Here is a 57,671-nt window from a genome sequence, read left to right as displayed (position 1 = left end):
AGCTCATGGCGGTATCCGGTGGGGGAAGGTTCCCGGGGAACTGGCCATCGAGCCTTCGCGGGCTCGCGTCCGGTCGGCGCGGTTCAGCGCGCGACACGAACCATCTTCCGGTGGACGCAGGGTCCCCGCAGGATTTGGCACCTACGCCGACGCTTTCGCGCCTGCGGGCTGCCCCGGCTTCAAAGGGCCTGTCCCTCTGCCGGTCTCGATGGTGGACTCACCTTGCCACCGCCCTGCGGAGGTGTCAACCACTCCATCCGGATGAAGCGATATATAACATCGGGAAGGGTGGATGCTGGCCCCGCTGCTACAGTTCGCGGCCCACGCCCACGCTCGCCCGATGAAACGCGCCCTGCTGCCCCTGCCCCTGCTGATCGCGACATGCCTGCCTGCGACCGCCGCCGGGGCAGCCGATTCCTGGCGCCAGGGATGGGGATTGGCGCGAGGCACCGGGCAGGCAGGCGGGCAGCCGCGCTACCGCCTGCCCTTCGATGCGACCCGGTTCACCGTCGGCCAGGCGCCCGAGGGCCGCTTCAGCCACCGCGATGCCGAGAACCGCTTCGCCGTGGACTTCACGCTGCCCGAGGGCACGCCGGTGCTGGCGGCCCGCGCGGGCCGGGTGATCGACCTGCAAGCCGGCTTCAGTGGCAATGGCCTGGATCCGCAACGTGACCGCCTGCGTGCGAACTACGTCCGCATCCGCCATGCCGACGGCAGCATCGCGGTGTATGCCCACCTGTTGCAGGACGGCGTGCGCGTGCGGACCCACCAGTGGGTGGAGGCCGGGCAGACGATCGCGCTGTCCGGCAATACCGGCTTCAGCACTGCCCCGCACCTGCATTTCGCCGTCCAGCATCTGCAGGGCGAGCGCCTGGTTTCCATTCCTGTCCAGTTCGACACCCCGCGCGGTCGCCTGTACCTGCCAAAAGGGGACGGAGCGGATTGAGCGGGCTGCCTCCCTGGCCTGAAGTGGCGGGCGCCCCCTTCCTACCGTTTTTCGGCGATAATCAGCGGCTTACTTGCTGATCTGCGCCCCGGGCGGGCGCCACCGCCATGTCCGAAGTCGCCACCGAAGCGTCGCGCCGCCGCACGTTCGCCATCATTTCCCATCCTGACGCCGGCAAGACCACGCTGACCGAAAAGCTGCTGCTGTTCGGCGGTGCCATCCAGATGGCCGGCTCGGTGAAGGGCCGCAAGGCCGCCCGCCACGCCACCTCGGACTGGATGGCGCTGGAGAAGGAGCGCGGCATCTCCGTGACCTCCTCGGTCATGCAGTTCCCGTACGAAGGGAAGATCGTCAACCTGCTCGACACCCCCGGCCATGCCGACTTCGGCGAGGACACCTACCGCGTGCTGACCGCGGTGGATTCGGCGTTGATGGTGATCGACGTGGCCAAGGGCGTGGAAGAGCGCACCATCAAGCTGATGGAGGTCTGCCGCCTGCGCGACACGCCGATCATGACCTTCATCAACAAGCTCGACCGCGAGGGCAAGGAGCCCATCGACCTGCTTGACGAAGTGGAGAGCGTGCTCGGCATCCAGTGCGCGCCGGTCACCTGGCCGATCGGCATGGGCCAGCGCTTGAAGGGCGTGGTCCACCTGCTCAGCGGTGAAGTGCACCTGTACGAGCAGGGCCGCAACTTCACCCGCCAGGATTCGACCATTTTCCCGTCCATCGATTCGCCCGGCCTGGCCGAGCGCATCGGCGCGCAGATGCTTGCCGAACTGCGCGATGAGCTGGAACTGGTGCAGGGCGCGAGCCATCCTTTCGATCCGGAGGCCTACCTGGCGGGCAAGCAGACGCCGGTATTCTTCGGTTCGGGCGTGAACAACTTCGGCGTGCAGCCGCTGCTCGATTTCTTCGTCGAGCACGCGCCCTCGCCGCAGGCACGGTCCACCACCGGGCGCACCATCGCCCCGGGCGAGGAAAAACTCACCGGCTTTGTGTTCAAGATCCAGGCCAACATGGACCCGCAGCACCGTGACCGCGTGGCCTTCATGCGGGTGTGCTCGGGCCGGTTCGCGGCGGGCATGAAGACCTTCCACGTGCGCACCGGCAAGGACATGAAGCTGGCCAACGCGCTGACCTTCATGGCCAGTGACCGCGAGATCGCTGCGGAGGCGTGGCCGGGCGATGTCATCGGCATCCACAACCACGGCACCATCTCCATTGGTGACACGTTCACCGAAGGCGAGGCCGTCAGCTTCACCGGCATCCCGAACTTCGCCCCCGAACTGTTCCGCCGCGCACGTCTGCGTGACCCGCTCAAGCTCAAGCAGCTGCAGAAGGGCCTGGCCCAGCTTTCCGAAGAAGGCGCCACGCAGTTCTTCCGGCCGCTGATGAGCAACGACCTGATCCTCGGCGCGGTCGGCGTGCTGCAGTTCGACGTGGCCGCCTACCGGCTCAAGGACGAGTACGGCGTGGAAGCGACCTTCGAGCCGGTCAGCGTGGTCACCGCACGCTGGGTGCACTGCGACAACGAGAAGAAGCTCGAGGAGTTCCGCGAAAAGAACGCCACCAACCTGGCCGTGGACGCCGCAGGCCAGCTGGTCTACCTCGCGCCCACGCGCGTCAACCTGCAGTTGGCGCAGGAACGCGCGCCCGAGGTCCGCTTCTCGGCCACGCGCGAAGCGGCGCACAGCGTTGCGGCCGGCTGAACGGGGTCCGCTTGCCGGGACGTGCAAGCGCGGTGCTTCTTGGCGATGATACGGGGGATGCGGATCCCCCCGTCCGCCACGAAGCCGGGTTGCCATGACGTCTGTTGATTCCATCCGCGAGGAAATCGCGAGCGCGCTCACCCACGGCCTGGGCGCGGTGTTCGCACTGGCTGCCAGCGCGGTACTCATCACGCTGGCGGCCGTATACGGTGATGCCTGGCAGCTGGGCAGCGCGATCGTGTTCGGCGTGGCGCTGCTGCTGCTGTACACCGCGTCCACGCTCTACCACGCGATTCCGCACCCGGTGGCCAAGGGCCGCCTGAAGATCTTCGATCACTGCGCCATCTACGTGCTGATCGCCGGCACCTATACCCCCTTCACGCTGATCGGCCTGCGTGGCCCGTGGGGCTGGGGGCTGTTCGCGGCCATCTGGACGCTCGCCCTGGGCGGGGTGATCTTCAAGCTGTTCTACACCGGCCGCTTCAAGGCGTTGTCCACCGGCATCTACATCGCCATGGGCTGGTTGATCGTGGTGGCGATCAAGCCGATGCTGGCGGCGATCGATGGCGTCACGCTGGGCTGGCTCCTCGCCGGCGGGCTGTCCTACACGCTCGGCACGTATTTCTACCATCGCGAGTCCATCCGGTACTCCCACGCGATCTGGCACCTGTTCGTGCTCGGCGGCAGTGTCTGCCACTTCGTCGCGGTGACCCGTCAGATCCTGTAACCGTGCAATCCCGCTCCGCGGCATGCACGCCAACGCAATGGAGTGTTCGCGCCACCTACACCCTGCGCGGACAACCATGCGCGTGTGAATACTTCTCCCAGCCCTGAAGCGACGACACCGTCTGCCCCCCGCCGTTTCGCGCGCTGGCGTCCCCGTCGGCCTGGCAGACGCGGCCAGCGCTGGCTCGCGGTATTGGCCTTCATTGTCGCCGCCATCCTGCTGCTGATCGCCCTGTGGGACTGGAACTGGTTCAAGGGCCCGGTGGAGCGTGCCGTCCAGGCCAAGACCGGCCGCGCCCTGCACATCGGCAATCTGGACGTCGATCTGGGTCGGGTCACCACCGTCCGCGCCGATACGCTCACCTTCGCCAACGCCGAATGGGCCGAGCAACCGTCCATGGCCAGTGCGGACCGCGTGGAACTGGACGTGCGTGTGTGGCCGCTGCTGCGCGGCAGCGTGCAGCTGCCCGAGATCCGCCTCACCCGCCCGGACGTGCTGCTGCAGTCCGCCCCGCAGGACGACCAGAAGTCGAACTGGGATTTTCTCGGCGACAGCGATGGCGGCCAGACACCGCAGCTGCGTCGCCTGTACATCGAAGATGGCCGCCTGCAGTTCAGTGACACCCGCGGGCGTACCGATATCCGCCTCAACGTACGTAGTGGAAAACCACGCCAGGAGGATGCCGCGCCCCCGCTGCTGATCGACGGCAAGGGCAGCTGGCAGGGCAACGCGTTCACCCTTGATGGCGGCACCGAATCGCCGTTGGAGCTGACCGACAGCGCGCACCCGTTCCGCATCCATCTCGACGGCCGTGCCGGCGGCACCCGGGCCATCGCCTCGGGCACGCTGACCAACCCGTTCCAGTTCCAGACCTTCGATCTGCGTTTCCGGCTCAGCGGCCGCGACCTTGAAGACCTGTATCCGCTGGTGGGGATCGCCCTGCCCTCCACGCCGCCGTACCAGCTGGACGGCCGCCTGCAGCGTGACCACCAGGTGTGGCGTTACCAGAAGTTCACCGGTCGTGTCGGTGACAGTGACCTCGGCGGCGATGTGCAGATCGATGTCGCCGGGGAGCGTCCGCGGTTGACGGCGAACCTGGCCTCCAAACGGCTGGACTTCGATGACCTCGCCGGCTTCGTTGGTGCGCCGCCGAAAACCGGGGGTGAGGAGACCGCGAACGCCGAGCAGAAAGCCGAAGCCGCGCGCATCGCAGCCCGCCCGACGATACTGCCTGATACGCCCTACGACCTCGGCAAACTGCGCTCGATGGACGCCGATGTGCGCCTGAAGGCGCAGCGGATCAATGCGCCGTCGTTGCCGCTGGACGACATGGACGCCCATCTGAAGCTCGATGATGGGGTGCTGCGACTGGAGCCGCTCAACTTCGGCGTGGCCGGCGGCGATATCCGCAGCACCATCCGCATGGATGCCCGCCGTCCGCAGATCGCGACCTCGCTGAAGGCGAGCGTGCGCCGCGTGCAGTTGGGCAAGCTGTTCCCGGATGCCAAGCTGGCCGAGCAGGCCTCCGGCGGCATCGGCGGGGAGATCGATCTGTCGGGCACGGGCAACTCGATCGCTGCGATGCTCGGCAGCAGCTCCGGCGAAGTGGCCGTGGGCATGGGGCGCGGGCACGTGGGCAACCTGGTGATGGAGCTCGCCGGGCTGGACGTGGCCGAATCGCTGCGGTTCCTGTTCACCGGTGACCGGCAGATCCCGCTGCGCTGCGCGTTTGCTGATTTCGGCGTGAACGGTGGCCTCATGCAGAGCCGCGCGCTGGCGGTGGACACCACCGACACGCTGATCGTCGGCGAAGGCTCGATCAACCTCAAAAACGAGGAAATGGCGTTCCTGCTCAAGCCGCGTCCCAAGGACATCAGCATCCTGGCGCTGCGCTCCCCGCTGCGCATCAGCGGCACGTTCAAGGATCCCTCGTTCCGGCCCGATTTCAAGGCACTGGGACTGCGCGGCGCGCTGGCCGTTGCACTGGGCAGCATCGCACCGCCGGCCGCGCTGCTGGCGACCTTCGAGCCCGGCCCCGGCAAGGACAGCAACTGCGGCGGCAAGTACGCGAAATAGCCTCTCCCCCAACGCCACCGCAGGGTGGCGCGGGGAACGTGGCGTTGCGGGCCGTGCCCGGCGCCGGGGCTTCAGCCGGCGATGTACTGCTGCAGATGGTCGAGTTTCTGTTGCTGGTCGTCGATGACCGACTTCACCAGGTCGCCGATCGAGATCACGCCCAGCACCTCGCCACCTTCCACGACCGGCAGGTGGCGGATCCTGAAATCGGTGACCAGCTGCAGGCAGTGCGGAACCTGCTCGGAGGGCGCCACGGTCACCACCTGCGCGGTCATGATGTCGGCCACGGGAGTATCGCGCGAGGAACGCTCGTGCAGCACGATCTTCCGCGCATAATCGCGCTCGGACACGATGCCGACCAACCGTGTGCCCTCCATCACCAGCACCGCGCCGATGCCCTGTTCGGCCATCAGGCGGATCGCATCGATCACCGCCGCGCCGGGCGCGACGGCATGAACTTCAGGAGACTTGCTGTCCAGCAACTGTCGAACCGTGGTCATCGGCCTGCCCTCCAAGGGTGGGTTGCGAGCCCGAGTCTGCCACGTCCGGTGCCACGCAGGCGTCAACCACGTACAACGGGCGCTGCTTGGATTCTTCGTACAACCGTCCCAGGTACTCGCCGATCAACCCCAGCGCGATCAGCTGCACGCCGCCCAGGAACAGGATCACCGCCATCATCGTCGGCCAGCCGGCCACGCGATCACCGTACAGCGCGGCCTTGACCACCACCGCAACGGCGAACACGAACGCCGAAGCAGCGGTGAGCAGGCCCAGGTAGGTCGCCGCGCGCAGCGGTACGGTGGAGAAGCTGGTGATGCCCTCGAGAGCGAAGTTCCACAGCCGCCACAGGCTGAACTTGCTGCTGCCGGCGATCCGGGGCTGGCGCTCGTAAGGCACCGCGATCCGCCGGAACCCGACCCAGCTGAAAAGGCCTTTCATGAACCGGTGGCGCTCGCGCAGCTCGCGCAACGCCGCCAGCGCACGCGCAGACAGCAGGCGGAAGTCGCCGGTGTCGGCGGGAATGGGCGTGGGCGAGAGCCGCAGCATCACCCGGTAGAACATCGCCGCGGTCGCGCGCTTGGTCCACGTTTCGCCTTCGCGCAGCCGCCGCGTACCGTAGATGTTGTCGTAGCCCTCGCGCCACCGGGCGACAAACAACGGTGCCAGCTCCGGCGGGTCCTGGCAGTCCGCGTCGAGGATCATCGCCGCGCCTTCGCGCACGTGGTCCAGTCCGGCGGTGAGCGCGGCTTCCTTGCCGAAGTTGCGCGACAGCCGCAGCGCGGTCACCCGCGGATCGGTACGCGCCAGCACCTCCAGCAGGGACCAGGTGGCATCACTGCTGCCGTCGTCCACGTACAGGATGCGGCCATCGATGCCGGCCAGTGACTCGATGACCCGGCACAGGCGGGGATGAAGGTGGGGAATCGACTGGGCTTCGTCATGCGCGGCCACCACGAAGGTCAGCCGCTCCACGGACGGGGGCGTCGCCGCGGTGGTGGCCCCGGGCATGGGCATGGGCATGGGCGCGGCAGGATCACTCATCGCGCAGGTATCCGACACCGCCAAGCTGCCTGGCCTGGCGCTGGATCCAGTTGGCCCGGCGCTGCACGTAGGGCCCGGGCGCGGCCGCGTTGTAGCGTCGCGGCGAGGGCAGTACCGCGGCCAGCCGCGCGCTTTCGGCAGGCGTCAGCCGCGCCGCGTCCTTGCCCCAGAACTGCGTTGCCGCCGCCTCCGCACCGTAGATGCCGTCGCCGAACTCGGCGATGTTCGCGTACACCTCCAGGATGCGGTGCTTCGGCCACAGCAGTTCGATCAGCAGCGTGTACCACGCCTCCAGCCCCTTGCGGATCCAGCTGCGGCCCTGCCAGAGGAACAGATTCTTGGCCACCTGCTGACTGATGGTGCTTGCCCCGCGCAGGCGCCCACCGCGCGCGTTGTGGTCACGCGCCTTCTCGATCGCCTGCAGGTCGAACCCCGAATGCAGCGGAAACCGCTGGTCCTCGGCCGCCACCAGGGAGATCGGCAGCGAGGGCGCCATGGCATCCAGATCACGCCAGCGATGGTGCAACCGGTAGTCCATCTCGCCGTCCAGCAGGGCCTCGCCGTAGCGCCACACCATCACCATCGACAGCGGCGGATCGATCACCCGCAGTGCAAGCACCTGCAGCACGCTCAGCGCCACCAGCAAGGGCGGCAGCCACAGCAGCCTGCGCCATCGCCACCGGCCGCGCACCGCGCCGGACTTGAGGTCTTCCCCGCCTGCCCCCATCTAGCCCACCATCCCTTCATGTACACGGCTGTGCGCCCATTATCCGGCAACCGGCCCACTCTGCGCAGACCGATGACCGAATCCAACGACTCCCTGTTCCGCTTCCTCCTGCCCACGGCCGGTGTGCGCGGCGTGCATGTCCGCCTGCAATCGAGCTGGCAGCAGCTGCAGTCGCACGGCGCGTATCCGCCGCAGGCCAAGTCCCTGCTGGGCGAGGCCTGCGTGGCTTCGGCGCTGTTCACCGGCCACACCAAGGTGGACGGCCGCCTGTCGATCCAGCTGCGCAGCAGCAGCGCGCTGCGCACGCTGTTCGCCGAATGCACCGCTGCCGGCACCGTGCGTGGCATCGCGCGGCTGGAGGACAACGAAGATGCGCCGCAGAACCTGCAGGCGCTCGGCGAAGACGCGGTGCTGGCGATCACCATTGAAAACCCCGGCCTGGACCCGCGCGAGCCGCAGCGTTACCAGAGCCTGGTGGCACTGGACGCGGCCACGCTGGACGAGGCCTTCGAAGCCTACTTCCGGCAGTCCGAACAGCTGCCGACGCGCCTGCTCCTCGCCGCCGATGGTGACAGCGCCGCCGGCCTGCTGCTGCAGAAACTTCCCGGCGACGAGGGCGACGAGGATGGCTGGCTGCGCGTCAGCGCCCTCTTTGAAACGCTGGGCAAGGGCGAACTGCTGGCCACACCCGCCGAGGCGCTCGTGCATCGCCTGTTCCATGAAGAACAGCCCGAATCCATGGGGGACAAGCCGCTGGCGTTTGCCTGTTCCTGCTCGCGCGAACGCGTCGCCGCGATGCTCGAGTCGCTGGGCGAGACCGAAGTCCGCGCCGCCGCCGAACCCACAGGCGCGGTGGACGTACGTTGCGAATTCTGTGGAAAGGAGTATCACTTTCCATTGACGGAACTGGCGCTAGTGTTCGCGGGCGTGGAGCCCTCGGTGCCTGCACCGGAACGACTGCAGTAAGACGTGCGTCGTAATTGTGAATCAGGTCGCGTTCTGGGGAGGGCGATGACTTGTTAAGAAATCATAAACCACCTAGGATCAAGTTCTCGTTCCCCCGGGAACTTGTCGTGACCAGGACTGTCTGAAAGGACTATGCGCACATTCCTCCGCCTACCGCTCGCACTGCTGATCGCCTTCGGGGCGGCAGCGGGTGCGCATGCGCAGGCCAAGGACACGCGCACCGTGCTACCGGTGTGGAACAAGGGCAGCGGCAAGGTGGAAGCCTTCCTCTATCTTGAGCCCACCGGCGAGCAGCGCGCTGGCGCCCGCTGGAACTTTGGCCGCACCTCGCTGGATGCAGCCTTCGGCCTGTCCTCCGGCGATTCGCTCGGCCTGCTCTGCACCGGCGGCCGGGGCACCGATATCGCGGCCCTGGCCAGCCATTGCATGCTGGCCAGCCTGGGCGATGACGATGCCGATTCGCTGTCGCGGCGCTTTACCGGCACGGCGGCATTCAACCGTGGCGCGGGACGGGTCGGTGTCACCGCAGGCAGTGGCCGTGACGTATTGCCCAACTGGCTGTCGGCGTCCTCGAAGGCACCCGCCTCGCGCGTGGAGCAGAACGATCTGACCGTGTTCGGGCAGAAGAGCATCGGTCGCGAAGCATTCGTGTCCATCGCTGGCACGTACGCCAAGGCCCGCCTGGTACCGATCTCCGACGCGGCCCCGTCCATGGTCAATCGCTGGGACAGTCGAAGCCTCAGCGTAGGTGCCGGCTATGGCAACTTCAGTGGCAACATAATCGGCCGCGTGGTCGATGTGCCGGGACAGCCCGGCAAGTGGGAAGGCCTGGGCCTCGGCCTGACCTGGCGCACGCCCTGGTCGGGGCAGTTGACGGTCGGCGCCGAAAACGTGATCAGCCGTGGCCGCAACCCGTTCGCTCCACGCAACGAAAGCAACGATGACGGTACGGTACCGTACGTTCGCTATGAACAGGATCTGTAACCTGTTGAACTGAAAAGTTTTTCTCTCTGTAACGCCCTGCTTTCGCGGGGCGTTTCCGTCTGCGCGTGCTCTCGCCGCTTTGCCGAATTTCACCAAAATCACGCGAATCATTAACAAAGCTTTAATTTTGGAAAAGACGGCAGTAGTATCGGGATCAGCCCTAGGGTTTTTGGAAGCGCCTTTCGCTTCCTCCGGGGGCCACACCACGTAGTACCAAGACAACTTGGAGAGAGAGCCCAATGAACCGCAATAGCAACACTCTGCGTGACGCCGTCGTCCTGGCGCTGATCACCAGCGCTGCCGGCACCGGCACTGCCATCGCGCAGGAAACCTCCGGCACCACCAACCTGGATCGCATCTCGGTCACTGGTTCGCGCATCCGCCAGGTTGACGTGGAAACTGCACAGCCGGTGCTGACGATTTCCCGTCAGGACATCCAGAACCAGGGCTTCAGCTCGGTGGCGGACATCCTGCAGAACATTTCCGCCGCGGGCAGCCCGTCGTTCAGCCGCGCCTCGCCGCTGACCTCCAACCAGGAAGCCGGCGGTCAGTACATCGACCTGCGCAACCTGGGCCCGCAGCGTACGCTGGTGCTGGTCAACGGCAAGCGCCTGGGCATCTCGCCGGACGGCTTCCAGGACGTGTCGACCATCCCGACCGTCGTCGTCGAGCGCATCGACGTGCTGAAGGACGGCGCTTCGTCGATCTACGGCTCCGACGCCATGGCCGGTGTGATCAACATCATCACCCGCAAGAACTTCGACGGTGCCGAAGCCAACTTCTACACCGGCCAGTACGGCCAGGGTGACGGCCAGAAGCAGACCGCCGACTTCATGATCGGCTTCTCCGGCGACCGCGGCTCGGTCACCATCGGTGCCGAATACCACAAGGAAGAGGAAGTCTGGGCGCGCAACCGCTTCTTCTCCGACGACACCTACCCGGGCTTCCCGCAGTTCTCCACCACGGCCGTCGGCCAGTGGGGCAACTGGCGTCCGGTCGGCAGCACGGGCGCCTGGCAGGCACCTAACCGTGGCGGCACCGCCCTCGGTCCGGGCCAGTTCCACCCGCAGAACGCGGACGACGTGAGCAAGTCGTCCGACCAGATGCACCTGCTGACCCCGCTGGAGCGCCGTTCGCTGTATGTGAACGCCAACTTCGACATCACCGACAACGTCCGTTTCACCAGCGACCTGTCCTACACGCAGCGTGAATCGAACCGTCAGATCGCCGGCTATCCGACGCAGTCGACTGCGATCGGTGCGCCGATGTCCGCCCTGAGCGCATTCAACCCGACCGGTGGCGCTTCGGCCGTCAACTGGCGTCGTCGTGGCTGGGAAGTGCCGCGTACCACCGACACCGAGCTGAACACCTGGCGCTTCACTGGTAGCTTCGAAGGCGCCTTCGAGATCGGCGACCGCTACTTCAACTGGGATGCGGGCTATCTCTACAACGAGAACAACGTCAACATCACCAACAACGGCAACTTCTACATCCCGGCCGTGCGCAACGCCGTGGGCCCGTCGCGTGTGAACGCGCAGGGCAACCTGGAGTGCTACAGCGCGGCAACCGGCACCACCATCGCCGGCTGCGTGCCGTGGAACCCGTATGCGGGCTTCGGCACCGGTGCGGTGGCCAATTCGCTCGACGATCCGAACGTGCGCAACTACCTCTTCCGTGAAGAGCACGCGACCGGCAAGACCACCACGAACAACTACTTCGCCAACCTGTCCGGCACCATCGTGCCGCTGCCGGCCGGTGATCTGGGCTTCGCGCTGGGCTATGAATACCGCAAGGAAGACGGCAACTTCCGTCCGGACGCGATCGCGCAGTCGGGCGACTCGACCAACCTGGCCTCCGGCCCGACGTCGGGCACCTACTCGGTTGACGAGTTCTACCTGGAACTGAACATCCCGATCCTGGCCGACCTGGCCTTCGCCAAGGAACTGACGCTGGACGTGGCTTCGCGCTACTCCGACTTCAACACCTTCGGTGACACGGTCAACAACAAGTTCGGCCTGAAGTGGCGTCCGATCGACGACCTGCTGATCCGTGCCACCTATGCCGAGGGCTTCCGCGCCCCGACCATCGGTGACCTGTACGGCGGCACCTCGCAGACCTTCACCACCGGCTTTGCCGACGTCTGCGACAGCATCTACGGTGCCGCCCGCGGTTCCGCCCGCTGCCTGCAGGACGTCCCGGCCAACTACCGCCAGCTGAAGCAGGGCTTCGTCCCGACCGCCAGCGTTGCCGACCAGACCCCGGTGCCGTTCACCTCCGGCTCCAACCCGAACCTGAGCCCGGAAATGTCCGAGTCGAAGACGGTTGGTTTCGTCTACAGCCCGAGCTACGTCAGCGGCCTGACCGTCGGCGTCGACTGGTGGAGCATCCGCATCGACGACACCATCGTCTCGGACAGCCCGAACCAGATCCTGGAAGACTGCTACATCGGCCTGATCGAATCGCGCTGCTCGCAGTTCACCCGTGACCCGGCCAATGGCTTCATCGTCGGCGACCTGGTCTACGGCAACCGCAACGCCGGTTACACCGAGACCGAGGGCTTCGACGTCGACGTGGGCTACGGCCTGGACACCGATTTCGGCCGTCTGACCGCCAAGTGGGCCACCACCTACGTCAGCAAGTACGAGAGCAAGTCGACCAATGATGCTGAGGTCGTTCCGAACCAGTCCAACGGCTACGGCAGCACGTTCCGCGTCCGCTCGAACCTCAACCTGGGCTGGACGCTGAACGACTGGTCGGTGAACTGGGGCATGCGTTACTACTCCGGCACCAAGGAAGACTGCTACTTCGACGAGCGCTGCAACATTCCGGAGTTCTACGCACCGGAAACGCTGGGCACCAACACCCCGCTCAACAAGACCGGCAGCGTGACCTTCCACGACGTGCAGGTGTCCTACGCCGCGCCGTGGAACGCCACGATCTCGGTCGGTGCCAACAACGTGTTCAACAAGGTGGGTCCGCTTTTCTTCTCGCAGCAGAACTCCAACTTCGCGTACTACGGCGGCTGGGACATCGGTCGTTTCGTCTACCTGAAGTACAACCAGAAGTTCTGATCGATCCACTGATCAACAACGTCTGAAACAACGGCCCCGCAAGGGGCCGTTGCTTTTCAGGGTGCCTGCGCCCCGTGCACGGGTGCGCCGGACATGAAAAAGGCCGCGTCTCCGCGGCCCGTGAAAGCATCCGGACAGGCGCACGCCTCAGCCCGGAATCAGTGTCTCGATCACATGTTCCACGTAGGCTTCGAAATCCTCGCGGGCCGGCCGCGGCTGCTGCAGCTGCAGTGACAGCTGCAGGAAGCCCACATAGGCGGCATAGGCCAGCCGCGCCCGGTGCCGTGCATCGGTGGAACTCAGGCCCGCCTGCCGGAACGAAGCGATCAGGTAATCCATGCGCCGCTGCGATACGCGGTCGATCACCGGCCGCACCATCGGGTGGTCAAGCGCCTTGAGCAGCTCGCTGTAGATGATGTGCGGCTGGACTTCGTGAGCCACCACCTGGAACAGCTGCCGCAGCCGCGCACGCGGGTCGTGCACCTCTTCGAGGCTGCCAAAGACCTGCTCCTGTTCGAACAGTTCCCAGCGCTCCAGCGCAGCCTGCAGCAATGCATCGCGCGAGGGGAAATGCCAGTAGAAGCTGCCCTTGGTCACACCCAGGCGGCGCGCCAGCGGCTCCACTGCCACGGCACCTACGCCCTGTTCAGCAATCTGGTCCAGCGCCGCCTGGGCCCAATCCTCGGCACTGAGGCGGCTGTTGCGACCGGCGCGGGCGGCACCGGGGGAAGAGTCGGATTCGGTCATCCGGTGATTTAACCATACGGCGCAGTCCGTGTAGAGGCAAAGCCGGTGAAACCTGCGCACCCGCGTGGCGTCGGTAGAGGCCGGAAACGCCAGATCTCGACGCTGCGACGCACCATACCCGGCAGTATTGACATCCTCGCAGGCAGGACCATACTTGCAGGTATGGTCAACCCCTCCCTCCTGGATTCACGCTTTGACACCTCGACAGGGGCCAGCGACATTGGCCAGCTTGCCGTAGCGCGCGTGGGCACCGGCGATCGGGGCGGCGTGCTGTTCGCGCATGGCTTCGGCCAGAGCCGCCACGCGTGGACCACCACGGCCACCGTGCTGGCCGGGGCCGGCTACCGCACCCTCGCGTACGACGCGCGCGGGCATGGCGATTCGTTCTGGAATCCGGCCGACCTGCGCTATCACGGCGAGCAGTTCACCGATGACCTGATCGTGCTCGCTGGCGAGCAGCCGCAGCCGCCGGTCCTGGTGGCCGCGTCGATGGGCGGCCTGTTCGGCCTGCTGGCCGAGGCCCGCTGGCCGGGGCTGTTCCAGGCCATGGTGCTGGTGGACATCACGCCGCGCTGGAACGCGGCCGGGGTCGAACGCATCCTCGAATTCATGACCGCCCATCCGGCAGGCTTCGCCTCGCTCGATGAAGCGGCGGATGTGATCACGGCCTACCTGCCCCATCGCCCGCGTAAATCGGCTGCATCGCTGCGCGCCCTGCTGCGCGACGACGGCGCCGGCCGCTGGCGCTGGCACTGGGATCCGCGTCTTGTCGCCGAACTCGTACAGGACAGTTCGCAGCATCAGGACGCGCTGGCCGAGGCCGCACGCCAGGTGAAATGCCCCCTGCTGCTGGTCAGCGGCGGCCGCAGCGACCTCGTCACCCCGCAGACCATCACCGACTTCCTCGCCCTGGCACCGCATGCCCGCCACATTGAACTGCCACAGGCCACGCACACGCTGGCCGGTGATGACAACGACGCCTTTACCGCTACTGTGTTGAACTATCTGGACGAGCTGTCCACCGCATCGTCCGCCGTACCCGAGCACGTCACCGGAGCACGCTCATGAGCCTCGTACTTCCCTTCCTTGCCCTGCTGCTTGCAGGTGCTTTCGCGGCGTACCACCGCATGCGTCTGATCACCTGGACGCTCATCAGCCTCGCCCTGCTGGCGGTGTGCTGGTTCGTGCCGTACGTCAACCAGACCGCCACGATCGTCGCTGCGGCGGTGCTGGCCGTCATCGCCGTGCCGCTGCTGCTGCCGTTCATCCGCAAGCCCCTGCTCACCGCGCCGATGATGGGCGTGTTCCGCAAGGTGCTGCCGCCGCTGTCGCAGACCGAGCGTATCGCGCTGGAGACCGGTTCGGTCGGCTTCGAAGGCGAGCTGTTCACCGGTGATCCTGACTGGAACATCCTGCTCAACTACCCCAAGCCGCAACTCACCGCTGAAGAACAGGCGTTCCTGGATGGCCCGGTGGAAGAGCTGTGCCGCATGGTCAACGACTGGGAAATCACCCATGTCCACGCCGACCTGCCGCCCGAGCTGTGGACCTTCATCAAGAAGAACCGCTTCTTCGGCATGATCATTCCGAAGCAGTACGGCGGTCTTGGCTTCAGTGCGCTGGCCCACCACAAGGTGATCCAGAAGCTGGCCTCGGTGTCCTCGGTGGTGAGCTCCACCGTCGGCGTGCCGAACTCGCTCGGACCGGGCGAGCTGCTCAATCACTACGGCACCCAGGAGCAGAAGGACCAGTACCTGCCGCGCCTGGCCGATGGCCGCGAGGTGCCCTGCTTCGGCCTGACCGGTCCCTTTGCCGGTTCCGATGCCACCTCCATCCCCGACTACGGCATCGTCTGCCACGGCGAATGGAACGGCGAACGCGTGCTCGGCGTGCGCCTGACCTTCGACAAGCGCTACATCACGCTGGCCCCGGTGGCCACGCTGATCGGCCTGGCGTTCCGCATGTACGATCCGGACGGCCTGATCGGTGAAACGCGCGACATCGGCATCACCCTCGGCCTGCTGCCGCGCGATACCGCGGGGGTCGAGGTCGGCCGCCGCCATTTCCCGCTGAACTCGCCGTTCCAGAACGGTCCGATCAAGGGCAAGGATGTCTTCATCCCACTGACCCAGCTGATCGGCGGCGCGGCGATGGCCGGCAAGGGCTGGAACATGCTCAACGAGTGCCTGGCCGTCGGCCGTTCCATCACCCTGCCCTCCACCGGCAGTGGCGGCGCCAAGGCCGGTGCCGTTGTCACCGGTGCGTACGCGCGCATCCGCAAGCAGTTCGGCCTTTCGGTCGGACGCTTCGAAGGTGTCGAGGAAGCGCTGGCCCGGATCGGTGGCAAGGCGTACAAGATCAGCGCGCTGGCGCAGGCCACGGCGGCGGCGGTGGATCGCGGCGACGTGCCGTCAGTGCCGTCGGCGATCGCCAAATACCACTGCACCAGCATGAGCCGCGAAGTGATCTCCGATGTCATGGATGTGATCGGCGGCAAGGGCATCATCCTGGGGCCGCGCAACTTCGCCGGCCGCAGCTGGCAGGCCGCCCCGATCGCGATCACCGTGGAAGGCGCGAACATCATGACGCGCAGCCTGCTGATCTTCGGCCAGGGTGCGATCCTGTGCCACCCGTGGGTGATGAAGGAAATGAAGGCGGCCGGCGACCCGGACCGCAAGGCCGGCCTGGAGGCCTTCGACCGCAGCCTGTTCGGCCACATCCGTTACGGCATCTCCAACGCCGTGCGTTCGTTCTGGTTCGGCTTGACCGGCGCGCGCTTCGGCGCGGCCCCGGGTGACGCCTACACCCGGCGTTACTTCCGCAAGCTGGACCGGTACTCGGCCAACCTGGCGCTGATGGCGGACATCTCGATGATGACCCTCGGCGGCAAGCTGAAGTTCAAGGAATCGCTGTCCGGTCGTCTGGGCGATGTGCTGAGCCACATCTACATGACCAGCGCGATGCTCAAGCGTTACCACGACGAAGGCGCACCGGTGGCCGACCAGCCCCTGCTGGCGTGGGGCTTCCATGACAGCGTGCACAAGATCGAGGAGTCCCTGTCGGCGGCGCTGCGCAACTTCCCGATCCGTCCGATCGGTTGGCTGATGTGGGCGCTGATCTTCCCGCTCGGTCGTCGCGCCGAAGCCCCGGGTGATCGCCTGAGCCGTCGCGTGGCAGCGCTGCTGATGGCACCCAACGAAGCCCGCGACCGCTTGGGCGAAGGCGTGTTCCTGACCCCGTGCGAGAACAATCCCGGTGGCCGCATCAACAGCTACCTCGCCAAGGCGATCATGGCCGAGCCGGTGGAGCGCAAGTTCCTGAAGGCCATGAAGAGCAAGGGCATCGAAGCACTTGACTACACCAAGCAGCTGGAAGAAGCCGTGGCCGAAGGCGTGTTGACGCAGGATGAGCGCACGCTGCTGGAAGAACTGCGGGCGATCACGCTGGAAGCGATCACCGTGGATGATTTCGACAAGGACGAGCTGCGCTCGGCCGGATATTACGCGCGCGAGCAGAACGGCTCGCGGTCGGAGGCGGCCTGACGCCGGCTGACGGAAGCGAACCAAGACAAGCGGCCCCTTGAGGGCCGCTTTTTTTTGCAGTGCGGGCGCATCACCGCGGGGCACGGCGCCAGCCGACGCAGCGCGATACCTGGCACCGCCCCGGTCACCGTCGCTCGAGGGGGCCGAACGGTTGCGCAGGCTGGAGTGCGAATACCCGGGAGGGGGCCAGCGGCCAGCTGCCCGTCCGGGGCTCTCCCGCTCCGCTCAAGCGTGCTCTCACCTGGCCGGCGGGCAGGCTTGCGTTGGAGACCGCGCTGGGCACCTCCGGTGGAGGCGGCGACGGATTCGTCATGGGCGCAGGTGGGGCGACGGATCCCGATGAGGGACGCATCTGGGGAACGGGCGAGGCGGTTTGCATCATGCAGGCATGCCTGGAGGGGAACGATCCAGCCAGCTTAGGGCGGACCGGCCTGCCCGCATGGCAGATTTGGAGCCTCGTGGCCGCGGCGGGTCAGCCCTTTCTGGCGCCTCCGCGCCGGCCTAGGCGCCCCACCCCGCCAACAGCGCGAGGATTGCGGGCAACGCCTGCACGAAAAAGATCGTCCGGCCCACGCTCAGTGCACCGTACACACCGGCCACCACCACGCACGCCAGCGAGAAGGTCACCAGCACAGGTTGCTGCAGGGCCAGGCCCAGGCCGATGCCGGCCGCGAGGAAGCCGTTGTACAGGCCCTGGTTGGCGGCCAGCACACGGGTGGCTGCGGCCCTCTCCGGCGTGTTGCGGAACGTCTTCAGGCCCAGCGGACGCGTCCACAGGAACATCTCCAGCACAAGGAAGTACACGTGCAGCACGGCCACCAGCAGGGTCAACGACAGCGCGATCCAGTACATCGGCATTCCTCGGAAAGGGAGTGGGCAGGCATGCGCGCCTCAGCGGTCGCGCGGCAGCTTCTTTTCTTCGCGCAGCACACCGACCGCCGCGCCGGTCATCAGCAACGCCACCACGATGCCGCCGGCGAACAGCACCTGCGAGCCGAACAGGGAGAGCCCCTTGTGCACCCAGGCGAAGCTCAGGTCCGCACCGCGGTAGATGACCGTGTCGATGGCCGCGCCGGCCTTGTAGCGCCACTGGCGGTCCACACGGGTGTAGATGGTTTCCCGGGCAGGCTTGAACAGGGAAAACTCGCTGGCGCGCGTGACCACCTGCACCACGGCCACCAGCAGCGGCAGCGGCGAGGCCGCCAGCACCGAGAAGCCGACGATGATCGCCAGCGCCGGTATGAGCAAGGCAGGGGCCACACCGTGCCGCGACAGCAGCCAGCGCGTCAGCGCCAGCTGCACCACCAGCGTCAGCGCGTTGACCGCCAGGTCGAGGTAGGAATAGAAGGCGGTGCGGGCTTCCGGATCAGGATAGGCCGCCCGCACGATCGCTGCCTGCTCGTTGTAGAGCAGCGTCCCGACACCCACGCCGAACAGCACCAGCAGGGCCAGCCAGCGCAGCAGCGGCTGCCTGACGATCAGCTTCAGGCCGTCCAGCACACTGCCCCCCATCGGCTGTTCACCGGAGACCAGCTGCTGGGCCTGTTCGCGCAGCACGGCCCAGTGGCGCAGCCGCCAGATGCACAGCAGGCAGATGCCGAGGAAACCGGCCGATACCAGCATCAGATTGGCGATGCCCACGCGCTGCACCAGCGCGCCTGTGATGACCGGGCCGAGGAACGCGCCCAGCGTACCCGCCGCGCCGATGTACCCGTAATACGCCCGCGCCTGGACGTTGCTGAAGACATCGGCCATGAAACTCCAGAACACCGCGACCGCGAACAGGTTGAACACGGTGATCCAGAAGAAGAACGCCATCCCGCGGCCGGGGACATCACTGTGGAACAGCAGATGGAAGCCGAGCAGGGTGGCGATGAAGAACCCATACACCACCGGCAGGAACACCCGGCGCGGATGACGGCTCACCAGCCAGCCGTAGACCGGCTGCAGCACCACCATGATCAGGAACACGCAGGTGAACAGGAACTGCAGGGTGAACGCCTGCAACGCCACGCCGTGACCTGCGAACCAGTTAATCAGCGCGACCGGGAAGACTTCCTGCAGATCGGAGGAGGCCGCCATCGCCTCGCGCACCGGGCGCAGCACGTAGTAGCCGCTGAGCAGGCAGAAGAAGTACAGGAACGACCAGCCAAGCGCAGGCGTCTGTCGTACCGCGCGCAGCAGGCCGCGCGTTCCGGACGCATCACCGGATGTGCTCATGCATCGCCCTGCCGGCGTGGCCGGCGGCGGGAAGCAGTCATCGGCGGCTCCGGGTGCGGGAAAGCGCGTACGTTAGCCAATCCCTCGGAGTACCGCCAGCCGTGCGCTTGACGGGGTGTTGAAAGACCATCAATTTCAATGAGATGCGCATTCATCTTCGTCCGATTTGTGCAACAGTGAAAAGCGGGGCTAGAATCGCTCAAGCAGTCGCGCACGGGTCCCCTAAATGAATCAGAACAGCAGTCGTCGCCCCTACCGGGCAGCGGCCACCGGTTTGCTGGGCATGCTCATGCCTGTGGCCATGTCCACCACCGCGCAGCCGTCCGCGCTGCCGCCGATGCCGGCCAACATCGAGACGGCCACTGTGGCGGCGGCCAGCACGCAGCCGGCCGCCTACCGCACCGCCCTCGGCGTGCCGGTGCAGGCGCCTGCGCCCGGCTTCAACGTGAGCCACATCGAAGCCATGGCGCAGCAGCTGACCTACGGCGAGCGCGTGCCGGGCATGGCCATCGCGATCGTCCAGGGAGGCCGCATCCTCAGTGCGCGCGGCTACGGCGTCACCGACGTCAACAATCCCCTGCCGGTCGATTCGCACACCGTGTTCCGCCTTGCATCGCTGTCCAAGGCCTTCGCGGGCACGATGGCCGGCCTGCTGGTCAACGATGGCACCCTGCGCTGGGACAGCAAGGTCACCGATTACGTGCCCGGCTTCCGGCTCAGCACGCCGGAAGCCACCGAGCAGCTGACCGTGGCCGATGTCCTCAGCCACCGCGTCGGCCTGCCGTACAACGCCTATGACCGCGACATCGAGGCCAACGCCGAGTACTACTCGCTCACCCAGAAGCTGGCGAGCACGTCGTTGAAGTGCCTGCCCGGTGATTGCTACGCCTACCAGAACGTGGCCTTCAGCCTCATCGGCGACGTCGTCTACGCCGCCTCCGGCAGCTTCTACGAGCAGTCGGTGGAACGGCGCATCTTCAAGCCGCTCGGCATGAACGACGCCAGCCTCGGCCTGGCCGGCATCCAGGCCAGTTCGCGCTGGGCGCGGCCACACGTGCGCAGCCGCAATGGCTGGGTGTCGTTGAACCCGAAGCCGACCTACTACCGCGTGGCGCCGGCGGCAGGGGTCAACGCGAGTGCGAACGACATGGCGCAGTGGCTGCTGGCGCATACCGGCCACCGCCCCGACGTACTGCCGGCCCCGCTGCTGGCCACGCTGCACGCCAGCCTGGTCAATACGCCCGGCGAGATGCGCTCGGGCTGGCGCCGCGAGCGCCTGCGCTCGGCCGGCTATGCGCTTGGCTGGCGCAACTTCGATTACGCCGGCAACCCGGTGGTGTTCCATGCGGGGGCCGTGCAGGGCTACCGTGGACTGCTCGCGCTGGTGCCCGGCCGCGATCTCGGCATCGCGATCATGTGGAACGGCGAGAGCAGCCTGCCGAGCGGCCTGCTGCCGACCGTGCTGGACGCGGCCCTCGGCCTGCCCGCGCAGAAGTGGCTGGACGTGGATACCGATTTCGGCAGCGACAACCTGATGGCCGAAGACGCACCGGCGGGCACGCGCTCCAAGGGCGCCTCGTCCAATCGTGCGGTGGCCTCGCCGCGCTGAGTGGGGTGGCATCGCCCCACCTGCGGAAGCGGCCTTCGGGCCGCTTTCTTTTTGCCCGTCATCCGCCCATAAAAAAACCCTCTCCCCGCTGGGCAGCCAGGGAAAGGGTTCCAGGGTACGGCTATCGGGAGACGATCAGATCAGCGGCGCCGGCGTCGCCGGCAGTGCGACCGGAGCGGCTTTCTTCTTGCGGGCCACCGGCTTGCGGGCGGCCTTCTTGGCGACCGGCTTCTTCGCAGCCTTCTTCGTCGCGGTCTTGGTCACTGCCTTCTTGGCGGCGGTGGAGCGCGTAGCGGTCTTCTTGGTGGCCTTCTTGGCAACCTTCTTGGTGGCCGACTTCTTGGCCGCGGCTTTCTTGGCCGGCTTGCGCGCAACCTTCTTGGCAGCGGTCGAGGACTTGCGGGCAGCGGTCTTCTTTACGGCCTTCTTCGCCGTCTTCTTCGCCGTTGCCTTCTTCGCCGCCTTCTTCACTGCCTTCTTCGCCGTCGCCTTCTTGGCGACCTTGCGTGCTGCAGTCTTCTTCACTGCCTTCTTGGCCGTTGCCTTCTTGGCAACAGACTTCTTCGCGGTCGCCTTCTTCGCGGTTGCCTTCTTCGCGGTGGCCTTCTTCGCGACCTTCTTGGCAGCGGTCTTGCTGGCTGCCTTCTTGGTCGCCTTCTTGGCGGCCGGCTTTTTCTTCGCAGTTGCCATGGTGTGGCTCCTCGTCAGTGATGGAGAGTTGAAACGCCCAGGTGGATCGAACCCGCACCTTGACTGTGCGGGGGCCGCCGGCGTGTCGAGCGCGCCGTGACGGGTGCAACGCAGGTGGTCCCGAAATGCGGGAACGTCAGCGCTGCGGAAAACGTGATGCCCATGGCCAGGGGAAGCGATGCCGACTGCAACGTCGCGCGACGTGCGGTGGCAGGGGAGCTTGTGCTTCGCGTCTGGTCGTTGATCTGCTGCACTCGGTCTGGCAGGCAAGGTCTGCTGAGGCGAAACCTAATCACGCTTTTTTTTCCTGTCAACAACCCTGGGCGGAAATTTTCACGCCGAAGCGGTTGGCTGCGCTGCATCGCCTCCGTGCGACAGCGTGTCGAACGACAGGCGAGGAAGCTGTTGCGGCCATCCCGGCGTTTCGCGTGCCTGCAGGACACGTGCGCGAAACACCTTTAAACAAGCACTCTGCTGCACCGGTGCAGCGCGCGTGCACGGTCGCTTCGCAGCAGCACCGCACCACGCGACGCAGTGCTGCCCCCTGCCTGACGTACCCACAACGTGCACGTTTTTTTTTCACACGAAAGCGCTCGCGCGGTGAGGTGCAAACGCGGATATGCGCAAAAAAAATCGGCGCCGGACGCTGCCACCAGGTGCAGGAAAGAACCCTCTGCCATGTCCCTCGCGCAGTGACCGGCACGCGGGCAAAAAAAAACCGCCCACGCGGGGCGGTTCGATGATCGAGCCCGGGACGGTCAGTCCTGTGCGTCGTCGAGTGCCTGGGCATAGTCGTCCGGCGCCAGCAGCTCGTCGAACTCCTCGATGCCCGCGACCTCGATCACGTACAGCCAGCCTTCGCCGTAGGCATCTTCATTGATGGTTTCCGGCTTGTCGCTCAGCGCGGAATTGACCTCGACGATGGTGCCGCTGACCGGGCTGTACACATCCGAGGCCGCCTTGACCGACTCGACCACGGCGATCTGCTCACCGGCCTTGGCTTCCTGCCCCACCTCGGGCAGCTCGACATAGACCAGGTCACCGAGCAGACCCTGGGCGTGATCGGAAATGCCCACGGTGACGCGCCCGTTGCCATCGTTGCGGGCCCACTCGTGGGACGAGAGGAATTTGAGGTCGCCGGGAATCTCGCTCATGGCAGTGCTCCAGAAATCAGGGGTGGAAAACGCGGCTAGTGTAACCAACGGGACGGGCCTGCTGGCAGGCCCGCCAGGTGTTTCAATCAGGCTTCGGGCAGCACACCGGCCTGCACCTGGCCTTCGCGCACGAACGGGAACTTCACCACCCGCACCGGGACCTGGCGGCCACGGATATCGACGGTCACTGCACCCGGCTCACCGGCGGGCACGCGGGCGAATGCGATGCCCTTGCCAACCGTCGGCGAGAAGGTGCCCGAGAGGATCTCGCCGGGACCGTTGGCGGTACTCACGACCTGGCCATGACGCAGTACGCCCTTCTCGTCCATGACCAGGCCGATCATCTGTCGCGCATCGCCAGCGGCCTTCTGCGCTTCGAGTACGTCACGGCCGATGAAGTCCCGTCCGGCGTCGAGGGCCACCGTCCAGGCGAGCGCGGCTTCGTACGGGGTGAGGTCTTCGTCCATGTCCTGGCCGTAGAGATTCATGCCGGCTTCCAGGCGCAGCGTGTCACGCGCCCCCAGCCCCGCCGGCTTGACGCCCGCGGCAAGCAGGCGGTTCCAGAAGGCGACGACCGCCGTCTGCGGCAGCAGCAGCTCGAAGCCATCCTCGCCGGTATATCCGGTACGTGCGGCGAACACCGCGGTGCCGTCGTCGGCCTGCACGTCCATCGCGGCAAAACGGCCAAGCGCGGCCAGTGCGGCACGATCAGCCTCGCGCACGAGACCAATGACGGCATCGCGCGCGTGCGGCCCCTGCACCGCGAGGATGGCGAGGTCTTCGCGCTGGGTCACGGTGACGCCGAACGGCTGCGCCTGGCGCTGCAGCCAGGCCAGGTCCTTTTCGCGCGTGGAGGCATTGACCACCATGCGGAAGAAATCGTCAGCCAGGTAGTAGACGATGAGGTCGTCGATGACGCCGCCGCGCTCATTGAGCATGCACGAATACAATGCCTTCCCCGGCGCCTTGAGCTTGTCCACGGAGTTGGCCAGCACGCGGCGCAGGAACGGCTTGACCTGCCCGCCGCGCAGATCGACCACCGTCATGTGGCTGACGTCGAACACACCGGCGGCGCTGCGCACCATGTGGTGCTCGTCGAGCTGGGAGCCGTAGTGGATGGGCATGTCCCACCCCCCGAAATCCACCATCTTGGCGCCGAGCGCACGGTGGGTGTCATTGAGCAGCGTCTTCTGGGTCATGGCTTTTCCGGGAGCAGGGAAACAGGACGCCATTATCCCAGATGCACCGCGGTCCCGCCCGCGGCGCGGTGCGGCGCCTGCGGCCTGCCGTCAGCGGTCGGCCGGCTCCACCTGCAGCACGCCGGCCTGCGCGCCCACCACGCGTACCCGCGTGCCGGCCGGCAGGTCCTGCCCGGTCACCTGCCAGAAGGCATCATCGATGTTGACCCGTCCCTGCCCACCGGCAATGCCCTGCTGCAGCACGACCACCCGCCCCACCAGCTGCTCGGTGCGGCGGTTGAGCAGCGGCGCATCACTCTGCCGTGCGTGCGTCCGGCCCCAGCGCCGGTAGCACTGGATCGCCACCACGCTCAGCACCACGAATGCCACCACCTGCCACAGCAGCGGCAGCGCGGGCACGAAGGCCACGATCACGAAGACCGCCGCCGCCCCGATGCCGATCCACAGCATGAAGGCGCCGGGCGCGAGCGCTTCGGCGGCGAACAGCAGCAGGGCCAGCGCGCCCCAGGCCACGACCTCCCAGCGCATGTCAGTCTCCGAAGCGCGGCGGCACCGCGCGCGTGGGCTTCTCTTCCTGCTTGGCGAACGCCTGGCGGGCAAGCTCGGCCACGCCGGCGATCGATCCGATCACCCCGCTGGCTTCCATCGGCATCAGCACCAGTTTCTGGTTCGGCGAGCTCGCCAGCTCCTTGAACGCCTCCACGTACTTCTGAGCGACGAAGTAATTGATCGCCTGCACGTCGCCCTGCGCGATCGCCGCGGAGACCACCTCGGTGGCCCTGGCCTCGGCTTCGGCCAGGCGCTCGCGCCCCTCGGCGTCGCGGAACGCGGCTTCGCGACGTCCCTCGGCTTCCAGGACGGTGGCCTGCTTCTCGCCGTCGGCGCGCAGGATTTCCGATTGCCGTGCACCCTCGGCTTCGAGGATCTGCGCGCGCTTCTCGCGCTCGGCCTTCATCTGTCGCGCCATCGCGTCGAGCAGGTCGCGCGGCGGCTGGATGTCGCGGATCTCGATGCGGTTGACCTTCAGTCCCCACGGATTGGTGGCCTGGTCGACCACGTTGAGCAGCTGGGCGTTGATCACCTCGCGCTGGCTCAGCGATTCGTCCAGGTCCATCGAGCCGATCACGGTACGGATGTTGGTCTGCACCAGCGCGATCATCGCCACTTCCAGGTTGGCCACTTCATAGGCCGCCTTGGCTGCGTCCAGCACCTGGAAGAACACCACGCCATCCACGCGGACGGCGGCATTGTCCTTGGTGATCACTTCCTGGCTGGGCACGTCCAGCACCTGCTCCATCATGTTTACCTTGCGGCCGACGCCGTAGACGATGGGGATCAGGAAATGCAGGCCGGGACTCATCGTATGCGTGTAGCGGCCGAACCGCTCGACCGTCCATTCGTAGCCCTGCGGCACCATGCGCACCGCCTTGAACAGAATGACGATGGCCACCACGGCCAATACAACGGTGAAGAACATCGTTGGGAACATCGTGCCGTCCTCGTCCATGACATCAGCCCGCAGCATACCGCGCAGCTGGCCCCCGTGCCTGGCGCGGCCCTCAGCCGGTGCGTGGCGCGAACATGATCACCGCCATGCCGGCCAGGCACAGCGCCACGCCGAGCAGGTCCCAGCGCCCCGGCCGGATGCCGTCAACCAGCCACAGCCAGCCAAGGGCGGTACCGATGTAGACACCGCCGTAGGCGGCATACACCCGGCCACTGGCGGCCGGGTGCAGGGTGAGCAGCCAGGCGAACAGCGCCAGGCTGGCAGCCGCCGGCACCAGCAGCCAGAGGCTCCCGCCCTTGCGCAGCCACAGCCAGGGCAGATAACAGCCGACGATCTCGGCCACCGCCGTGAGCAGGAACAGCGCGAAGACTTTCACGCCCCGCGCTCATCGTCCTTGGCGCGCTGCCAGAGGGCTTCCTGCGCTGCCAGCGGGAGTGCGTCCAGCGTCGTGGCGGCAGCTGCGGCGCGCGCTTCCATCGAGCGGAAACGGCGCTCGAATTTCTGGTTGGCGCCGCGCAGCGCCGTGCCCGGATCGATGCCCGCATGCCGCGCAAGGTTGGCACAGACGAACAGCAGGTCGCCAAGCTCCTCCTGCAGCCGCTCGCGGTTGCCGTCCACGGGCCCACGCGCGAACTCAGCGCGCAGCTCCTCGAGCTCCTCGGCCGCCTTGTCCAGGACCGGTGCCGGGTCCGGCCAGTCGAAACCGGTGCGCGCCGCGCGCGACTGCAGCTTCAGGGCACGCTGCCATTCCGGCAGTCCGCGCGCGATGCCGGCCAACGCCGACGCATCGCTCACGCCCTTGGCCGCGCGCTCGGCGCGCTTGATCGCGTCCCAGTTGCGCAGCACCTGGTCTGCATCATCGGCCTGCACCTGGGCGAACACATGCGGGTGCCGCCGCACCATCTTGTCGCTGATGCTGCGGGCGACGTCGGCAAAGGCGAATGCGCCCTGCTCCTGCGCCATGCGGGCATGGAAGACCACCTGCAGCAGCAGGTCGCCCAGCTCGTCGCACAGGTCATCCAGGTCGCCGCGGTCGATGGCATCGGCCACCTCGTACGCTTCTTCGATCGTGTACGGCGCGATGGTGCTGAAGTCCTGCTGCAGGTCCCACGGACAGCCGTCGCGGGGATCGCGCAGGGCCGCCATGATGGCCAGCAGGCGGCCCAGTTCGGTGGCCGCATCGGAGGTCGGTGGCGGTGCTGGCGTCACGCTCACGCGGCGTCCTCCGGGGGGGCCATCCAGGTCCGCCACGGCAGCGTGGTGTCACCGAGGGCGATGAAGTCACCGTTGAGCAGGCTCGGGCGACGGTTGTACCGGAAGGGCTTGCCCGAGTCCGCGGCCAGCACGGCGCCACCGGCGGCATGCAGCACGCACTGGCCAGCGGCGGTGTCCCATTCGGACGTTGGACCCAGCCGCGGGTAGACGTCGAGGTCGCCCTCGGCGATGCGGCAGAACTTCAGCGAAGAGCCCTGCTCGACGATTTCGGTTTCGCCCATGCGGGCCAGCAGGGCCTGTGCGCGCGGCGAGGGATGCGAACGACTGGCCGCCACGCGCAGGGGCGCCTGCGCCGGACTGCGCGTGCGCAGCACGGTGTCATGCGCGCCCTGCCGGCGGAAGGCCTGTTCGCCACGCATTGCGTGCCAGACGATGCCGGTCACCGGTGCCAGCACCACCCCGAAGGTCGGCGCGCCCTGGTAGACCAGCGCGATGTTGACGCTGAACTCGCCGTTGCGCTTGACGAACTCGCGCGTGCCATCAAGCGGATCGACCAGCCAATACGCCCCCCAGTGCTGGCGTACGTCCCACGGCGCTGCCGCCGCTTCTTCGGAGAGCACCGGCAGGTCCGGCGTCAGCCGGGCCAGGCCATCGACGATGCACTGGTGCGCGGCGAGGTCTGCAGCGGTGACCGGGCTGCGGTCGTCCTTGAGCACGACATCGAACCCGGCGGCGTAGACCTGCATGATCGCCGCGGACGCTTCGCGTGCGATGGCGATCACCGTCTCGCGCAGGTCGGTGGTGAGGCGGGCGTGGGTCATGCAGCACTCCCTTGCGCGGACGGCAGTCGGCCCATCCTCATGACGGCCGCTGCAGCCACTCGCGTGCGATGAACAGCGCGGCGAGGGAACGGCCTTCGGAGAAGTCCTCGCGCAGCATCAGCGCGTCCAGTTCGGCCAGTTTCCAAGGCACGACCTCAAGTTCTTCCGGTTCGTCGCCGGGCAAGCGCTCGGGGTACAGATCGCGGGCGAGCACCAGATGCGACTGATGGCTCATGTAGGTCGGCGCGAGGGTCATCGCACGCAGCACATCGAGCCTGCGCGCACCGTAGCCGGCTTCTTCCTTCAGCTCGCGGTCGGCTGCCTGCAGCGGCGTTTCGCCGGCGTCGATGCGGCCCTTGACCAGGCCGAGTTCGTAGCGGTGCACGCCCGCAGCATATTCGCGCACCAGCAGCACGGTTTCATCGTCGAGCAGGGGCACCACCACCACGGCGCCGTGACCGCCGCTGAGCAGGCGCTGGAACCGGCGGCGCTCGCCATTGGAGAACTCCAGATCCAGTTCCTGGCGCCGGAAGGGTCCGCTCTCCTCATCAAGGACGGCGTGGATGGTGGGCAGGCGACGGGTCATGTCGCGGCCTCCGGACGGGCCGATAGAATAGGCACTGGCAGCAGGGTCTTCATGAGCATTGAATGCTAGCAGACCGGCCGCCCCGCTACCGATGCATGACATGACGAGGCAACAACGATGCGCGTGACCCGCTGCTCCATCGACCTGGCGCTCCAGCCCGGACAGACCGTGGCCCTGCCCGAGGAGACCGCCAACCACCTGGTGCGGGTGATGCGCCTGCGCGAAGGCGACGGCTGCGTGCTGTTCAACGGCGATGGCCGGGATTATCCGTCCACGCTGGTGGCCGTGGGCAAGCGCGAGGTCCAGGTGCGCGTGGACGCGGCCGTGAGCGTGGACAATGAGTCACCGCTGCGCATCACGCTGCTGCAGGGCGTGGCGCGCGGCGAGAAGATGGACCTGATCCTGCAGAAGGCCACTGAACTGGGCGTGGCGGCGATCGTGCCGGTCAATGCCGAACGCACCGAAGTGAAACTGGACGCGGCCCGCGCCGGCAAGCGGCTGGCGCATTGGACCAGCGTGGTGCAGTCGGCATGTGGTCAGTCCGGACGTGCGGTGCTGCCCACGGTGGGCGCGCCGGAGGCCCTTGCCGCCGCCGTCGCCACCCTGCCGCCGCAGACCCTGCGACTGACCCTGGATCCACAGGGCACGCACCGCCTGTCCACGCTGCAGCAGGCGCCGGAAAACGGTGTGGTGATCGCCATCGGACCGGAAGGCGGCTGGTCGCCGCGCGATCGCGCACTCCTCGACAGCGCCGGCTTCCAGGGCCTGCAGCTGGGTCCGCGCATCCTGCGCACGGAGACCGCCGGTCTGGCTGCGATCGCCGCCCTGCAGGCCCGCCTGGGCGACCTGGGCTGACCGCGTGCCGGGGCACCGCCCGGCCTGACCCGGAACCCGCAACGCCCCACCCACGAGGGGCGGGGCCATTGGCAACCGTCAGCCGGTCAACGCCCCGGCAGCGTATCCAGCGCCGCTTCCAGCGCATCCAGGTTCGGCACCACCGCACTCTGCTCACCGAGCAGTACGCGCATGTGCACGGTATCTGGAAGCGTCTCCTCCGATGCATCCGCCAGCAAGCCATCACGCGGCACCGAGATCAGCTGCGGGAACGTCTGCGTGAGCAGCGCGACATAGGGCCGCGCAGGATTGCCACCCAGCGCCTTCAGCACCACCACCTTGTTGTTGCCGCCGGCCATCTCTTCGCCCAGGCCGGACAGGCGCGCGAACGACACCAGCGGCACCTGCCAACCATGCCAGGCAATCTCACCCAGCAGCCAGCGCGGCGCATCGCTCACCGCCTGGACCTCCACCCGCGCCATCATCTCGGCCACGGTGGCATTGGGCAGCAGCACCCGCTCCACGCCCGACTGGATCAGGACGCCACGGATCTCATCATTGCTGGCATAACTCATCGTGCATCTCCTTCATCAGCCACCGCCCAGCGCGCGGCGATCGCCTGCGCCAGTTCCTGCGGCTCACCGGCGAACATGCCGGCCGCCACCACGGCCGTCGCCGCCGCGGGGTCGTAGCACCCATCACCCACCTGTCCGCCGACCCAGGCCCCGGCCTCGGCCAACCGCAGCGCCGGGTCCACCTGCATCAGGTCCGCGCCGCTGAGCACGACCACCGCGCTCTCGGCAGGCGGCAGCGCCAGCAGGTCGATCCCCTGCGCATGGGAGGCGAACGCCAGCCCGCCTTCGTTGAACACCACGCCGGTATCGTCAGCCAGGATATAGACCGCCGCGTTCTCCACTTGGGCGCCCGGCTCGGCAAGGGCCACCGGCAGCGGCGAAACCCGTGCCATCTGCTTGACCAGATTGCCGTAGCGCGCGCCCTCCAGCGGCATGCGCACCAGCAGCGGAATGTCCAGCTGCGGCGGGAGGCCCGCGAGCAGGCGACGCAGCGCATCGGGACCACCGATCCCGGCCAGCACCACCACCGCGCCGCGTGCCCCCTGCGCTGCGGGGGCCGCCGGCTCAAGGTCCACCAGTTGCAGACGATCGGTATCGAAGGCGGGCGGCAGCACGGAGGCCGGTGCCGATGCCTGCACCGGCGACGGCGACGGCGCGGCATCCTCGTCCACCAGGGACCACGCACTGTGGTCGCCGAATCCGGTGGCCGGCGGTGCGGGCGCCTCGGCCGCTGGTGCTTCGGCCTCGTGGGCGACGGGCGCCAGCGGCATGGACGCCGCGAGCGCCTCTTCGAGCGACTGCGGCTCCTGCAGGTGGTCCGGCGGCGCGTACAGGCCATCGGCAGGCACCTGGCCGGCGACATCGGTCGCTTCCTCGACATGGAACGACAGGGGGTGGTCATCGCCCGGACGCACCGGGTTCACTGGCCGGCCGGGTTCCAGCAGCACGTCATCCTCGCCTTCGGCGCCCGGCGGCAGCACCTGCCGATGCCCATGCAGTTTGGCGGCCAGGTGACGGCCCCAGCGTTGGACTTCCCAGCCGTCGCGACGCGCGGCCACGTCGGCCTCGTCGAAGACCAGCAGGAAGGCCGGCGATGCCAGCACCTCGTCGAGTCGTTCCAACGCATCGTCGACGGCCGGTTCGAGGGCGATCACCACCGTGCAGGGCGCCACTGCGCGCAGCGTAGCCGCGTCCACGGTGACAGGGTCGTCTTCCAGTACCAGCATCACACCGGCGTGCGCGAGGGCTTCACGCAGGCGCTCGCGCGCCGCGCCGGGACGGGCCAGCAGGACAACCGCCGGTACCGGCTCTGCATCATTCACGGACACGGGCGATCCCCAACAGGTCGTAGACATTTCGCATCAGGTCGAGCTCCTGGTACGGCTTGCCCAGGTAACGCTGGACGCCGATCTCGAAGGCGCGCTGGCGATGCTTCTCGCCGCTGCGGGAGGTGATCATGACGATCGGAACATCGCGGTAACGGGGATCGGCGCGCATCGCGGTGGCGAGCTCGTAACCATCCATGCGCGGCATTTCGATGTCCAGCAGCATCAGGTCGGGCACGCGTTCCTCAAGGCGCTCCAGCGCTTCCACGCCATCACGCGCCACGCTGACTTCGAAGTTGTGGCGCTCCAGGATGCGTCCGGTGACCTTCCGCATGGTCAGCGAGTCGTCGACCACCATCACCAGCGGCACCTGCCGCTGCTGCGGCTGTGCGGTGACCTGGACCGGTCGCTGCGGATTGGCGACGAAACGGCGCACCAGCGGGGCCACGTCCAGGATCACCACCACGCGGCCATCGCCGGTGATGGTGGCGCCGTAGATACCCGGCACCGAGGCGATCTGCAGGCCGACGGGCTTGACCACGATTTCGCGGTTACCCAGCACCTGGTCGATCGCCACGGCGGCGCGCAGGTCGCCGGCACGCACCAGCAGCAGCGGGACCTGCGCCTGGCCTTCGGCGCGGGCGGGCGACTGCCCCACCAGCGTGCCGAGGTCGTACAGCGTGTACGCCTCGCCCCCATAGCGGTAGGTGGTTTCACCCGCTTCGAAGCGCTGCCGCGAAATCCGCCCGATACCGCTGACCGAGGCCACCGGCACCGCGAAGGCGGTCTCGCCGATCTGCACGAACACCGCCTGGGTGACCGCCAGGGTCTGCGGCAGTCGCAGCGTGAAGCGCACGCCCTGGCCGCGGACGGAGTGGATGTCCACGCTGCCGCCTAGCTGGCGCACTTCGTTGCGCACCACGTCCATGCCAACGCCGCGTCCTGCCAGCTGGCTGACCTGGTCGGCAGTGCTGAAGCCGGACGAGAATATCAGGTTGTCCAGCTCGTGGTCTTCGAGCGTCGAGCCCGCGTCGAGCAGGCCCCGCTCGAGGGCGCGGCGGCGGATCGCTTCACGGTCCAGGCCAGCCCCGTCGTCGGCCACTTCAAGCACGATTTCCGAGCCTTCGCGATGCAGGCGCAGTGCGATCTCGCCCTCTTCCGGCTTGCCCGCCGCACGCCGCTGTTCCGGCGTTTCCAGACCGTGCGCCACGGAGTTGCGCAGCATGTGTTCCAGCGGCGCGATCATGCGGTCGAGGACATTGCGGTCCAGTTCGCCGTGCGTGCCTTCCAGGGTGAGGTGAACCTGCTTGCCGGTGTCCACGCCCGCCTGGCGCACGACGCGGCGCAGGCGTGGCACCAGGCCGTCGAAAGGCACCATGCGCGCGCGCATGAGGCCGTCCTGGAGCTCCGAGCTGACACGCGACTGCTGCTGCAGCAGGCCGTCGTACTGGCGCGAAAGGTCGTCCAGCACGCCCTGCAGGCCGCCGAGATCGGCCGCCGATTCGTTCAGCGCGCGGCTGAGCTGCTGCAGCGTGGAGAAGCGGTCCAGCTCCAGCGGATCGAACGAGGTGTGTGCCTGGTCCTGCTCGCGCTGGTAGCGGGCGACGATCTGCGCCTCGGTTTCCAGGTCGAGCCGGCGCAGCTGGTCGCGCAGTCGGGCATTGGTGCGTTCGAGTTCGCCCATGGCGCCACGGAAGGCACCCAGCTGCTGCTCCAGGCGCGAGCGGTAGATCGCCAGCTCGCCGGCGTGGTTGACCAGACGGTCGAGCAGGTCGGCACGCACGCGCACCTGCTCCTGCTGCGGCCGCGGCTGGTTCCCGTCGTCGTCCCCGCCCGCTTCCATCGGCACCGGGGCCGACAGCGGCTGGCGGGCGATCTCGGCATCCACCTCGTCCTGCGGCGCGTCGTCCACCAGCGCAGGCTGCTGCGCGGTGCGCGCCTGGAACGCGGCCAGCAGGTCGTCGGCCGGCTGCACCTGGCGGTGCTGGCCGGTGCGGGTCAGCAGCTGGTGCAGGCGGTCGAAGCCCCGCTCCAGCAGCTGCACATCACTGCGTTCGAGCTGGGTACGGCCGGCGGCAACGGTTTCCAGCAGCGATTCGATGTCATGGCCGAGATCACCGATGGCATTGATGCCCGCCATCCGTGCGCCACCCTTCAGGGTATGCAGGTCACGCTGCAGGCCGGCCAGCACGTCGCGGTCGTCCGGCGCGGCGCGCAGTTCGCTGATCAGACCATCGCAGTGGTCCATCAGGTCCTTGCCTTCTTCCACGAAGATATCGACGAGTTCGCGGTCCAGCACGCTGAAATCCAGCGCATCGCTCGGCGTTTCCTCGTCGGCCGCCGCAGACGCGACGACCTCCCCGGCTGCGCTCAGCGCAGGGAGTACCGGCTCCATCTCGAACAGCGGATCGAGCGCGGTACGCTGCTCCGCCGGCTGGTCGTGTGCGCTGGACGTGGCATCGGCTGCCTCCGTCTCCTGCACCTCGGCCTCGTGCGCTTCGGCGTCGTGCGCTTCGGCTTCGTGCTCACCGTCAACAGGCGCGTGGTCCGGCTCTGCCTCGGCCTCGATCACGTGCAGGCCTTCGTCGAGCGCCTGTTCAAGCGTCACCGCTTCGCCGAAGGCGGGCACCTGCGGTGCATCCTCCTGCGCTTCGAGGCCGTCGCTGGCGCCGTCATCCAACGTTGCTTCGAAGGCATGCACCGTCGACAGGTCTTCGGCGTCGGCCCGTGTATCCGACAGCGCCTGCGGTGGCGTCTCCACGGACAATCCGAGGTCTTCGACGTCCGCGCGCTCGAACGCCCATGCATGCGAGGCGTCCACGTGCGGGGGGTCGATCAACGGAACGTCGTGCTGCGTGTCGGCCACCGCCAGGGCATCGTCGACCTGCACGGTTTCACGCGCGGTGTCCGGGGCATCCGCCTCGATCGGCCATTGCACCGCGTCCGGCGCCACGGCATGCGGTTCGTCGGCCTGCCGTCCGGTGCCAGCCGGTTCGTCGGCAGCCGGTTCGTCGGCAGTCGGCGCGAAAGAAGGCGCCCGTTCGACCTGCGCGGGTTCAACGAAGGCCTCGTCCACGTGCGCCGTGCCGGCGTCGGAATCGAAATCGAGTGCTTCGGCCGCCACAGTATCGGTAGCGGCGGACTCGTCCTCCTGCGCGTGCGCCACCGGGGTGTCCTCCACGAGCGCACCCTCGGCCACGGCGTCCGCGCTGTCGTGCACAGCGTCGGTTTTCAGGCCGTCGATCTGCAGGCCGTCGCTTGGCATGCTTTCGCTCGGCATGCTGTCAATCGGCTCGACGTCGCCCTGTGGTTCGCCGACGTGCGTCACTTCCGCTTCGGTATGATCCTGCCACGGCTCGCCCGCCGCGTCCGCATCGTCCACCAGGGCCGGCCAGCGCGCCTCGGGCAGGGTCGCGGCCAGCGCCTGCAGGCGCTCGGCCAGCACCGCCTGGGACGGTATACGCGGCGCCTGCGCCTGCAGCGCGGCCATCGTCGCCCCGATCGCCATCGCCGTGGCCTGCAGCGCGTCCAGCGCATCCGGCGTCGGCAGCTGGTCGGCGGCAAGCGCACGTTTGATGTAGCTCTCCGCGCCGGTGGTGGCCGCGGTGATTTCAGGCACGTCGGTCATCGCGAACGCGCCGTTCATGGTGTGCATGGCGCGCAGCAGCGGGTCGGTCACCGGCTGCGGATGCGGTAGCGCCAGCCAGCCGCGCAGCGTCGCCAGGTGCGCGTCCACTTCCGCTTCCAGGATCTCCAGCAGCACGCTGTCGATGCTGGCCGGGGTACCTTCGACCTCATCGCCCGGCGGCACGTCCACCGCCTCCGCCACGGCCGTGGGCAACGGCACGTGGAAGGTTTCCTCGCCCGCCGCGACGCGGTCGGCCACGGCCTGCAGTCCCTGCAGATCTGCCCATACCGGCGTGCCGTCGCGCAATGCGGCCAACAGCTGCGGGAGCACCTGCACCGCCTCGTCCACCACGGCCACCACGGCCGGAGTCGCTGCTCGCGTCCCGTCGAGCACGCGGTTGAGCATGCCTTCGATCTTCCAGGCGAACTCGCCCAGGGTACGTGCGCCGACCAGGCGTCCACTGCCTTTGAGCGTATGGAACACGCGGCGGATCGGACGCAGCCGGTCCACGCTGTCCAGCTGTGCGCGCCAGGCCGGCAACAGCGTCCCCAGGTTGCCCAGCTCTTCCTCGAACTCCTCGAGGAAGACCTCGCGGATGTCCTGGTCGATGTTTTCGGCTTCCGGGTCAAAGCCCGCGTCGCCCACGGTGGCCGTCGGCGCCGCCTCGTTCTGCGCAGGCTCGCTGGAAGCCCCCACGGTTACCTGCCCGGCCTGCGCTTCGGCAGCCGGCGCCGCATCGGGCAACGGTTCGAAGGCGGCCGCAGCCGCGTCAAGCTCGGCCATGAAGCGCGCGTGCGCGTCGTCCACGGGCGCCGCGGCGGTTGCGGACGCTGCGCTGGCGTCGAACGCCGCAATGTCCTGCGGGAAGGCCACGCTGGAGGCCTCGTCGGCGTCCAGCGAGAGCACATCCCCGGCATTGGCCAGCGCGCCGTCGTGCAGGTGGTACGCGACCGGCGCCGCGGCCTCGGGCATCGGCTCGAACTCGGCCAGAACCGGATCGAAACCGGACACATCCACGTGGTAGCTCAGGCTGCCCTCGTCATCAGGCAGCGGCGAGCTCTCCGTCGCATGCTCGCCGGCCTCGTGGCCCGGCAACGACGCATCCACCTGCCAGGCTCCAGGCGCCCGCACGGCCAACGCGTGCAGCTCGGCGTCCACCGGATCGAACCCGGTGAACGTGGTGGTCTGCGCCGCTTCGGCCGACGGCATCTGGCCACTCACGCCCAGTTCCCACAGCGGGGCCTCCGGCGGCTGTGCGGACGACGCCCCGAACAGCAGCGGTGCAGGCACCGTGTCGCCGGCGGGCGGGTCGACAGGCGTATCGCTTGCGTCGCCGTACTCAGGCAGACCATCTGTTGCGGCGACCTGCACGGGGACAGCCGCATCGGCGGCGGCGGGAGCCTCGTCGAAGGCCACCTGCCAGGGCAGCGGCGGCGGCAGCACCGGCGCCTCCATCGGCGTGGGTGCAGGCGCCACCGGCTCGATCTGCAGCGCTGGCATCGCCACCGCTTCGCGCGCCACCGGCTGAGGGGCGTCGTCGGTCGGCGCCGGCGCGACGGGGATTGCATCCCCCGTGCCCGCCTCGGCGATGGCGAGCGTCGCCCCTGCCACCGGCAGCGGCCAGTAGCGCAGCGATTCCAGGCTGGAGCGGGTGATCTCGAGAATGTCCTCGCGGCCCGGGCGGCGGTCGCGCAGGGCCTCCAGATAGTATTCAAGGCTGGCCATGGCGTCGGCCAGGGTGTCCAGCTGGCGTCCGCTGGGCACGCGTTGGCGCTCCAGCAGTTCCGCGGCCACGTACTGCTTCACGCCCTGCAGATAATCGGCGGCGGTGCCCAGGTCCAGCATCCGCAGCGCCCCAGACACCTCGCCCATCAGGCGCGGCACGTCCTGCAGCTCGGCATGCTGCCAGCCGGTTTCGATGAAGGCGACGAAGCGCTCGCGCGCGGCGGTGAAGTTGGCGATCGCCTCGTGCGCCAGCACTTCGACCGTGCGTCGCGTTTCGGCCGCAGACGGGTCGTCTTCGCCGCTGCCGATGGCACCCAGATGAGCCACCTGGTCATCCAGCGACGCGTCCACGTACAGGAGCGCACCGGCGATATCCAGCAGCATGTCCTCGTCGATCTGGTGCTCGCCGGCCACCACCGACTGCAGCGCATCGCGCTGCTGCTGCACCACGCCACGCGCCACGCCCAGGCCCATCATGGCCAGCGTGTCAGCGACCGCGCCGAGCTCGTCGACCTGTTGCTGCAGCTGGGCGGGCGCACTGCCTGTCCGCAGGTGCAGATCGAGCGCGTCCTTGATGCGCAGGAGTTCTTCCTTCACGGCACTGCCCACCGTGTCCAGCAGCTCGCGGTTGCGCCCGCTGATGCTGCCGCGGGCGTGGTCCACTTCGGCCTCGCTGGCCGTCTCGCTTTCCGGCGCGAACGCAAACAGCACGCGCTCGTTGATGCCCGCTTCGCCGCGCGCGGCACGGATGTCGTTGAGCAGCGGCAGCAGGACGATCGGAATGTCGCGATGGCCGTTCTGCAGGCGCTCGAGGTAATCCGGCAGCAGCACGCTGCCGCGCATCAGGGTGGCGCACGCCTCGTCGCGGTCCGGCGCGCTGCCGGCGCCGATGGCGCTGGCCAGGTGCTCGAGCTCCTCGGCCACCAGTGCCGGGGCATACAGTTCGACCATGCGCAGCGTGCCCTGCACCTGGTGCAGGTAGCCGGCGCAGGCGCGCATGCGCCCGGTGTCCGTCGGCTCCTCGGCGAAGTATTCGACCTCGTTGCGCACCAGGCGCAGGATCTCGTCCAGTTCCGGTTTTACCCAGCCCAGTGCAGCGTGACTCATGGCATCGCGCAGCGTGCTCATCGGCGGCCCCGGCTGGTCAGTGAGACCCCGCCGGCGCGCGGTGCGCGGCACGGACGGGGATGGCGAAGATGGCAGTGCTTCATGGGGATCCTTGCTCCTGCGTCCGGCACTCAGGCCGGCAGCTTGAAGTCGGCGACCGAACGGCGCAGGTCGGCGGCCAGCTGTGCCAGGTGGCCGATCGATTCCGCGGTCTGGCCGGCACCTTCCGAGGTCTGGCCGGTGATCTGGCGGATCACGCCCATGGTCTGGGTGATGTCCGCGGCGGCCGAGGACTGCTGCTGGGCGGCCACGGAAATGTTCCGGATCAGGGTATTGAGTGCGTTGGACACGCGCTCGATTTCGGTCAGCGCAGTACCCGCGTCCTCGGCCAGGCGCGCACCGGAGACCACCTCGGCGGTGGTCTGCTCCATCGAGGTGACGGCTTCGTTGGTGTCGGCCTGGATCGCCTGCACCAGGTTCTCGATGCGTCGTGTCGCGCCGGAGGTGCGTTCCGCCAGGCGCTGCACTTCGTCGGCCACGACCGCGAAGCCGCGACCGGCCTCGCCGGCCGACGCTGCCTGCACCGCCGCGTTCAACGCCAGGATGTTGGTCTGTTCGGAAATGTCGTTGATCAGTTCCACGATCGAGCCGATTTCCTGCGAGGATTCGCCCAGCCGCTTGATGCGCTTGGAGGTTTCCTGGATCTGGTCGCGGATCTGGTCCATGCCCTGGATCGTTTCGCGCACCACCCCGGCACCCTCGGCGGCGATCACCACCGAGCGCTGCGCCACGTCGGCCGATTCGGACGAATTGCGCGAAACCTGCTCGATGCTCGCGGCGATCTCGCCGATGCGGTCGGAGGCGGTGGTGATCTGGCCGGCCTGGTGGCCCGCCGCTTCGGCCAGCTGCATGGCCGTGGCCTGGGTTTCCTGCGTGGACACGGCCACCTTGGCCGAGGTGTCGTTGATGGTGGTCACCAGGTGGCGCAGCTCATCGACGGCGTAGTTGATGGCGTCGGCGATGGCGCCGGTCATGTCCTCGGTCACCGAGGCCTTCACCGTCAGGTCGCCCTCACCGAGCGAGCTGATTTCATCCAGCAGCCGCATGATGGCCTGCTGGTTGCGGCTGTTGAACTCCACCTGGGTCTGGTAACGCAGCTCCTGCTCGCGTGAACGGCCACGCACCGAGGTGGTGACGAAGCCGATGATGGCGATCAGCGAGAGCGCACCGGACACCACGCCGATCCAGAAGTTCGGGAACAGGCGCGTGTCGCTGGCCGAGCCGAACGAGGAAAACGCGTTGAACAGCGAACGGCTGTCATTGAGCATCGTCGTGGAGCCGGCGGTCAGGCTGGCGGCCGCGGCCTGCGCGGCGAACAGCTGGCGCGAACTGGCGAGCATTGAATCGGCGTGGGTCTTCATCGCCGTCCACTGCGCCTGCGACTGCTCCAGCGCCGCGAGCGCGGCCGGACTGCGGACTGCGGCGATGCCCAGTTCCTCGTTGCCGCTGCGCAGTGCATCGAGCACCTGGCCGAACACGGTGATGTCGCGTGCCAATGCATCGCCGGCGGCCGATGCGGCGTTGCCACCGGCGCGCATCTCAGTGATGCGGCGTGCCATCGAACCGACGACCACGACCTGCTGCAGGGCGCTGTAGATCTGCGAGGCGGGGGCGCCGGAGGCACTCAGCGCGCGCACCACTTCATTGAGCTGTGCCTGCAGGCCCGGGACGGCGCCGGAGAAGGCGTCGGCACTGCCGGCCAGGGTCAGCACAGCCGACTCGCTGGCCACCAGCTGGCCCGCGCTCTCGCTCAGCGGCTTCCAGGTATCGGTCAGCGTGGCGATCGGGCGCGTCACGCCCGGCTCCTGCCCGTAACGACTGCGCAGCGTGGACACGTTGTCCTCGATCGCGGCACGGGTGGCCTTGAACGCGGTGAAGGCCTGCGCATTGCCGCCCACGGCCTCGCGGCCCTGGTTGGCCAGCTGCTGCGAGAGCACCTGCAGGTCAGCGGCCTTGGTGCTGGCGTCGGCGAGGCGGCTGCCCTGCCACGTGGCGACACCGGTGTTCAGGCCGAACAGGGCCATCGACACCAGCAACAGCAGCAGCCAGGCGTTGGTGCCTCCCAGACGCAGCTTGCGGGTCCGGGTGGAATCCGAAGCAGTACTCATCGTTCAACCTCGATGTTCTATGCAGTACAGGATCGACAGGATGGCCCTCAGGCCGCGGCCTGCCGGAATTCAGGAGTGCGGGACAGCAGCGAAAGCGAGAACACGCCCCAGTCGTGGCCGTCGGCATGGAACGCGCGGTCGACGAAGTGGCCATAGCGCCCCCCCGCCAGCTCGCCGGCGGCGACTTCCTGGTGCTGTTCGAAACTGCGCTGGCCGAACAGTTCGTCGATGGTGAGGGCGACGTCGCCGCCCGCCTGACGCATGATCAGCACGCGGTGGCCTTCCTGCTGCGCGGTGCGCGCACCTTCCAGGAAATACTTCAGGTCGATCACCGGAAACAGGTTGCCGCGCAGGTTGCCCACGCCAAGCAGCCAGGGCTGCGCGCAGGGCACCGGGGTCACCGGCGGCATCGGCACGATCTCCACCACTTCGCGGAAATCCGAAACCAGGCGCCGGCTGCCGATGCGGTACCCCACGCCACGCCACAGGTTCTCGGCGAACTGGCGCTCGGGCAACTGCACAGCGTGGACCAGGCTGCGGCGTTCGTAAGCCTCGAGAATGTCGAACGGCGAGCGCATCAGGACACCAGCTCGTTGATGCGCGCGATCAGCTCGTCTTCGCGCGGTGGCTTGACGATGTAGTCCGAGGCCCCTTGGCGCAGTCCCCACGCCTTGTCCGTCTCCATCGCCTTGGTGCTGACGATGATGACGGGAATGTGCCGTGTGGCCGCGTCGCGCGAGAGTGCCCGCGTGGCCTGGAAGCCGCTCATGCCCGGCAGCACGACGTCCATCAGGACGAGCTGCGGTGCATGCTCGCGCACCAGCTGCAGGCCATCTTCGGCGTTGTCCGCTTCAAACACCTCGTGGCCTGCCTTGCGCAGCCACTGGGTGAACACCGCGCGGTCCGTCGGTGAATCCTCGATCAGAACGATACGAGCCATTTTTGCCTTTCCCCCCTGGTCAGGCGTTTACGTATGTGCGGATGGCACCCAACAGTTCTTCACGCGTGAATGGCTTGGTGAGGTACTGCTCGGAGCCCACGATGCGACCGCGGGCCTTGTCGAACAGGCCATCCTTGGACGACAGCATGATCACCGGCGTGGACTTGAACAGCTGGTTGCCCTTGATCAGCGCGCAGGTCTGATACCCGTCCAGGCGCGGCATCATGATGTCCACGAAGATGATCTGTGGCTGCTGGTCGGCGATCTTGGCCAACGCCTCGAAGCCGTCGGTGGCGGTGACCACTTCACAGCCCTCGCGTTTCAACAGCGTTTCCGCTGTCCGGCGGATCGTCTTCGAGTCGTCGATGACCATCACCCGGAGTCCTGCGAGCTCCCCACCCGCAGTCATGTTCTCAGTCATTTACCGTTCCCCATGCGCGGCACTTCGGGCGGTGCCGCTGCGAAGCCATATCTATATCGCACTTGCCGCAGCACCAGCAAGCACGGCGATGCATCCGCTCCGCGCGGCCCGGCCAGCAAGGGCCGGCGCCCCTCCCCGGCCGGCCCATCACGCCGCACGCAGCGTTGCATGCGCATGACAGGCAGGCCGCGGGCAATCCCGCTACCATCAGCACCTTGTCTCGCAGGTGCCCCCATGCCGCTGAACGTCATCGTGGTGATGGACCCCATCGCCCACATCAAGATTGCCAAGGACACGACCTTCGCGATGCTGCTGGAAGCCCAGCGCCGCGGCCATCGCCTGCATTACGTGCGGCCCGGCGGGCTGCGCATCCGCGACGGGCGCGCGGAGGCCGACGTGGCGCCGCTGCAGGTCCGTGACGACCCCTCGGACTGGTACACCCTGGGTGGCTTCGCACCGCACGCGTTCGGGCCGCAGCAGATCGTGCTGATGCGCAAGGACCCGCCGGTGGATGCGGAATTCATCTATGACACGCAGATCCTGGACCTGGCCGCCGCGGCCGGCGCGACCGTGGTGAACAACCCGCAGGGCCTGCGCGATTACAACGAGAAGCTGGCCGCGCTGCTGTTCCCGCAGTGCTGCCCGCCGACGCTGGTCAGCCGCGATCCGAAGGCGCTCAAGGCCTTCGTGCTCGAGCAGGGGCAGGCCGTGCTCAAGCCGCTCGATGGCATGGGCGGCCGCTCGATCTTCCGCAGCGGCACCGGCGACCCGAACCTCAACGTGATCCTGGAAACGCTGACCAACGGGGGCCGTACGCTGGCCCTGGTGCAGCGTTTCATCCCGGACATCACCGCCGGCGACAAGCGCATCCTGCTGGTGGATGGCGAGCCGGTGGATTACTGCCTGGCGCGCATTCCGCAGGGCGACGAGTTCCGCGGCAACCTGGCCGCCGGCGGTCGCGGCGAAGGCCGCCCGCTGAGCGAGCGCGATCGCTGGATCGCCGCGCAGGTGGGACCGGAGATGAAGCGCCGCGGCATGCGCTTTGTCGGCCTGGACGTGATCGGTGAGTACCTCACCGAGGTGAACGTGACCAGCCCGACCTGCGTGCGCGAGCTGGATGCGCAGTTCGGCCTGAACATCGCCGGCACCCTGTTCGACGCCCTCGAGGCCTCCCTGCCCCGATGAATCCGGCCGTGTCGCCCCCCGCCAGCACGCGCGAATCCCAGCGCCTGGGCGCGACGCTGACGCTGTCCCTGCTGCTGCATGCGCTGGTGCTGCTCGGTGTGGGCTTCGCGGTGCGTGGCGAGGCTCCGCTGGTGCCGACGCTGGATGTGATCTTCAGCCAGACCCGGACCGAGCTGACGCCGAAGCAGGCGGATTTTCTCGCCGCCGCCAGCCAGGTCGGGGGCGGTGATCATGACAAGGCGCAGCGACCGCGCGATGCCCAGACCGGTATCGTGCCGCAGGCGCAGGAGGGCTCCAGCCCGGTGCCGCAGCAGCGCCGCGAGGCGGCCCTGGCGCCGCCGCCACAGGCGCGTGTGATCAGCAGCCGCAACGGCGAGGCCGAGGTCCCCCAGGCGCAGACCGCGCCGCAGCCTGCCGAGCCACGTCCCGATGCGCCGCTGGACGCCCGTGAGCAGCGCGATGCGGAGATGGCACGGCTGGCGGCCGAAGTGCACCTGCGTTCGGCGCAGTACGCCAAGCGCCCCAATCGCAAGTTCGTCTCCGCCAGCACCCGCGAATACGCCTGGGCCAGCTACCTGCGCGCCTGGGTGGACCGCGCCGAGCAGGTGGGCAATCTGAACTACCCCGATGAAGCCCGGCGGCGGCGGCTGGGCGGTCAGGTGGTGATCACCGTCGGCGTGCGCCGCGACGGCAGCGTGGAGAGCAGCCGCATCCTGCGTTCAAGCGGCACCCCCCTGCTGGATGAGGCGGCCCTGCGCGTGGTGCAGCTGGCACAGCCGTTCCCGCCCCTGCCGGAGAGCGATGATCCGATCGACATCCTGCAGGTCACCCGGACCTGGTCGTTCCTGCCGGGCGGCGAACTGCGCGACCGCTGACGGCCGGCCTCGCGCCACTGCCGGCGGAACCGGCCTTACTTCGCCTTCGCCGCCCGCGCGGCCTGTTGCTCCACCAGCGTCAGCGCGACGTTGTCGCGCAGGTAGGCCGGTTCCACCTGTTCGGCCGCGATCGCCTCGCCGCGCGCGAAGGCTGGCGCGGCCAACGCCAGCACATCCGACGCACGCGGCAGCGCGGCGGCATCCACGCCGTGCAGCGCAGCACCCAGGTGGGTCACCAGCACGCCATCGGCTGCCGCAAAGCCGGTCCCCACGCCATGGCAGGCCAGGCCATCGGGCAACGTCACCGCCTGCGGAGCCAGCACGCGTTCGCTGTCCTGCAGGACCGGCACGCCCGCCACGCGGCGGTAGCGTGCCACGTACAGCTCGCCCATCCGCGCGTCGATGGCCGCCAGCACGTCCTGCGCCTCCGCAGGTGCGCGCAGCGCCAGTGCCTGCAACGTGGACACCGGCAGCAGCGGACGGTCCAGCGCCAGCGCGATGCCCTGCGCGATGGCGATCGCCAGGCGCACGCCGGTGAACGCGCCCGGCCCACGCCCCAGCGCGATCGCATCGAGCTGCGAACGCTTCAGCCCTGCTTCCTCGAGCAGGGCCTCGGCCCAGGGCAGCGCCAGTGCCGCATGCCGGCGCGGGGCGACCTCGAAACGTTCCAGCACCCGGCCCTCGACGTGCAGGGCAACGGAACAGGCTTCGGTGGAGAGCTCAAAGGCAAGCAGATTCATGGCATGGACTTCAGAACAGGGGCAGCGGGGTCCCGGGCGGCAGGTCATCCAGTGTGCCGGGGGCCGCCCATTGTGGCGCAAAGAAGGCCTGCACATCGGACAGTGATCGCGTACGCCGGAACGGCGGCAGCGAGGCCAGGAACACCCGTCCATAGCTTCTGCCCAGCAGGCGCGGATCGCACAGCACCAGCACGCCGCGATCGCTCTCGCTGCGGATCAGCCGGCCGACGCCCTGCTTCAGCGCGATCACGGCCTGGGGCAGCTGTTCATCGCGGAACGGATTGCCGCCGGCCGCACGGATCGCATCCAGGCGCGCCTCGAACACCGGATCGTCCGGCGCGGCGAAGGGCAGCTTGTCGATCACCACCACGCTGAGTGCATCGCCCACCACGTCCACCCCTTCACGGAAACTGGCCGACCCCAGCAGTACGCCGTTGCCTGATTCGCGGAAGCGTTGCAGCAGCGTGGCACGCGGCGCCTCGCCCTGCACGAACAATGGCCATGGCGCGCCGCGCAGCGCCTCGGCTGCCTCGCGCAGGGCACGATGGGAGGCGAACAGGAGGAAGGCGCGGCCGTGCGAAGCCTCCAGCACCGGGCGCAGCGTAGCGATCAGTGCGGTGCCGAAGCCGCGTGCCGCCGGATCCGGCAGCCCCTCCGGCAGATAACACAGCGCCTGCCGCGGCCAATCAAAGGGGCTGGGCTGGGCCAGCGTGCGCGGATCATCCAGGCCCAGACGCTGGGCGACATGCTCGAAGCCTTCGCCGACGGTCAGCGTGGCCGAGGTGAACACCCAGGCGGCCTGGCTGCGCTCGCGGTGTGCACGCAGTGGCGCGGACACATCCAGCGGCGTGCGCTGACAGCGGAACCCGCGCGGCGTGAGTTCGTACCACAGCACGTCGGCCAGAGCAGTCGGCACACCGTTGGTGGCGGTGTCCGCCGCGGGATCCGGCTCGGCGTCGAAGTCGAGCACGGGCAGATCCTCGCCCAGCCAGCGCGACAGGCGCGAGACCGCCTCGCGCGCACGCGCATGGCAGGCATCCAGTCCCGCGGCCGCTTCGCGCACGGTCTCCAGCACCTGCAGCAGCGCATGCAACGCAGTCATCACCGCATCGAACCCATCGCGCACCGCCGGCACTGAAAGCGCGCGCCACTGGGTGCCGCGTGCGGGCAGTGCCTCCATGCCTGCGCGCAGGTTCAACAGCGCCTGTTCCAGACCGGCAGCCGCCGGCTGCAGCGCCGCCTGCGCACCGCCCACGCTGCGCGCCTCGGCCAGGCAGTCGCGTGCCAGCTCCTGCCACGGGCGCATGCCGAACCCTTCGCCGAAGAACTGTGCAGCCAGCTCAGGCAACTGGTGCGCCTCGTCGATCACGTAGGCCTGGGCTCCCGGCAGCAGCTCACCGAAGCCGTCCTGCTTCAACGCCAGATCGGCCAGCAGCAGGTGGTGGTTGACCACCACCACATCGGCGGCCTGCGCACGCTGGCGCGCCTTCACCACGAAGCACTCTTCGTAGAACGGGCACTCGTTGCCCAGGCAGTTGTCGACCGTCGAGGTGACCATCGGCAGCAAGGGCGAATCATCGGCCAGCGCCTCCAGCTCGGCCATGTCGCCGTACTGCGTACGCCCCGACCAGGCCAGCACGCGCTGGAACTCGGCGACCTGCTGCGGACTGCTGAAGCGCGGCGCGCCGCGCGCCTGGTCCAGGCGATAGCGGCAGAGGTAATTGGCACGCCCCTTCAGCAGCGCACTTCGCTGGCCCACGCCCAGTGCCTGGCGGACGCGCGGAAGATCGCGGTGGTAAAGCTGGTCCTGCAGCGCCCGCGTGCCGGTGGAGATGATCGTCTTCAGCCCGGACAGCAGCACGGGCACCAGGTAGGCGTAGGTCTTGCCGGTGCCCGTGCCGGCCTCGGCCAGCAACAGGTCACGTTGCTGCAGGGTCTCGGCGATGGCTTCGGTCAGCCGCAGCTGCGCGGGCCGCGGCACGAACGCATCGAGGTGGCGGGCAAGCGCGCCGCCCTCGCTGAGGGCTTCGCGGCTGGCGTGGAGAAGATCGGGCGTCATCGGCGCGCACAGGATACCAGCGCGCGCGCGGCACCCCGCGCCTGGCCACCGGCATCACGCCGGTACCGGCGCGCCGTCGCTGCGGGCACCCTCAATAGCGCTTGATGCCCGGCACTGTGCAACCTTCGATCTGGGCATGTGCCGACGCCGCGTTTTCCTTCTCCCCCCGTGCCAGGCGCGCCTGCTCGATCGTCGCCCAGTGCCGGCGGCACAACGGGCCGGTCTTTGAGCCAAGGTCGATGGCACGCCGCGCGAACTGCTCGGCCGGTGCCCACTGCGCCTGCAGCAGGGCCACCTCGGCCCGTTCCTGCAGCACGCCGGGATCCTCCGACACGATCTCCAGCGCCTGGTCCAGGCTGGCCGCCGCCGCCGTGATGTCACCAGACTGGCGCTGCGCCTGTGCGGCGTGGCGCAGGTCGTCCACCTGTGGATCGCGCAGCGGCTGCACGGAGAGTTCCTTGTCGTCCGGCCCCGCCGCCTGCTCGACGGCGGCCAGGCGCTGCGCCGGCGGGGTGGTGTCCACCGGCGCGGCGGGTGTCGGCGGCGCACTGCTCATGCAGGCGGCGAGCGCCAGGCACAAGACCGCAGGTACCAGCGTGTGATGCAGTGGGCGGATGGACATGGCGGTCACCTGGGAGACGTGGAAGGCGGAGGAGGTGTGGACGAAGCGGGTGCGGGCTCGGATTTCGGATCAAGGCCGAACCAGCTGCGCCAGCCACCGCCTTCGCCCTCTGCGGACGGCTCGGCGACCGGCGGTGCGCAGGGCGCGTACGCCGGCGCATAGCCCACCACGAACGGGAAGCGGCGCGCACCCGGACAGGTTTCGTCGGTGGCGCCGGTGCCCGTGGCCTCGACGTACTGCCAGTCCACGCCCTTGTTGTCCACGCGCAGCGGTGCCGAGGGCAGGCGCGAGAAGATGCCGGACCACACGCGCATGGCGCCGGTGGCACCGAACAGGCCGGTCTGTTCGCTCTTGTCGTTGCCCATCCACACAACGGCCAGGTGATCACCGGTATAGCCCGCGTACCAGCTGTCGCGGCCATCGTTGGACGTGCCGGTCTTGCCGGCCGGCTGCAGCCGGCCCAGGCCATCGGCATTGAGCCGCTGCGCCGTGCCGCTGGACACGACCTGCTGCAGCGCGATGCTGATCAGGTTCGCCGCGATCGAATCCCCTTCCTGCGCCGGCGCAGGCGTCTTGTCGTAGCGCTTGAGCAGGCGGCCCTGTGGGTCAAGTACGCCGCGCACCGCATGCAGCGGCTGGATCTCGCCACCGGACGCCAGGAACTGGTACAGCTGGGCCATGGCGTACGGGCTCTGGTCGGTCGAGCCCAGGATCACCGACGGATTGGCGTCGGCCTTGATGCCAGCCAGCACGTTGATCAGCTGGGTCAGCCGTTCCGGGCCGACCTGCATGCCGACCCGCACCGTGGCCTGGTTGTAGGAATGGGCCAGCGCGTCGATCAGCCGCACCGTGCCGTGGCTGCGGTTGTCCGCGTTGCCCGGGTTCCAGTTGCGGCCGCGGCCCAGCTGCACCGTCACCGGGGAATCATCCACCCAGCTTGCCAGCGAGTAGCGATCCGGCTGCGCCAGCGCGAGCAGGTACACGAACGGCTTGAGCAGCGAACCTACCGGGCGCTGGGCTTCCAGCGCACGGTTGAAGCCGGGCTCGGCGACATCGCGGCTGCCGACCACGGCCAGCACATCGCCGTTGTGCACATCGGTGAGCACCAGGCCCGCCTGCAGTTCCGGGCGGCGCTTGTTTTCCAGGGACTTGAGCGTGCGCGTGACCGACCCTTCGGCATAGGCCTGCGCCGACGGTGACATGCCGGACATCACGCTCAGCCCGGCGCCCTGCAGCGCCGATTCGGGATAGTCGTGGCCGAGCTGTCGCCGCACCAGATCGATGTAGGCCGGGAAGCGGTTGGCGGCCACCAGCCCCGGCTGCTTGGGCACGCCGAGCGGTGCCTTGAGGGCACGCTGGTACTCGGCATCGTCGATCAGCGCGGCCTGGTGAAGTTTGCCCAGCACGAAGTTGCGGCGGTCCAGCGCACGTTCGGGGTTGCGCCGCGGATCGTAGTACGACGGCCCCTTGACCAGGCCGATGAGCAGCGCGACATGCTCGCTTTCCAGCGAGGACAGGTCACGCCCGAACCAGAACTCCGCGCCGGAGGACATGCCATGGATGGCCTGGCTCCCGCGCTGTCCCAGGTAGACCTGGTTGAGGTACGCCTCGAAGATCGTGCGCTTGTCGTAGCGCGCCTCCATGATCAGCGCGTACAGCATTTCGTTGAGCTTGCGCGTGACGGTCTGTTCCTTGCCGATGCCGAGCAGGCCGCTGCGCGCAAGCTGCTGGGTCAGCGTGGAGGCGCCCTGCCGCACCTCGCCGCCGGAGCGGACCGTGACCCAGACCGCGCGGGCGATGCCGGACAGATCGATGCCATGGTGGCGGTTGAAGTCCTTGTCCTCCACCGCCTGCAGCCCGGTCACCAGCAGATCGGGCGTGTCCTCCATGCGCACCAGACGGCGCTCTTCCTGCTTCTGGCCGTACAGCGTGGCGATGCGCGCCGGATCAAGCCGTGCGGCCTTCAGCGCCTTGCGGCTGGTGGCATCGCGCAGGGACGCGATGCGCCCGCCGGAGACCACCACCTCCAGACGGCGCGGAGCGACCCGCCCGTCCACATCATTGAAGCCGCGGCTGGAGATCGTGAAGCGTCCGCCATTGGCGGCGTAGGTCGCCGCGGCTTCTCCCTTGCCGTCCTCACGGTAGGCCGCCGCGTCCAGTTCGGTCTTCAGCGTGGCGGTGTCCAGCGCGGCGCCCGGCACCAGCACCAGCGGCCGGGCATACACGCGCGTCGGCACCTGCCAGCGTAGTTCGCCGAAGCGCTGGGTGACCTGGTGATTCAGGTACACCGTATACGGAATCAGGAACCCCAGCCCCAGCGCAACTGCCGCCATCGTCCAGGTGATCAGGCGCCGGCGCCACGGATGGCCGCCTTGCGGTTGGTCATCGAAATCGTCGTCGATGTCGTCGGAGTCGTAGCGTCGGGGCACGGGGATGCGACAATGTAAGGTCCGGCGAGTCTAACCCAGCCCCTCGGGCTGGCGGGGCGCCCGCTGTCCACCCGCTTAAGCTGGAGTTGCAACGGGATGACCATGTCCTGGGCCGAACTACATTCCCTGCTCAACCGCCTGCTCGGACTGGCGCGGCGCACCGGTGCCAGCCTGCGGACGCGGGGCTGGCGTGCGACCTGGAGCCGGATCAGGGTCCACAGCCAGCCAGCCGCCGCCGCGCCGCGCACCGCCCTGTTCCTGCCGGCACAGGCGCCGTTCGCCGCGTTCGCGGTGCCGGCCAGCGCGTCACCGCAGGTCAGCATCATCATTCCGGTCTACAACCACTTCGAACACACCCTGGCCTGCCTGCGCGCGCTGTCCGCGTACCCGCCACCCGTGCCCTGCGAGATCCTGGTGATCGATGATGGCAGCCGCGATGCCACGGTGGCCTGCCTGCCGCAGGTGCAGGGACTGCGTTACGAGATCCGTGCGTCCAACGGGGGATTCATCGAGGCGTGCAACGACGGCGTGGCGCGCTCGCGCGGCACGCATGTCGTGCTGCTCAACAACGATACGGTGCCCCAGCCCGGCTGGCTCGATGCCCTGCTCGATACCTTCGCGCAGGTGCCCGGCGCGGGCCTGGTGGCCTCGCAGCTGCTGTATCCGGACGGTCGCCTGCAGGAGTCCGGTGGCGTGATCTTCAGCGACGCCAGCGGCTGGAGCTACGGCCGCTTCGAATCGGCGGACGATCCGCGCTACGCCTCCCTGCGTGACACCGATTACGCCTCCGGCGCAGCGCTGATGCTGCCGCGCGCCCTGTGGGACAGCATCGGCGGATTCGATACCCGCTACCGCCCGGCCTACTACGAAGACACCGACCTGGCGTTCCAGGTGCGTGCCCGTGGGCTGCGCGTGCTGGTGCAACCGGCCAGCCGCGTCGTGCATGACGAAGGCACCAGCAATGGCACCGATCTCAACAGCGGCGTCAAGGCGCACCAGGTGCGCAACCAGCAGGTCTTCGCGGCCAAATGGGCGTCCACCCTGGAAGGCTTCCCGCCGCCGGGCAGCGTGCCCTCGCCTGCCCTGCTGCATCGCCACCGGCGGCAGGTGTTGATCCTGGACGAAACAGTGCCGCGCCCGGATCGCGATTCCGGCTCCCTGCGCCAGTTCAACCTCATCCGCCTGCTGCTCCAGGAAGGGCTGCACGTGGTGTTCGTGCCCACCCGCCGCGAGCACGCGGGCAGTGCCACCGAGGCCCTGCAGCGGCTGGGCGTGGAGGTCTGGTACGCGCCGTTCCTGCAGCAGCTGGGACCGTGGCTGCGCGGGCACGGCACGCGTTTTGCGGTGGTGATGATGGTGCGTCACCACCTCGCGCAGGAATGCCTGCCCCTGGTCGAACGGTACGCGCCGCAGGCCCGGCGCGTGTTCGATACGGTGGACCTGCACTACCTGCGCGAGCGACGGGGGGCGGAGGTGGCCAATGCACCGGCCCTGCTGCGCGCCGCCGAACGCACGCGCGACAGCGAACTGGCCGTCATGCAGCGCTGCGATGTCACGGTGCTGGTGAGTGCGGCCGAGCGCGAGCAGCTGCGCCTGGATGCGCCCGACGTGCAGGTGGAGCTGATCTCCAACCTGCACGAGGTGGCCGGTGCCGGCGCCCCGTTCGATGCGCGCCGCGACCTGGTGTTCGTGGGGGGCTTCGGCCATCCACCGAATCTCGATGCCATGCAGTGGTTCATCGGGGACGTGTTCGCGCGCATCCGCGCCGAACTGCCCGAGGTGACGTTCCATTGCATCGGCGCGGGCACGCCGGAGGCACTGGTGCACCTGGCGCAGGCACAGCCGGGGGTCCGGCTGCACGGCTTCGTGGAGGACATCACGCCCTACATGGATGGCTGCCGGATCGCCGTGGCGCCGCTGCGTTTCGGCGCCGGCGTGAAGGGCAAGATCAACCTCAGCATGGCGCATGGGCAGCCGGTGGTGGGCACCACGTGCGCGGTGGAAGGCATGCACGTGGAGGATGGTGTGGATGCACTGGTCGCCGATGATGCCGCCGGCTTCGCCGCCGCCGTGGTGCGGCTGTACCGCGACAGGGCGCTGTGGGAGCGGCTCTCAGCCGGCGGCCTGCGCAACGTGGACACCCATTTCTCGCTTGAAGCGGCGCGTGCCAGCGTGCGGCGCACCTTCCTCGACTGAGGCGTCTCGATCAGGGCGCGATGCTGGAGCGCGCCGCCTGCAGGCGTTCCTCGAACGGCGGCAGCTCACTGAGCGCTGGAAACCAGAACGCCGCCTGCCCGGCGGCGCGGGTTGCGAACACCACGTCGCCGCGCCCGAGGCGCTCGCTGCCGACGGCGAGCCAGCGCTGCGCAAGACGGCGCCGCGCCGGCTCCAGTGCCGTGTCGCCGGGTGCCAGCGTCTGCCACGCCTGCAGGCAGTTTCCCGCCGCCTCCACACGGTTCTGCCGCAGGCCGTCATCGAAGCACTGCCGGGTCGCCGGCAGCAGCCGGGCCGCGGCGCGCCGCACGCGCGGATCACGGGGGGCTACCGCCTGCGCGGCGCGCAGGGCATCGAATGCGTTTTCCCCGGGTGGATTGATGAACCGACCCTCGCGTTCGGCTTCTTCCATCCTGGCCAGCAGCGGCTGCACAGCACGCGTTGCGCGCGGCGACCCGGCCCGCGCGCCGGCGCTTGCCTCCAGCGCATCGCGGGCGGCACGGTCGCGCTGCAGCTGCTGTTCGGCGAACAGCGCCGCCGCCGTGGCAACGCCCAGTGACCGTGCCAGCTCGATGTCACGCTGCGCAGCGGCCAGTTGGAAATCACCGCCGAGGCGCTGGCTGCGCGCCAACAGGGCGCTACCCAGCGCGTCGCGTGCCTCCTGCGCGCGGCTGTCGTCCGGCACCACCGAGAGCACGCTCTGCAGGCTCGCCGCCGCACGCTCCCACTGCCCCCGCCGTCGCTCGCGCGCGGCGCGTGCAAGGCGCTCGTCCAGTGCAGTGGCCAGTGCGGCTTCGCTGGCCGGCAGGTCGGCGTGGCCAGCGTCGAACCCGCGCGCCTGTGCCAACTGCCGCGCAGCGGCCTCCAGGTCCCCCCGGCCCGCCGCCTCGCGCGATTGCAGCAGCAGATCGGTCAGTGCGTCCTCGCGGCCTTCCAGCGCCTGCAGGTTGTCCGGCCAGAGCGCCAGCACGCGGGCAAACAGCGGCAGCGCCGCCGCCTGCCCATCGGCCAGGCGGCCTTCCGCCAACGCTTTTCCCGCCTGCTGCAGCAACGCCTGGTGACCTACCGCCGCCGCACGCCGATCACGCAACAGCCTTTCAACGGCGGCCGTGCCAGGCTGCGGCACCTGCAACTGGCGCGCGAGCGCGAGCGATGCCTCGGCCGCCTCCAGCTCCCCGGCCTCGACCTGCGCGCGGGCGCGCGCCAGCGCCGCCAGGCCGGTGCGTGCAAGACCTTCGCGGGCCTCGGGACGATCGCTGTCCAGTGCCAGCGCGGCCACGAACCGTTCGCGCGCGCCGCTCCCGTCGGCGGCACTCAGCCGCCCTGCCGCCAGCGCCTGTTCGCCCTGCGCCAGCAGCTGCGTGGTGCGCGGGGCCTTCATCACCCAGTCGCCCAGCGGCTGGCGCAGCAGCACCAGCACCACGAACAGCAGCAATCCACCCACGGCGGCCCAGCGCCAGATCCGGCGCGCGTGCCGGGCATGCACCCACCACCAGCGACCCTCGCGCCGCACCCGTGACAGGGCGTCGCGCGCGTGCTCTCCGGACGGGCGATGCGCAGGTTCCATGCGGCAAGCTTGTCATGCCTGCCGTGAAATCAGCCCTGTCGCCGCGCCTGGCTCACGCCCGGCAAGGCATCCAGCTTGCCCAGGAGCGTGGACAGCTGGTCGAAATCGGTGACCTTCAGCCGCAGCCGCAGGTGCGCGCGGCCGCTGTCACGCACGTTGTCGCTGTGGATGTCGAGTACGTAGGCATCCTCCTGCGCGATGAGGTTGGTGATGTCCTTCAGCAGCCAGCGCCGGTCCACGGCGTCCACCACCACATCCACCTCATACCCGCTGCCGGCCCGCCCCCACTCCACCGGCAGGATGCGCTGCGGGTGCGCCGCGGAAAGACGCGCCAGCGCGATGCAGTCCGCACGGTGCACGGTGACCCCACGGCTGCGTGTCAGGTAGCCGACGATCGGCTCGCCGGCGACCGGCTGGCAGCAGCGCGCGAGCTGTACCAGCAGGTTGCCCACGCCCTGCACGGTGAAGTTGCTGCGGCCGAGCCCCTCACGGCGCGCCGTCGGTCGCGGCAATGCCGGCGCCTGTACCGGCTGGCTCACAGCACGCTCGGCTTCGAGCAGCGCGCGGCTGATCTGGTTCGGCCCGGTATCGCCCAGCGCGACCTGGATGTAGAGATCCTCCACGCTGTCAGCGTGGAAGCGCCGGTTCACGGTGGACAGGTCCGCCTGCCCGAGACCCAGCCGCTTCAACTCGCGGTCCAGCAGCTCGCGCCCCGCCTGCAGGTTGCGGGCGCGGTCCAGCTTGTGGAACCAGTTGCGCACCTTTTCGCGCGAGCGGTTGCTGGCCAGGTAGCCGGTGGCGGGCAGCAGCCAGTCGCGCCGAGGATCGGCTTCCTTCGCGGTGAGGATTTCCACGCGGTCGCCGCTGCGCAACCGGTAGGTCAGCGGCACGATGCGGCCATTGACCTTCGCCCCACGGCAGCGGTGCCCGACCATGGTATGCACGTGGTAAGCGAAATCCAGCGGCGTGGCGCCGTATGGCAGGTCCATGACCTCGCCCTTCGGGCTCAGCGCGTACACGCGGTCTTCGGTGAGTTCGGCTTCCAGCGCACCGGCCAGCTCCGCGCCCGGCGTGTCGTGCGCCTGCTCGAGCAGCTGGCGCATCCAGGTGATCTTGCGATCGAACGCCATCGAAGCGCCCTTGCCGCCCTCCTTGTATTTCCAGTGCGCGGCCACGCCCAGCTCGGCCTGCGCGTGCATGTCATGGGTGCGGATCTGCACTTCGATCGTGCGACCTTCCGGCCCCACCACCGCGGTGTGCAGCGAGCGGTAATCGTTCGCCTTGGGCCGCGCGATGTAGTCGTCGAACTCGCTCGGTACCGGGGCCCACAACGCGTGCACCACGCCCAGCGCGGCGTAGCAGGAGGCCACGTCGTCCACCATCACGCGCACGGCGCGGATGTCGTAGAGCTGGTCGAAGGAAAGACGCTTCTTCTGCATCTTCCGCCAGATGCTGTAGATGTGCTTCGGCCGTCCACTGACCTCGGCACGGATGCCCTGTGCCGCAAGTTCGCGGGAAAGCGCCTTCTTGACCTGCTCCACGTAGCGCTCGCGCGCTACGCGTGTCTCGTCCACTTCACGGGCGATGCGGCGGTAGGTCTCCGGTTCGAGGAAGCGGAAAGCGAGGTCTTCCAGCTCCCACTTCAACTGCCAGATGCCCAGGCGGTTGGCCAGCGGCGCATGGATATCGCGCGTCAGCTGGGCGATGCCGCGCCGCTCGTCGTCGTCCAGGCGGTCCGCCGCGCGCATGCGGGCCAGCTGCCGCGCCAGCAGCACCGGCACCACGCGCAGGTCCTGGATGATCGCCAGCAACAGCCGGCGCAGGCCTTCGCTGTTGCGTCCCGCTTCGCGCCCAGCATGCAGGGCCCAGACCTGGTCGGCCGCATCAAGCCCGTCCAGCAGGCCGGCCACCGCCTGCGGATGGGTCAGCGGCAGCGCCCCGATGCCCGCGCGCAGCCCCGGCAGATCGAACAGCAGTGCGGCCACCAGCGCGCTCTCATCCGCCGACAGCAGCGCCAGCGCATCGAAGGTGTCGGCCAGCGTGGGGGCACCTGCTGCGGCTTCATGGCTGCATTCGGGTGATGCCCACGCGGCCTGCAGGGCAGCACGCAGCGCATCGGGGATGACCGCGGCCGAAGGGCGGTTGAGCAGGCCTTCCAGGCCGGGTACGGAAGCGGGGGTCACGACGATCACGAGTAGGACGGGTACGACCCTACACTAGCGCCGCACCCGTTCAGGAACAATGGTTCCTGCCCGTCCCGGCCAGCATCTCCATATGCCCGGCAGGGTCACCGCCAAGCGGTATCGGAGCCGCCGCACGCGCCGCCGCACTGTCCTACAATCCGCTCAATCCCTGGAGAAGCCGCATGCCCCTGCCCTCGTTCCGCCTGTCCGCCTGCCTGCTGGTCCTGCTGGCCGCCTCCTCCACCGCAGCGGCACAGCGCGCGGGCGCTGGCGAGCTCCGGCAGCAGATGAGTCCTGCCGAGTTCAAAGCTGCGGGCCTGGACAAGCTCGATGCCGCCGAACTCGCCGCACTTGATCGCTGGCTGCAGGCACGCGCCGGGGCGGCCGCCCTGGAAGCTGCGCGCGAGGAAGGCCGCCAGGAAGTGGTCAGCAAAAACCGCGGGTTCCTGGATTTCGGAAGCCGCGAGCCCATCGTATCGACGCTGCCGGGTGAGTTCCGTGGCTTCGCGCAGGGACGCGTCTACGTGCTGGGCAACGGGCAGCACTGGGAGCAGACCGACGGAGCCAGCGTGGGCGGCGTGCGCCGGCAGGATGCCGGGGTGAGCATCACACCCTCGCTGACAGGTGCCTGGTACATGCAGGTACAGGGGGTCAACACCCGCGCCAAGGTGAAGCGGGTGAAATAAACCGTACCGCCCGGGACGATCCTGCAGGAGTGAGCCCGCTACAGGGCAACGTAGCGGGCAAGAAACGTGCGTATCTCGGGGTCCCGCAGCCGCACGTAGGAGGAAGGCCCCTGATCTGCACAAGCGGAGGCGGCACTCGCCAGTCCGATCTGCAACGGACGACGCTGCCCGTCCACAAATGCGAACAAGGGACTGCCGTTGCCACTCCCGCAGGGTGCCAGCCAATCGACCCGCTCGACACACAGGCGCGTGGTGTCGTCGAGGTCTCCATCACCGTGCGCGCTGCAGTGCACAGCAGCTCGCAGGTAGGTCTCCGAAGCCCGCCTCAAGGCACTTCCCATCCCCCATCCTGCCACCGTCCATGGCGCATCGAAGTGCTCGGGCGCAGCCGACAGCACCGGTCGAAGGTTCACGCCGGCCGGTGCGTCCAGTTGGATCACGGCAACGTCGTAGCGGTTGCCTCTTGGAGTTCCGTCGTAGCGCGGATGCAGGAACACGCGTGCCCGGCCATCGGCACCCCTCAGCGGATGCCGCACGATGCCTGCCCCCACGTCGGCCAGATCGTCCCGCCCGATCACCAGGTGCAGCCGGGTTCCATCGTCGCCGGACCGTACCAGCTCGGCCACGCAGTGCGCCGTGGTGACCACCACCACCGGAGACAGCACGCTGCCGGTACATACCGGCTGGGGCGCCTGATCCGGCGATGCCTGCCACTGGATTGAGGTGACAAAGGCCAGCGGCTCATCCGTGAACCACGTCAATGTGCTTCGGTTGGCCCCCTGTGCCACCGTGCTCCCGGCAAAGGCCAGCAGGACAAGGGCCGCCATCCCGTGTATCAGGCAGCTCGGAAATAGGCGGTGTCGGCACTGCATTTCTGCTCACCTCAGGCCGGACGGGTCATCGAGACCACAGGGACAGACACCATGCCAACGTGGCCAGGCCCGCGCACACGACGCCATCACATCATTCAAATTTTCAATCAACTCGACGTGGTGGTATCAGAGTGCCAGGCGTGCAGCGGAGCGCGTCAACGACCGCGCTGCAGTTCGCTGACCCGCTGGGCCACTTTCTTCGCCGAAATGCCGCCGCGTCCGATGAGCTCCTGCGCGAACAAGGACACCCGCAGTTCCTCGATGTCCCAGCGCAGGGCCTGCCACTGCGGGCGCTGCTGCTGCCCCTGCTGCCGGCCCGCCTCCAGCGCGTCCAGGAACGGGTGCAGCTCCAGCATGCGCGCCTGGTCACGGGGCGGGTCACGCTTGGCGCGCTCGGTCCGCAGCAGCATCGCCTTGAGATAGCGCGGGTACTGCGCCAGCACCGTCGCCGGTGTCTCGCGCAGGAAGCCCGGGTGCACCAGCGCGGCAAGCTGGCGTTCCATGTCATCCAGGTTGCCCCGTGCCCAGCCCATCAGCGGCGCTTCCAGTGCAGGCTTGACCTGGGCCACCAGCGAGAGGATCTCCTCGGCCAGCGTGAGCCGCTGCATCGCCTCCCCGAACAGCGCCTTGGCGGCGGCCTCGCGACGCAGCTCGAACGCCTGTGCATCGCGTATTTCGTCGAGCCCCTCGTCAAGCACCGCGTTCAACGCCGCGTCCACCAGATCACCGCGCAGCCGCTCCTGCGACTCGATCGCCGCATACAGCAGGCCGGTCTTCGGCGCGACCGGCAACTGCTTGCGGGCCTGTTTGACCTTGTCCGAGAGGGCAATCTCCAGCAGCCGCCGGACACCGCGCGGATGCGCTTCCACCGCTTGCTGGCGGTCGGCGAAAATCCGCAGCGCGGCCTCATCGCCGGTGTCGACAAGCGCAGGGAACGCGGGCACGCCCGCTTCGCCGGGCACCTGCAGCGGGATGGGTGCGGACGGGAACGTGCGCAGCCCCTCAGCGACCATTTCCTTGCCCACGCGCGCGGCGAAGGCCTGTCCGGCCTGGTCGCCAAAGCGCGCACGCAGTGCGTCCAGGTCACGGGAAACGGCCAGTACCTTGCCCTGCGCATCGCGCAGCCGCAGGTTCATGTGCAGATGGCTGTCGATCGAGGCCGGATCGAAATCCGTCGCCGCTACCGCCGCGCCGGTGGCACGCGAAAGGAAGCGCGCCAGCTCGCCCCGGATGTCGTCGGCGCTGCCGTTGGGGAAGGCTTCGAGGAACGCGCGCGCGAAGTCCGGCGCCGGCACGTAGTTGCGGCGCATCGCCTTGGGCAGGCTGCGGATCAGAGCCGCCGCTTTGTCGGCCACGAAGCCGGGCGCCAGCCAGCCCAGCTGCACCGGGTCCAGCGCATTGAGCAGGTGCAGCGGCACGTCCAGGGTCACGCCATCGTCGTCGGTGCCGGGTTCGAAACGGTAATGCAGCGGCAG

Annotated in this window: 46 protein-coding genes and 1 riboswitch (2 of these 47 only partly in view); of the genes, 15 read left to right on the top strand and 31 right to left on the bottom strand. The window is 68.3% G+C overall.

Features of this window, described 5'->3' with window-relative positions:
• On the bottom strand, window positions 1-7 hold the beginning of the coding sequence (metX, locus tag FHY09_RS03185; protein ID WP_166924037.1) for a homoserine O-succinyltransferase MetX. Its footprint begins 1,028 nt before the window's first position; the window shows 7 of its 1,035 coding nt (coding positions 1-7); its start codon is at window positions 5-7; the stop codon falls past the left edge of the window.
• A 90-nt stretch (window positions 8-97) separates the two neighbouring features.
• Window positions 98-215, bottom strand: a riboswitch (SAM riboswitch).
• Between the two features lie 125 nt (window positions 216-340).
• On the opposite strand from metX, the gene FHY09_RS03180 reads away from it, so the two are divergent.
• The 4 genes from FHY09_RS03180 (at window position 341) to FHY09_RS03165 (ending at window position 5,461) form a co-directional block, all read left to right on the top strand.
• Entirely contained in the window at window positions 341-946 is a 606-nt protein-coding gene (locus FHY09_RS03180) for a M23 family metallopeptidase (RefSeq protein ID WP_456362686.1), read from the top strand.
• A gap of 107 nt (window positions 947-1,053) precedes the next feature.
• Entirely contained in the window at window positions 1,054-2,658 is a 1,605-nt protein-coding gene (locus FHY09_RS03175) for a peptide chain release factor 3 (protein ID WP_166924033.1), read from the top strand.
• A gap of 94 nt (window positions 2,659-2,752) precedes the next feature.
• Window positions 2,753-3,385 (top strand): PAQR family membrane homeostasis protein TrhA, encoded by a 633-nt coding sequence (trhA, locus tag FHY09_RS03170; RefSeq protein WP_166924031.1) that lies wholly within the window; start codon window positions 2,753-2,755, stop codon window positions 3,383-3,385.
• Window positions 3,386-3,469: 84 nt separating this feature from the next.
• Window positions 3,470-5,461, top strand: a complete 1,992-nt coding sequence (locus FHY09_RS03165) for an AsmA family protein (RefSeq protein WP_166924029.1) — start codon at window positions 3,470-3,472, stop codon at window positions 5,459-5,461.
• A gap of 71 nt (window positions 5,462-5,532) precedes the next feature.
• Here the strand turns inward: FHY09_RS03165 and FHY09_RS03160 are convergent, their stop codons facing one another.
• From FHY09_RS03160 to mtgA, 3 genes are read right to left on the bottom strand one after another with little or no spacing between them, the layout of a single operon-like run.
• A complete protein-coding gene (locus FHY09_RS03160; protein WP_166924027.1) occupies window positions 5,533-5,961 on the bottom strand; it encodes a CBS domain-containing protein in 429 nt (142 codons plus the stop codon).
• Window positions 5,921-6,970, bottom strand: coding sequence for a glycosyltransferase family 2 protein (locus FHY09_RS03155; protein ID WP_166924377.1), 1,050 nt, complete (start codon window positions 6,968-6,970; stop codon window positions 5,921-5,923). Before FHY09_RS03155 ends, FHY09_RS03160 begins: the two co-directional genes overlap by 41 nt.
• 25 nt (window positions 6,971-6,995) lie before the next feature.
• Complete coding sequence (mtgA, locus tag FHY09_RS03150; RefSeq protein ID WP_166924025.1) at window positions 6,996-7,730, bottom strand: monofunctional biosynthetic peptidoglycan transglycosylase; 735 nt, start codon at window positions 7,728-7,730, stop codon at window positions 6,996-6,998.
• 72 nt (window positions 7,731-7,802) lie between these two features.
• On the opposite strand from mtgA, the gene hslO reads away from it, so the two are divergent.
• The 3 genes from hslO to FHY09_RS03135 all read left to right on the top strand — a co-directional run bounded on the left by hslO (window position 7,803) and on the right by FHY09_RS03135 (window position 12,751).
• Entirely contained in the window at window positions 7,803-8,696 is an 894-nt protein-coding gene (gene hslO / locus FHY09_RS03145) for an Hsp33 family molecular chaperone HslO (RefSeq protein WP_166924023.1), read from the top strand.
• Window positions 8,697-8,828: 132 nt separating this feature from the next.
• Window positions 8,829-9,680 (top strand): XOO1806 family protein, encoded by an 852-nt coding sequence (locus FHY09_RS03140; RefSeq protein WP_166924020.1) that lies wholly within the window; start codon window positions 8,829-8,831, stop codon window positions 9,678-9,680.
• Between the two features lie 239 nt (window positions 9,681-9,919).
• Window positions 9,920-12,751 carry a TonB-dependent receptor domain-containing protein gene (locus FHY09_RS03135; protein ID WP_166924018.1) on the top strand — a complete coding sequence of 944 codons (2,832 nt, stop codon included), beginning with the start codon at window positions 9,920-9,922 and terminating at the stop codon, window positions 12,749-12,751.
• A 147-nt stretch (window positions 12,752-12,898) separates the two neighbouring features.
• On the opposite strand, the gene FHY09_RS03130 is transcribed toward FHY09_RS03135, so the two are convergent.
• Window positions 12,899-13,498 (bottom strand): TetR/AcrR family transcriptional regulator, encoded by a 600-nt coding sequence (locus FHY09_RS03130; RefSeq protein ID WP_166924016.1) that lies wholly within the window; start codon window positions 13,496-13,498, stop codon window positions 12,899-12,901.
• 162 nt (window positions 13,499-13,660) lie between these two features.
• Between FHY09_RS03130 and FHY09_RS03125 the strand changes: the two genes are divergently transcribed.
• Both FHY09_RS03125 and FHY09_RS03120 read left to right on the top strand, forming a co-directional pair.
• Window positions 13,661-14,566, top strand: coding sequence for an alpha/beta fold hydrolase (locus tag FHY09_RS03125; RefSeq protein ID WP_166924014.1), 906 nt, complete (start codon window positions 13,661-13,663; stop codon window positions 14,564-14,566).
• Entirely contained in the window at window positions 14,563-17,040 is a 2,478-nt protein-coding gene (locus FHY09_RS03120) for an acyl-CoA dehydrogenase (RefSeq protein ID WP_166924012.1), read from the top strand. Before FHY09_RS03125 ends, FHY09_RS03120 begins: the two co-directional genes overlap by 4 nt.
• Window positions 17,041-17,541: 501 nt before the next feature.
• Here the strand turns inward: FHY09_RS03120 and FHY09_RS03115 are convergent.
• On the bottom strand, window positions 17,542-17,892 hold the full coding sequence (locus FHY09_RS03115) for a DUF1304 domain-containing protein (protein ID WP_166924010.1): 351 nt from the start codon (window positions 17,890-17,892) through the stop codon (window positions 17,542-17,544).
• 39 nt (window positions 17,893-17,931) lie between these two features.
• A complete protein-coding gene (locus FHY09_RS03110) occupies window positions 17,932-19,260 on the bottom strand; it encodes an MFS transporter (protein WP_166924008.1) in 1,329 nt (442 codons plus the stop codon).
• A gap of 226 nt (window positions 19,261-19,486) precedes the next feature.
• Here FHY09_RS03110 and FHY09_RS03105 point away from each other — a divergent pair, with 226 nt between their 5' ends.
• Entirely contained in the window at window positions 19,487-20,869 is a 1,383-nt protein-coding gene (locus tag FHY09_RS03105) for a serine hydrolase domain-containing protein (RefSeq protein ID WP_166924006.1), read from the top strand.
• A 135-nt stretch (window positions 20,870-21,004) separates the two neighbouring features.
• Here FHY09_RS03105 and FHY09_RS03100 read toward each other — a convergent pair whose 3' ends face one another.
• The 9 genes from FHY09_RS03100 to nudE all read right to left on the bottom strand — a co-directional run bounded on the left by FHY09_RS03100 (window position 21,005) and on the right by nudE (window position 28,041).
• Complete coding sequence (locus tag FHY09_RS03100) at window positions 21,005-21,559, bottom strand: hypothetical protein (protein WP_166924004.1); 555 nt, start codon at window positions 21,557-21,559, stop codon at window positions 21,005-21,007.
• Between the two features lie 758 nt (window positions 21,560-22,317).
• The gene (gcvH, locus tag FHY09_RS03095; RefSeq protein WP_166924002.1) at window positions 22,318-22,713 is read right to left on the bottom strand and encodes a glycine cleavage system protein GcvH; all 396 of its coding nucleotides are present in this window, start codon (window positions 22,711-22,713) and stop codon (window positions 22,318-22,320) included.
• Between the two features lie 86 nt (window positions 22,714-22,799).
• A complete protein-coding gene (gene gcvT / locus FHY09_RS03090; RefSeq protein WP_166924000.1) occupies window positions 22,800-23,912 on the bottom strand; it encodes a glycine cleavage system aminomethyltransferase GcvT in 1,113 nt (370 codons plus the stop codon).
• Between the two features lie 90 nt (window positions 23,913-24,002).
• Window positions 24,003-24,440 (bottom strand): NfeD family protein, encoded by a 438-nt coding sequence (locus FHY09_RS03085; protein ID WP_166923998.1) that lies wholly within the window; start codon window positions 24,438-24,440, stop codon window positions 24,003-24,005.
• 1 nt (window position 24,441) lies between these two features.
• Window positions 24,442-25,401: an SPFH domain-containing protein gene (locus tag FHY09_RS03080; RefSeq protein WP_166924375.1), complete on the bottom strand. Its 960-nt coding sequence runs from the start codon at window positions 25,399-25,401 to the stop codon at window positions 24,442-24,444.
• 70 nt (window positions 25,402-25,471) lie between these two features.
• Entirely contained in the window at window positions 25,472-25,795 is a 324-nt protein-coding gene (locus FHY09_RS03075) for a YnfA family protein (protein ID WP_166923996.1), read from the bottom strand.
• On the bottom strand, window positions 25,792-26,634 hold the full coding sequence (gene mazG / locus FHY09_RS03070; RefSeq protein WP_456362685.1) for a nucleoside triphosphate pyrophosphohydrolase: 843 nt from the start codon (window positions 26,632-26,634) through the stop codon (window positions 25,792-25,794). The genes FHY09_RS03075 and mazG overlap by 4 nt, the downstream gene beginning before the upstream one ends.
• Window positions 26,631-27,455 carry a 3'(2'),5'-bisphosphate nucleotidase CysQ gene (gene cysQ, locus FHY09_RS03065; protein ID WP_166923994.1) on the bottom strand — a complete coding sequence of 275 codons (825 nt, stop codon included), beginning with the start codon at window positions 27,453-27,455 and terminating at the stop codon, window positions 26,631-26,633. The genes mazG and cysQ overlap by 4 nt, the downstream gene beginning before the upstream one ends.
• A 37-nt stretch (window positions 27,456-27,492) precedes the next feature.
• Entirely contained in the window at window positions 27,493-28,041 is a 549-nt protein-coding gene (gene nudE, locus FHY09_RS03060; RefSeq protein ID WP_166923992.1) for an ADP compounds hydrolase NudE, read from the bottom strand.
• Between the two features lie 117 nt (window positions 28,042-28,158).
• Between nudE and FHY09_RS03055 the strand changes: the two genes are divergently transcribed.
• The gene (locus FHY09_RS03055; RefSeq protein ID WP_166923990.1) at window positions 28,159-28,896 is read left to right on the top strand and encodes a 16S rRNA (uracil(1498)-N(3))-methyltransferase; all 738 of its coding nucleotides are present in this window, start codon (window positions 28,159-28,161) and stop codon (window positions 28,894-28,896) included.
• Window positions 28,897-28,982: 86 nt separating this feature from the next.
• Here the strand turns inward: FHY09_RS03055 and FHY09_RS03050 are convergent, their stop codons facing one another.
• From FHY09_RS03050 to pilG, 7 genes are all read right to left on the bottom strand, one after another.
• A complete protein-coding gene (locus FHY09_RS03050; protein ID WP_166923988.1) occupies window positions 28,983-29,450 on the bottom strand; it encodes a chemotaxis protein CheW in 468 nt (155 codons plus the stop codon).
• On the bottom strand, window positions 29,447-30,778 hold the full coding sequence (locus FHY09_RS03045) for a chemotaxis protein CheB (protein WP_166923986.1): 1,332 nt from the start codon (window positions 30,776-30,778) through the stop codon (window positions 29,447-29,449). The genes FHY09_RS03050 and FHY09_RS03045 overlap by 4 nt, the downstream gene beginning before the upstream one ends.
• The gene (locus tag FHY09_RS03040) at window positions 30,765-37,256 is read right to left on the bottom strand and encodes an Hpt domain-containing protein (RefSeq protein ID WP_166923984.1); all 6,492 of its coding nucleotides are present in this window, start codon (window positions 37,254-37,256) and stop codon (window positions 30,765-30,767) included. The genes FHY09_RS03045 and FHY09_RS03040 overlap by 14 nt, the downstream gene beginning before the upstream one ends.
• 110 nt (window positions 37,257-37,366) lie before the next feature.
• Window positions 37,367-39,403 (bottom strand): methyl-accepting chemotaxis protein, encoded by a 2,037-nt coding sequence (locus FHY09_RS03035; RefSeq protein ID WP_166923982.1) that lies wholly within the window; start codon window positions 39,401-39,403, stop codon window positions 37,367-37,369.
• A gap of 47 nt (window positions 39,404-39,450) precedes the next feature.
• Window positions 39,451-39,981, bottom strand: a complete 531-nt coding sequence (locus FHY09_RS03030; RefSeq protein WP_166923980.1) for a chemotaxis protein CheW — start codon at window positions 39,979-39,981, stop codon at window positions 39,451-39,453.
• Complete coding sequence (locus tag FHY09_RS03025; protein ID WP_166923978.1) at window positions 39,981-40,343, bottom strand: response regulator; 363 nt, start codon at window positions 40,341-40,343, stop codon at window positions 39,981-39,983. The genes FHY09_RS03030 and FHY09_RS03025 overlap by 1 nt, the downstream gene beginning before the upstream one ends.
• Window positions 40,344-40,362: 19 nt before the next feature.
• Window positions 40,363-40,764 carry a twitching motility response regulator PilG gene (pilG, locus tag FHY09_RS03020; RefSeq protein ID WP_042614342.1) on the bottom strand — a complete coding sequence of 134 codons (402 nt, stop codon included), beginning with the start codon at window positions 40,762-40,764 and terminating at the stop codon, window positions 40,363-40,365.
• 234 nt (window positions 40,765-40,998) lie between these two features.
• Between pilG and gshB the strand changes: the two genes are divergently transcribed.
• On the top strand, window positions 40,999-41,949 hold the full coding sequence (gene gshB / locus FHY09_RS03015) for a glutathione synthase (protein WP_166923976.1): 951 nt from the start codon (window positions 40,999-41,001) through the stop codon (window positions 41,947-41,949).
• Window positions 41,946-42,824 (top strand): energy transducer TonB, encoded by an 879-nt coding sequence (locus FHY09_RS03010; protein WP_166923974.1) that lies wholly within the window; start codon window positions 41,946-41,948, stop codon window positions 42,822-42,824. The genes gshB and FHY09_RS03010 overlap by 4 nt, the downstream gene beginning before the upstream one ends.
• Window positions 42,825-42,859: 35 nt before the next feature.
• Here FHY09_RS03010 and tsaB read toward each other — a convergent pair whose 3' ends face one another.
• The 4 genes from tsaB to mrcB form a co-directional block, all read right to left on the bottom strand.
• Complete coding sequence (gene tsaB / locus FHY09_RS03005) at window positions 42,860-43,564, bottom strand: tRNA (adenosine(37)-N6)-threonylcarbamoyltransferase complex dimerization subunit type 1 TsaB (protein ID WP_166923972.1); 705 nt, start codon at window positions 43,562-43,564, stop codon at window positions 42,860-42,862.
• Between the two features lie 10 nt (window positions 43,565-43,574).
• Complete coding sequence (locus tag FHY09_RS03000) at window positions 43,575-45,623, bottom strand: ATP-dependent DNA helicase (RefSeq protein ID WP_166923970.1); 2,049 nt, start codon at window positions 45,621-45,623, stop codon at window positions 43,575-43,577.
• A gap of 91 nt (window positions 45,624-45,714) precedes the next feature.
• On the bottom strand, window positions 45,715-46,239 hold the full coding sequence (locus FHY09_RS02995; protein ID WP_456362701.1) for a hypothetical protein: 525 nt from the start codon (window positions 46,237-46,239) through the stop codon (window positions 45,715-45,717).
• Window positions 46,240-46,250: 11 nt separating this feature from the next.
• Entirely contained in the window at window positions 46,251-48,674 is a 2,424-nt protein-coding gene (gene mrcB, locus FHY09_RS02990) for a penicillin-binding protein 1B (protein ID WP_166923966.1), read from the bottom strand.
• Window positions 48,675-48,770: 96 nt separating this feature from the next.
• On the opposite strand from mrcB, the gene FHY09_RS02985 reads away from it, so the two are divergent.
• Complete coding sequence (locus tag FHY09_RS02985) at window positions 48,771-50,870, top strand: glycosyltransferase (RefSeq protein WP_166923963.1); 2,100 nt, start codon at window positions 48,771-48,773, stop codon at window positions 50,868-50,870.
• Between the two features lie 10 nt (window positions 50,871-50,880).
• On the opposite strand, the gene FHY09_RS02980 is transcribed toward FHY09_RS02985, so the two are convergent.
• Window positions 50,881-52,455, bottom strand: coding sequence for a hypothetical protein (locus FHY09_RS02980; protein ID WP_166923961.1), 1,575 nt, complete (start codon window positions 52,453-52,455; stop codon window positions 50,881-50,883).
• A gap of 29 nt (window positions 52,456-52,484) precedes the next feature.
• Window positions 52,485-54,638 carry a RelA/SpoT family protein gene (locus tag FHY09_RS02975; RefSeq protein ID WP_166923959.1) on the bottom strand — a complete coding sequence of 718 codons (2,154 nt, stop codon included), beginning with the start codon at window positions 54,636-54,638 and terminating at the stop codon, window positions 52,485-52,487.
• Window positions 54,639-54,820: 182 nt separating this feature from the next.
• Here FHY09_RS02975 and FHY09_RS02970 point away from each other — a divergent pair, with 182 nt between their 5' ends.
• Window positions 54,821-55,324 carry a hypothetical protein gene (locus tag FHY09_RS02970; protein WP_166923957.1) on the top strand — a complete coding sequence of 168 codons (504 nt, stop codon included), beginning with the start codon at window positions 54,821-54,823 and terminating at the stop codon, window positions 55,322-55,324.
• Between the two features lie 38 nt (window positions 55,325-55,362).
• On the opposite strand, the gene FHY09_RS02965 is transcribed toward FHY09_RS02970, so the two are convergent.
• Both FHY09_RS02965 and hrpA read right to left on the bottom strand, forming a co-directional pair.
• Window positions 55,363-56,151, bottom strand: coding sequence for a trypsin-like serine protease (locus FHY09_RS02965; protein ID WP_166923955.1), 789 nt, complete (start codon window positions 56,149-56,151; stop codon window positions 55,363-55,365).
• A gap of 200 nt (window positions 56,152-56,351) precedes the next feature.
• Window positions 56,352-57,671, bottom strand: partial view of an ATP-dependent RNA helicase HrpA gene (gene hrpA / locus FHY09_RS02960; protein ID WP_166923953.1) — the 3' portion only. 2,772 nt of this gene lie beyond the right edge of the window; the window shows 1,320 of its 4,092 coding nt (coding positions 2,773-4,092); its start codon lies beyond the right edge, outside the window; the stop codon is at window positions 56,352-56,354.

Source organism: Xanthomonas sp. 60 (genome assembly GCF_011761925.1).
This window is presented reverse-complemented; position numbering and strand designations above follow the sequence as displayed.

Coding starts and splice junctions, on each gene's coding strand:
- FHY09_RS03180 (WP_456362686.1), top strand. CDS start 341: ATGAAACGCGCCCTGCTGCCCCTGCCCCTGCTGATCGCGACATGCCTG.
- FHY09_RS03175 (WP_166924033.1), top strand. CDS start 1,054: ATGTCCGAAGTCGCCACCGAAGCGTCGCGCCGCCGCACGTTCGCCATC.
- trhA (WP_166924031.1), top strand. CDS start 2,753: ATGACGTCTGTTGATTCCATCCGCGAGGAAATCGCGAGCGCGCTCACC.
- FHY09_RS03160 (WP_166924027.1), bottom strand. CDS start 5,961: ATGACCACGGTTCGACAGTTGCTGGACAGCAAGTCTCCTGAAGTTCAT.
- FHY09_RS03155 (WP_166924377.1), bottom strand. CDS start 6,970: ATGCCCGGGGCCACCACCGCGGCGACGCCCCCGTCCGTGGAGCGGCTG.
- mtgA (WP_166924025.1), bottom strand. CDS start 7,730: ATGGGGGCAGGCGGGGAAGACCTCAAGTCCGGCGCGGTGCGCGGCCGG.
- hslO (WP_166924023.1), top strand. CDS start 7,803: ATGACCGAATCCAACGACTCCCTGTTCCGCTTCCTCCTGCCCACGGCC.
- FHY09_RS03140 (WP_166924020.1), top strand. CDS start 8,829: ATGCGCACATTCCTCCGCCTACCGCTCGCACTGCTGATCGCCTTCGGG.
- FHY09_RS03135 (WP_166924018.1), top strand. CDS start 9,920: ATGAACCGCAATAGCAACACTCTGCGTGACGCCGTCGTCCTGGCGCTG.
- FHY09_RS03130 (WP_166924016.1), bottom strand. CDS start 13,498: ATGACCGAATCCGACTCTTCCCCCGGTGCCGCCCGCGCCGGTCGCAAC.
- FHY09_RS03125 (WP_166924014.1), top strand. CDS start 13,661: ATGGTCAACCCCTCCCTCCTGGATTCACGCTTTGACACCTCGACAGGG.
- FHY09_RS03120 (WP_166924012.1), top strand. CDS start 14,563: ATGAGCCTCGTACTTCCCTTCCTTGCCCTGCTGCTTGCAGGTGCTTTC.
- FHY09_RS03115 (WP_166924010.1), bottom strand. CDS start 17,892: ATGTACTGGATCGCGCTGTCGTTGACCCTGCTGGTGGCCGTGCTGCAC.
- FHY09_RS03110 (WP_166924008.1), bottom strand. CDS start 19,260: ATGAGCACATCCGGTGATGCGTCCGGAACGCGCGGCCTGCTGCGCGCG.
- FHY09_RS03105 (WP_166924006.1), top strand. CDS start 19,487: ATGAATCAGAACAGCAGTCGTCGCCCCTACCGGGCAGCGGCCACCGGT.
- FHY09_RS03100 (WP_166924004.1), bottom strand. CDS start 21,559: ATGGCAACTGCGAAGAAAAAGCCGGCCGCCAAGAAGGCGACCAAGAAG.
- gcvH (WP_166924002.1), bottom strand. CDS start 22,713: ATGAGCGAGATTCCCGGCGACCTCAAATTCCTCTCGTCCCACGAGTGG.
- gcvT (WP_166924000.1), bottom strand. CDS start 23,912: ATGACCCAGAAGACGCTGCTCAATGACACCCACCGTGCGCTCGGCGCC.
- FHY09_RS03085 (WP_166923998.1), bottom strand. CDS start 24,440: ATGCGCTGGGAGGTCGTGGCCTGGGGCGCGCTGGCCCTGCTGCTGTTC.
- FHY09_RS03080 (WP_166924375.1), bottom strand. CDS start 25,401: ATGTTCCCAACGATGTTCTTCACCGTTGTATTGGCCGTGGTGGCCATC.
- cysQ (WP_166923994.1), bottom strand. CDS start 27,455: ATGACCCACGCCCGCCTCACCACCGACCTGCGCGAGACGGTGATCGCC.
- nudE (WP_166923992.1), bottom strand. CDS start 28,041: ATGACCCGTCGCCTGCCCACCATCCACGCCGTCCTTGATGAGGAGAGC.
- FHY09_RS03055 (WP_166923990.1), top strand. CDS start 28,159: ATGCGCGTGACCCGCTGCTCCATCGACCTGGCGCTCCAGCCCGGACAG.
- FHY09_RS03050 (WP_166923988.1), bottom strand. CDS start 29,450: ATGAGTTATGCCAGCAATGATGAGATCCGTGGCGTCCTGATCCAGTCG.
- FHY09_RS03040 (WP_166923984.1), bottom strand. CDS start 37,256: ATGAGCACGCTGCGCGATGCCATGAGTCACGCTGCACTGGGCTGGGTA.
- FHY09_RS03035 (WP_166923982.1), bottom strand. CDS start 39,403: ATGAGTACTGCTTCGGATTCCACCCGGACCCGCAAGCTGCGTCTGGGA.
- FHY09_RS03030 (WP_166923980.1), bottom strand. CDS start 39,981: ATGCGCTCGCCGTTCGACATTCTCGAGGCTTACGAACGCCGCAGCCTG.
- FHY09_RS03025 (WP_166923978.1), bottom strand. CDS start 40,343: ATGGCTCGTATCGTTCTGATCGAGGATTCACCGACGGACCGCGCGGTG.
- pilG (WP_042614342.1), bottom strand. CDS start 40,764: ATGACTGAGAACATGACTGCGGGTGGGGAGCTCGCAGGACTCCGGGTG.
- gshB (WP_166923976.1), top strand. CDS start 40,999: ATGCCGCTGAACGTCATCGTGGTGATGGACCCCATCGCCCACATCAAG.
- FHY09_RS03010 (WP_166923974.1), top strand. CDS start 41,946: ATGAATCCGGCCGTGTCGCCCCCCGCCAGCACGCGCGAATCCCAGCGC.
- tsaB (WP_166923972.1), bottom strand. CDS start 43,564: ATGAATCTGCTTGCCTTTGAGCTCTCCACCGAAGCCTGTTCCGTTGCC.
- FHY09_RS03000 (WP_166923970.1), bottom strand. CDS start 45,623: ATGACGCCCGATCTTCTCCACGCCAGCCGCGAAGCCCTCAGCGAGGGC.
- FHY09_RS02985 (WP_166923963.1), top strand. CDS start 48,771: ATGACCATGTCCTGGGCCGAACTACATTCCCTGCTCAACCGCCTGCTC.
- FHY09_RS02980 (WP_166923961.1), bottom strand. CDS start 52,455: ATGGAACCTGCGCATCGCCCGTCCGGAGAGCACGCGCGCGACGCCCTG.
- FHY09_RS02970 (WP_166923957.1), top strand. CDS start 54,821: ATGCCCCTGCCCTCGTTCCGCCTGTCCGCCTGCCTGCTGGTCCTGCTG.
- FHY09_RS02965 (WP_166923955.1), bottom strand. CDS start 56,151: ATGGCGGCCCTTGTCCTGCTGGCCTTTGCCGGGAGCACGGTGGCACAG.